This is a genomic window from Kribbella hippodromi, from assembly GCF_039531045.1.
GTDB lineage: Bacteria > Actinomycetota > Actinomycetes > Propionibacteriales > Kribbellaceae > Kribbella > Kribbella hippodromi.
Window position 1 is genome coordinate 73,995 of the sequence record NZ_BAAAPH010000003.1, and the last position, 56,515, is coordinate 130,509.

At 67.1% G+C, this 56,515-nt stretch carries 53 protein-coding genes; 28 read left to right on the top strand and 25 right to left on the bottom strand.

The features are described from left to right. Positions 1–379: 379 nt before the first annotated feature. The gene (locus tag ABD260_RS05200; protein ID WP_344232167.1) at positions 380–1,273 is read right to left on the bottom strand and encodes a LysE family transporter; all 894 of its coding nucleotides are present in this window, start codon (positions 1,271–1,273) and stop codon (positions 380–382) included. 481 nt (positions 1,274–1,754) lie between these two features. Between ABD260_RS05200 and ABD260_RS05205 the strand changes: the two genes are divergently transcribed. Then, on the top strand, positions 1,755–2,381 hold the full coding sequence (locus ABD260_RS05205; RefSeq protein ID WP_344232168.1) for a DUF6308 family protein: 627 nt from the start codon (positions 1,755–1,757) through the stop codon (positions 2,379–2,381). Positions 2,382–2,396: 15 nt separating this feature from the next. On the opposite strand, the gene ABD260_RS05210 is transcribed toward ABD260_RS05205, so the two are convergent. Both ABD260_RS05210 and ABD260_RS05215 read right to left on the bottom strand, forming a co-directional pair. Beyond that, a complete protein-coding gene (locus ABD260_RS05210) occupies positions 2,397–3,932 on the bottom strand; it encodes an LLM class flavin-dependent oxidoreductase (RefSeq protein ID WP_344232169.1) in 1,536 nt (511 codons plus the stop codon). 61 nt (positions 3,933–3,993) lie between these two features. Beyond that, a complete protein-coding gene (locus ABD260_RS05215) occupies positions 3,994–7,002 on the bottom strand; it encodes an AfsR/SARP family transcriptional regulator (RefSeq protein WP_344232170.1) in 3,009 nt (1,002 codons plus the stop codon). Positions 7,003–7,103: 101 nt separating this feature from the next. Between ABD260_RS05215 and ABD260_RS05220 the strand changes: the two genes are divergently transcribed. Beyond that, positions 7,104–7,670 (top strand): NADPH-dependent FMN reductase, encoded by a 567-nt coding sequence (locus ABD260_RS05220; RefSeq protein WP_344232171.1) that lies wholly within the window; start codon positions 7,104–7,106, stop codon positions 7,668–7,670. A gap of 27 nt (positions 7,671–7,697) precedes the next feature. Continuing rightward, positions 7,698–8,237, top strand: coding sequence for a dihydrofolate reductase family protein (locus tag ABD260_RS05225; protein WP_344232172.1), 540 nt, complete (start codon positions 7,698–7,700; stop codon positions 8,235–8,237). 47 nt (positions 8,238–8,284) lie between these two features. Here the strand turns inward: ABD260_RS05225 and ABD260_RS05230 are convergent, their stop codons facing one another. The 9 genes from ABD260_RS05230 to ABD260_RS05275 all read right to left on the bottom strand — a co-directional run bounded on the left by ABD260_RS05230 (position 8,285) and on the right by ABD260_RS05275 (position 19,239). Then, complete coding sequence (locus ABD260_RS05230) at positions 8,285–9,649, bottom strand: FAD-binding oxidoreductase (protein ID WP_344232173.1); 1,365 nt, start codon at positions 9,647–9,649, stop codon at positions 8,285–8,287. Positions 9,650–9,831: 182 nt separating this feature from the next. Then, on the bottom strand, positions 9,832–10,497 hold the full coding sequence (locus ABD260_RS05235) for a GntR family transcriptional regulator (protein WP_344232174.1): 666 nt from the start codon (positions 10,495–10,497) through the stop codon (positions 9,832–9,834). 76 nt (positions 10,498–10,573) lie between these two features. Then, positions 10,574–11,488 carry a D-2-hydroxyacid dehydrogenase gene (locus ABD260_RS05240; protein ID WP_344232175.1) on the bottom strand — a complete coding sequence of 305 codons (915 nt, stop codon included), beginning with the start codon at positions 11,486–11,488 and terminating at the stop codon, positions 10,574–10,576. Beyond that, entirely contained in the window at positions 11,488–12,306 is an 819-nt protein-coding gene (locus tag ABD260_RS05245; protein WP_344232176.1) for a carbohydrate ABC transporter permease, read from the bottom strand. Before ABD260_RS05245 ends, ABD260_RS05240 begins: the two co-directional genes overlap by 1 nt. Then, positions 12,306–13,205 (bottom strand): carbohydrate ABC transporter permease, encoded by a 900-nt coding sequence (locus tag ABD260_RS05250; protein WP_344232177.1) that lies wholly within the window; start codon positions 13,203–13,205, stop codon positions 12,306–12,308. The genes ABD260_RS05245 and ABD260_RS05250 overlap by 1 nt, the downstream gene beginning before the upstream one ends. Continuing rightward, a complete protein-coding gene (locus ABD260_RS05255) occupies positions 13,202–14,503 on the bottom strand; it encodes an ABC transporter substrate-binding protein (RefSeq protein ID WP_344232178.1) in 1,302 nt (433 codons plus the stop codon). The genes ABD260_RS05250 and ABD260_RS05255 overlap by 4 nt, the downstream gene beginning before the upstream one ends. Before the next feature lie 10 nt (positions 14,504–14,513). Further along, entirely contained in the window at positions 14,514–14,861 is a 348-nt protein-coding gene (locus ABD260_RS05260) for a hypothetical protein (protein WP_344232179.1), read from the bottom strand. Between the two features lie 1,475 nt (positions 14,862–16,336). Beyond that, the gene (locus tag ABD260_RS05270) at positions 16,337–17,185 is read right to left on the bottom strand and encodes a 2-hydroxy-3-oxopropionate reductase (RefSeq protein ID WP_344232181.1); all 849 of its coding nucleotides are present in this window, start codon (positions 17,183–17,185) and stop codon (positions 16,337–16,339) included. Next, positions 17,182–19,239: an alpha-amylase family protein gene (locus ABD260_RS05275; RefSeq protein WP_344232182.1), complete on the bottom strand. Its 2,058-nt coding sequence runs from the start codon at positions 19,237–19,239 to the stop codon at positions 17,182–17,184. The genes ABD260_RS05270 and ABD260_RS05275 overlap by 4 nt, the downstream gene beginning before the upstream one ends. An 89-nt stretch (positions 19,240–19,328) precedes the next feature. On the opposite strand from ABD260_RS05275, the gene ABD260_RS05280 reads away from it, so the two are divergent. Continuing rightward, positions 19,329–20,138 (top strand): hydroxypyruvate isomerase family protein, encoded by an 810-nt coding sequence (locus ABD260_RS05280; RefSeq protein ID WP_344232183.1) that lies wholly within the window; start codon positions 19,329–19,331, stop codon positions 20,136–20,138. A gap of 64 nt (positions 20,139–20,202) precedes the next feature. Here the strand turns inward: ABD260_RS05280 and ABD260_RS05285 are convergent, their stop codons facing one another. After that, entirely contained in the window at positions 20,203–21,198 is a 996-nt protein-coding gene (locus ABD260_RS05285) for a LysR family transcriptional regulator (protein ID WP_344232184.1), read from the bottom strand. Between the two features lie 263 nt (positions 21,199–21,461). Here ABD260_RS05285 and ABD260_RS05290 point away from each other — a divergent pair, with 263 nt between their 5' ends. Then, positions 21,462–22,409, top strand: a complete 948-nt coding sequence (locus tag ABD260_RS05290; protein WP_344232185.1) for a DMT family transporter — start codon at positions 21,462–21,464, stop codon at positions 22,407–22,409. Here the strand turns inward: ABD260_RS05290 and ABD260_RS05295 are convergent. Both ABD260_RS05295 and ABD260_RS05300 read right to left on the bottom strand, forming a co-directional pair. Further along, complete coding sequence (locus ABD260_RS05295; RefSeq protein ID WP_344232186.1) at positions 22,297–22,926, bottom strand: hypothetical protein; 630 nt, start codon at positions 22,924–22,926, stop codon at positions 22,297–22,299. The genes ABD260_RS05290 and ABD260_RS05295 overlap by 113 nt on opposite strands. Before the next feature lie 425 nt (positions 22,927–23,351). Then, positions 23,352–23,705 (bottom strand): hypothetical protein, encoded by a 354-nt coding sequence (locus tag ABD260_RS05300; protein WP_344232187.1) that lies wholly within the window; start codon positions 23,703–23,705, stop codon positions 23,352–23,354. Between the two features lie 607 nt (positions 23,706–24,312). Here ABD260_RS05300 and ABD260_RS05305 point away from each other — a divergent pair. Both ABD260_RS05305 and ABD260_RS05310 read left to right on the top strand, forming a co-directional pair. Further along, on the top strand, positions 24,313–26,277 hold the full coding sequence (locus tag ABD260_RS05305) for a sensor histidine kinase (RefSeq protein ID WP_344232188.1): 1,965 nt from the start codon (positions 24,313–24,315) through the stop codon (positions 26,275–26,277). After that, positions 26,270–26,935: a response regulator gene (locus tag ABD260_RS05310; RefSeq protein WP_344232189.1), complete on the top strand. Its 666-nt coding sequence runs from the start codon at positions 26,270–26,272 to the stop codon at positions 26,933–26,935. Before ABD260_RS05305 ends, ABD260_RS05310 begins: the two co-directional genes overlap by 8 nt. A gap of 66 nt (positions 26,936–27,001) precedes the next feature. On the opposite strand, the gene ABD260_RS05315 is transcribed toward ABD260_RS05310, so the two are convergent. Next, entirely contained in the window at positions 27,002–28,021 is a 1,020-nt protein-coding gene (locus tag ABD260_RS05315; RefSeq protein ID WP_344232190.1) for a helix-turn-helix transcriptional regulator, read from the bottom strand. A 55-nt stretch (positions 28,022–28,076) separates the two neighbouring features. Between ABD260_RS05315 and ABD260_RS05320 the strand changes: the two genes are divergently transcribed. The 3 genes from ABD260_RS05320 to ABD260_RS05330 all read left to right on the top strand — a co-directional run bounded on the left by ABD260_RS05320 (position 28,077) and on the right by ABD260_RS05330 (position 30,292). After that, positions 28,077–29,207, top strand: a complete 1,131-nt coding sequence (locus ABD260_RS05320; RefSeq protein WP_344232191.1) for an epoxide hydrolase family protein — start codon at positions 28,077–28,079, stop codon at positions 29,205–29,207. Positions 29,208–29,342: 135 nt separating this feature from the next. Beyond that, positions 29,343–29,702 carry a hypothetical protein gene (locus ABD260_RS05325; protein ID WP_344232192.1) on the top strand — a complete coding sequence of 120 codons (360 nt, stop codon included), beginning with the start codon at positions 29,343–29,345 and terminating at the stop codon, positions 29,700–29,702. Further along, positions 29,699–30,292 (top strand): hypothetical protein, encoded by a 594-nt coding sequence (locus ABD260_RS05330; RefSeq protein ID WP_344232193.1) that lies wholly within the window; start codon positions 29,699–29,701, stop codon positions 30,290–30,292. The genes ABD260_RS05325 and ABD260_RS05330 overlap by 4 nt, the downstream gene beginning before the upstream one ends. Before the next feature lie 53 nt (positions 30,293–30,345). Here ABD260_RS05330 and ABD260_RS05335 read toward each other — a convergent pair whose 3' ends face one another. Further along, positions 30,346–31,434, bottom strand: coding sequence for a NaeI family type II restriction endonuclease (locus tag ABD260_RS05335; protein ID WP_344232194.1), 1,089 nt, complete (start codon positions 31,432–31,434; stop codon positions 30,346–30,348). Positions 31,435–31,534: 100 nt separating this feature from the next. Between ABD260_RS05335 and ABD260_RS05340 the strand changes: the two genes are divergently transcribed. Then, a complete protein-coding gene (locus ABD260_RS05340) occupies positions 31,535–31,981 on the top strand; it encodes a very short patch repair endonuclease (RefSeq protein ID WP_344232195.1) in 447 nt (148 codons plus the stop codon). On the opposite strand, the gene ABD260_RS05345 is transcribed toward ABD260_RS05340, so the two are convergent. Next, complete coding sequence (locus ABD260_RS05345) at positions 31,974–33,227, bottom strand: DNA cytosine methyltransferase (protein ID WP_344232196.1); 1,254 nt, start codon at positions 33,225–33,227, stop codon at positions 31,974–31,976. The two genes, ABD260_RS05340 and ABD260_RS05345, sit on opposite strands and share 8 nt — an antisense overlap. A 393-nt stretch (positions 33,228–33,620) precedes the next feature. On the opposite strand from ABD260_RS05345, the gene ABD260_RS05350 reads away from it, so the two are divergent. Beyond that, on the top strand, positions 33,621–34,595 hold the full coding sequence (locus ABD260_RS05350; RefSeq protein WP_344232197.1) for an aldo/keto reductase: 975 nt from the start codon (positions 33,621–33,623) through the stop codon (positions 34,593–34,595). Here the strand turns inward: ABD260_RS05350 and ABD260_RS05355 are convergent. Continuing rightward, on the bottom strand, positions 34,583–35,458 hold the full coding sequence (locus ABD260_RS05355) for a LysR family transcriptional regulator (protein ID WP_344232198.1): 876 nt from the start codon (positions 35,456–35,458) through the stop codon (positions 34,583–34,585). The genes ABD260_RS05350 and ABD260_RS05355 overlap by 13 nt on opposite strands. Positions 35,459–35,519: 61 nt before the next feature. On the opposite strand from ABD260_RS05355, the gene ABD260_RS05360 reads away from it, so the two are divergent. Next, the gene (locus tag ABD260_RS05360; RefSeq protein WP_344232199.1) at positions 35,520–36,515 is read left to right on the top strand and encodes an aldo/keto reductase; all 996 of its coding nucleotides are present in this window, start codon (positions 35,520–35,522) and stop codon (positions 36,513–36,515) included. A gap of 74 nt (positions 36,516–36,589) precedes the next feature. Then, positions 36,590–37,042: a nuclear transport factor 2 family protein gene (locus ABD260_RS05365; RefSeq protein WP_344232200.1), complete on the top strand. Its 453-nt coding sequence runs from the start codon at positions 36,590–36,592 to the stop codon at positions 37,040–37,042. Positions 37,043–37,090: 48 nt separating this feature from the next. Here the strand turns inward: ABD260_RS05365 and ABD260_RS05370 are convergent, their stop codons facing one another. Beyond that, on the bottom strand, positions 37,091–37,978 hold the full coding sequence (locus ABD260_RS05370) for a LysR family transcriptional regulator (protein ID WP_344232201.1): 888 nt from the start codon (positions 37,976–37,978) through the stop codon (positions 37,091–37,093). A 99-nt stretch (positions 37,979–38,077) separates the two neighbouring features. Between ABD260_RS05370 and ABD260_RS05375 the strand changes: the two genes are divergently transcribed. The 3 genes from ABD260_RS05375 (at position 38,078) to ABD260_RS05385 (ending at position 39,973) form a co-directional block, all read left to right on the top strand. Beyond that, positions 38,078–38,494 carry a hypothetical protein gene (locus ABD260_RS05375; RefSeq protein WP_344232202.1) on the top strand — a complete coding sequence of 139 codons (417 nt, stop codon included), beginning with the start codon at positions 38,078–38,080 and terminating at the stop codon, positions 38,492–38,494. A gap of 45 nt (positions 38,495–38,539) precedes the next feature. Next, positions 38,540–39,112, top strand: a complete 573-nt coding sequence (locus ABD260_RS05380) for a GNAT family N-acetyltransferase (protein ID WP_344232203.1) — start codon at positions 38,540–38,542, stop codon at positions 39,110–39,112. A gap of 72 nt (positions 39,113–39,184) precedes the next feature. Next, positions 39,185–39,973, top strand: a complete 789-nt coding sequence (locus ABD260_RS05385) for a L,D-transpeptidase family protein (RefSeq protein WP_344232204.1) — start codon at positions 39,185–39,187, stop codon at positions 39,971–39,973. A gap of 63 nt (positions 39,974–40,036) precedes the next feature. On the opposite strand, the gene ABD260_RS05390 is transcribed toward ABD260_RS05385, so the two are convergent. Genes ABD260_RS05390 through ABD260_RS05400 form a run of 3 tightly spaced genes read right to left on the bottom strand, consistent with a single transcriptional unit; the run spans position 40,037 to position 42,659 of the window. Then, positions 40,037–40,915, bottom strand: coding sequence for a metal ABC transporter permease (locus ABD260_RS05390; protein WP_344232205.1), 879 nt, complete (start codon positions 40,913–40,915; stop codon positions 40,037–40,039). Beyond that, positions 40,915–41,739 (bottom strand): metal ABC transporter ATP-binding protein, encoded by an 825-nt coding sequence (locus tag ABD260_RS05395; protein ID WP_344232206.1) that lies wholly within the window; start codon positions 41,737–41,739, stop codon positions 40,915–40,917. The genes ABD260_RS05390 and ABD260_RS05395 overlap by 1 nt, the downstream gene beginning before the upstream one ends. Further along, complete coding sequence (locus ABD260_RS05400; RefSeq protein WP_344232207.1) at positions 41,739–42,659, bottom strand: metal ABC transporter solute-binding protein, Zn/Mn family; 921 nt, start codon at positions 42,657–42,659, stop codon at positions 41,739–41,741. Before ABD260_RS05400 ends, ABD260_RS05395 begins: the two co-directional genes overlap by 1 nt. 190 nt (positions 42,660–42,849) lie before the next feature. On the opposite strand from ABD260_RS05400, the gene ABD260_RS05405 reads away from it, so the two are divergent. From ABD260_RS05405 to ABD260_RS05440, 8 genes are all read left to right on the top strand, one after another. Further along, on the top strand, positions 42,850–45,348 hold the full coding sequence (locus ABD260_RS05405) for a TIGR03773 family transporter-associated surface protein (protein WP_344232208.1): 2,499 nt from the start codon (positions 42,850–42,852) through the stop codon (positions 45,346–45,348). After that, on the top strand, positions 45,345–46,871 hold the full coding sequence (locus ABD260_RS05410; RefSeq protein WP_344232209.1) for an anchored repeat ABC transporter, substrate-binding protein: 1,527 nt from the start codon (positions 45,345–45,347) through the stop codon (positions 46,869–46,871). Before ABD260_RS05405 ends, ABD260_RS05410 begins: the two co-directional genes overlap by 4 nt. Continuing rightward, on the top strand, positions 46,868–47,665 hold the full coding sequence (locus ABD260_RS05415) for a choice-of-anchor M domain-containing protein (protein WP_344232210.1): 798 nt from the start codon (positions 46,868–46,870) through the stop codon (positions 47,663–47,665). The genes ABD260_RS05410 and ABD260_RS05415 overlap by 4 nt, the downstream gene beginning before the upstream one ends. After that, positions 47,662–48,408, top strand: a complete 747-nt coding sequence (locus ABD260_RS05420) for an anchored repeat-type ABC transporter ATP-binding subunit (RefSeq protein WP_344232211.1) — start codon at positions 47,662–47,664, stop codon at positions 48,406–48,408. Before ABD260_RS05415 ends, ABD260_RS05420 begins: the two co-directional genes overlap by 4 nt. After that, positions 48,405–49,265: an anchored repeat-type ABC transporter permease subunit gene (locus ABD260_RS05425; protein ID WP_344232212.1), complete on the top strand. Its 861-nt coding sequence runs from the start codon at positions 48,405–48,407 to the stop codon at positions 49,263–49,265. The genes ABD260_RS05420 and ABD260_RS05425 overlap by 4 nt, the downstream gene beginning before the upstream one ends. A gap of 25 nt (positions 49,266–49,290) precedes the next feature. After that, on the top strand, positions 49,291–49,947 hold the full coding sequence (locus tag ABD260_RS05430) for a choice-of-anchor M domain-containing protein (RefSeq protein ID WP_344232213.1): 657 nt from the start codon (positions 49,291–49,293) through the stop codon (positions 49,945–49,947). Continuing rightward, positions 49,944–50,585 carry a choice-of-anchor M domain-containing protein gene (locus ABD260_RS05435; RefSeq protein ID WP_344232214.1) on the top strand — a complete coding sequence of 214 codons (642 nt, stop codon included), beginning with the start codon at positions 49,944–49,946 and terminating at the stop codon, positions 50,583–50,585. Before ABD260_RS05430 ends, ABD260_RS05435 begins: the two co-directional genes overlap by 4 nt. 574 nt (positions 50,586–51,159) lie before the next feature. After that, complete coding sequence (locus tag ABD260_RS05440; RefSeq protein WP_344232215.1) at positions 51,160–51,609, top strand: serine hydrolase; 450 nt, start codon at positions 51,160–51,162, stop codon at positions 51,607–51,609. A gap of 228 nt (positions 51,610–51,837) precedes the next feature. Here the strand turns inward: ABD260_RS05440 and ABD260_RS05445 are convergent, their stop codons facing one another. Further along, positions 51,838–52,458: a hypothetical protein gene (locus ABD260_RS05445; RefSeq protein WP_344232216.1), complete on the bottom strand. Its 621-nt coding sequence runs from the start codon at positions 52,456–52,458 to the stop codon at positions 51,838–51,840. A 267-nt stretch (positions 52,459–52,725) separates the two neighbouring features. Between ABD260_RS05445 and ABD260_RS05450 the strand changes: the two genes are divergently transcribed. Beyond that, positions 52,726–53,589 carry a DUF3592 domain-containing protein gene (locus tag ABD260_RS05450; RefSeq protein WP_344232217.1) on the top strand — a complete coding sequence of 288 codons (864 nt, stop codon included), beginning with the start codon at positions 52,726–52,728 and terminating at the stop codon, positions 53,587–53,589. 82 nt (positions 53,590–53,671) lie between these two features. On the opposite strand, the gene ABD260_RS05455 is transcribed toward ABD260_RS05450, so the two are convergent. Further along, a complete protein-coding gene (locus tag ABD260_RS05455; protein WP_344232218.1) occupies positions 53,672–54,400 on the bottom strand; it encodes an aspartate/glutamate racemase family protein in 729 nt (242 codons plus the stop codon). Positions 54,401–54,536: 136 nt separating this feature from the next. Between ABD260_RS05455 and ABD260_RS05460 the strand changes: the two genes are divergently transcribed. Beyond that, positions 54,537–55,556, top strand: coding sequence for a hypothetical protein (locus tag ABD260_RS05460; protein ID WP_344232219.1), 1,020 nt, complete (start codon positions 54,537–54,539; stop codon positions 55,554–55,556). A gap of 29 nt (positions 55,557–55,585) precedes the next feature. Continuing rightward, positions 55,586–56,278, top strand: coding sequence for a hypothetical protein (locus tag ABD260_RS05465; protein ID WP_344232220.1), 693 nt, complete (start codon positions 55,586–55,588; stop codon positions 56,276–56,278). The last annotated feature ends 237 nt before the right edge of the window (positions 56,279–56,515 follow it).

The following is a 56,515-nucleotide window of genomic DNA, read 5'->3' on the forward strand; positions in this document are numbered from 1 at the left end:
ATCCGCAATCCCCACCAGCTACCCATGGCGTGCCGCGGGTCCGGGACGGGCATCCGCAGTCCCCACCAACTGCCCAAGGTGCGGCGCGGGCCCGGGGCGTCCGCGATCCCCACCAGCTGCCCAAGGTGTGCCGCGGGATTCCGGGGCGGGCATCCGCGACCCCCACCAGCTGCCCACGGTGCAGCGCAGGTCCGGGGCGGGCATCCGCAGTCCCCACCAGCTGTCCATGGTGTGCCGCGGGTTCGTGGGCGGGCGTCCGCGATTCCCACCAGCTGCCCAAGGCGTGGCCGGGTCCGGGGGCGGGGTCGTTCGGGTTGGGAGTTGGTGGGTTGGGGTGGGGTGCGGGACGGGTGCGGGTTGGTGGGTTGAGGTGAGGTGGTTAGAGGAGTAGGTGGAGGGCGAGGATGGTGATGAGGGTGCTTGATGCGAGGGCGGTTGTGAGGCGGCCGCGGGCGCCGGTGAGGAGGCGGCCGAGGATGGCGCCGCCGCCGGCGAGGAGCAGTTGCCAGACAGCTGAGGCGACGAACGCCGCGAGCACGAACGCAATCCGCTCCCCCGCAGCACTACCGATGAAGCTGCTCAGCGCACCCGAGCCGTCGTCGCCAGGGCTCCCGACGCCGACATCGGCTCCGCCGGAGCTGGAGCCGCCGATACTCGCGTCGCTGAAACTGGAGCCACCGATACTCGGAGCGCCGGAGCTGGAGCCGCCGATGCTCGGACCGCTGAAACTGGAGCCGCCGATACTTGCATCGCTGAAGCTGGAGCCGCCGGAGCTCGGGGCGCTGAAGCTGGAGCCGCCGATGTTCGGGGCGCTGGAGCTGGCTTCGCCGGTTGTGGTGGTGGTGTTGCCGAGGATGAGGGCGGCGAAGTAGATGGCTGTCCAGGGGTTGAGGAGGGTCATGCCGAGGAGGGTGAGGTAGGCGGTTCGGGGGCTGGGTGGTGAGGGTTGGTCGATCGTGGTGAGGCGATGGGCTCGGTACGTGCGTACTGCTTTGAGGGTTGTTGTGGTTGCGAGGGCGATGAGCACTAGTGCCGAGGCCCAGCGCAGCGGGGTGAGCAGTGGAGCGAGTAGTGGGGAGAGCGCTGAGCCGGCGAGTGCGGCGACTGCTGCGTACACTCCGTCGGCCGTCGCGACGCCGAGAGCAGCGAATGCGCCGATCCGCCAGGAGGTACGGGCGGTCAGCGCGACCAGGTAAGTCCCAACAGGACCGACCGGCATCGCAACCCCAAGCCCCGCCAACGCCCCCGCAATCAGCGTCTCACCGAACGGCATGTGCGCGATCAGCGCTCCAGCAAGCAGGCCTCCGGTTGAGAGGGCGCCTGGGGCGATCACGTGGGGGTCGGGGTTGACCTCCGGTCGGGGGTGGGCTGCTGCTGGGTGCGGGCCGTTTCGGCTCCGTATCCCGGCAGGTTCAGTCCACGTGGTGTTGTCATGGGCTCATGATGGCGACGTGGGTCGGTGGGCTCAATGGAATTTTCGGGTAGTTCCGACACGGACAGTGCCGAGGCTGAACAATCGTGGGTGATGCCGGCAGGCGCGGAAGCATGCGTTCAGTGGCCGCATAGTTACCGAGAGTCTATCGACTGAGCGGGATCCGGGAGCGGATGATTACAGGTTGTGGATAACGGGCAGTGACCCTGGCGTGCGGGTCCCCCGGGAGTCGCTACGATCTGCGGAAACAGCGTGAGGAACGTTCGAAGTATGGTCCGCCCGCCGCGGCGGGTCTGCCACCACAAGTGTGAGGGTGTGGCTCATGAACATCGGTACCCGGAAGATCGTCGTCGACGAGGCGATCGCGCAGTTACGGCTGTACGCCGAGACGAACGGCGCCGTGCTGCAGTATTACGACGGGTTGCCGGGGTTGACCACCGTCGGTGGCTCCGACCCGAACCGGATCACCCTGGAAGACCTCGGCCGGACGATGGTGATCGGCTCGGACCTGCGCGCGATGGACATCCCGTGGCTGCTCGAGGTCGAGGCCGAGAAGGAACTGGCCGCGATCCCGGTCGACGCGCGGCTGGAGGACGCGGCGCCGGGCAGCGAGTTGTTCGCCGCGGCGATGGCGCTGGACGACAAGTTCACCGGGCACCGCGGGTTCGGGCACGCGAAGAAGTCGAAGCTGCTGCACCTGAAGCGGCCGTACCTCTACCCGGTGACGGACAGCTTCATCCGGATGACGTACGGGACCGCGTCGGCCGGTGCGGATTTCCTGTCGGCGGTCCGTGACGACCTGGTCAACCCGGCGAACGTACGCGACTTCAAGCTGCTCCAGGTGCGGCTGATCGCGGAGCCGGCCACCAGCGCCGCCCGGCTGCTCGGCGAGGTGCCGACGCTGCGCCTGCTCGACATCCTCGCCTCGCTCCTGGGTGAAGCAAAGTAAGAGTGCAGTAGGAGCTCAGAAGACGCCGAGCCGGGCGAGCGGTTCGACCAGTTCGCGTTCCTCGTACGACAGGTGCGACTGCAACGTGTCGTCCAACAGGTCGACCGCGGCACGCAAGCCGGCGATGTCGCCGGAACCACCGACCAGGGCGACCAGCGCCTTGTCCACACCTTCGAGGACGTCGTGGATGACCTTGTGCTCCTCCTGCAACCGATCCACCACTGGTCCGAGCGTGGGGTCCGCCCGCCGCAGGTGCGGGAAAAGTGAAGCATCTTCAATCGAGTGATGCGTAGTCACCAGCCGGCAGTACGACTCGCAGTACGTACCCAGTGTCCAGTTGTTCTGCCGCATGGTCATCGTGTTGATGTGCGAACGCGCCGCACCAACCCCCAGCGTCCCCGCGGCGACCTGCTCCACGAGATCGCGCACCTGCTCCAACTCGGCCCGCAGATGGTCATGTACGTCGACCAGGTGCTGCCCCGACTGCAACTGATGCGCCGTGTACGTACGGCCAGGCTCCGCAGCCGGACCGGTCGGCCGTGAAGCCTCATCCAGCACCTGTACGGAACTGCGCCGCACAGCCGGAGCCGGCGTCGGCACGACGCTGAACCCGTCAACCGGCACAGGAGCAGCAACCGGCGCACCAGATCGAGCCGCAACCGATGCACCGGACCGAGCTGCCTCGACAGCCTCACGCACCCCCGCAGCCACGTCAGCGAACCGGCGAATGTCATCCGGCTCATCAGACGCCAGGATGTACGTGCTCATGCCCTCCGCGAGCGTCAACTCCGTCAACTGCTCGATCCACAACTCCTCGGGCCCCTGCAAGAACCCTCCGGCACCAGCACCACCAAACCGCCCGCCGATGTTGTACAACCGCCTTACAGCCGCCGGATCCCGCCCCGCCTCCACAGCCGCCTCGTCGATGAGCTTGTTCATCGCAGTCAACTGCTCCGGCCCCGCGTACCCACTACTGGGCAGCCACCCATCGGCCAGCCGACCGGTGACCGCGAGCATCCGCGGCTTGTACGCGCCCAACCAGATCGACACGTCATGCGCCGGCTCCGGACCGCGCTTCGCCCCCGCAAGCTCGTAATGCTTCCCGGCCAGCCGAATCCCCCCGCCACCAGGCGTCCACACCTCGCGAATGATCGCGATCGCTTCCTCCAGGGCGGTGATGCTCTGCCCAGTCGTCAGCCGCGGACCACCGTTCGCCGCGACCGCCTCCAGGAACCCACCGGACCCCAGGCCGAGCTCGACCCGCCCGCCGCTGATCCGGTCGAGGGTCGCGACGCTGCGAGCGAGCACGACGGGATGCCGCATCGGCAGGTTGGCGACGTTGGTGCTGACCTTGATCCGCTGGGTCTGCGCGGCGACGACGGAGAGCAGCGTCCAGGCGTCCATCAGCCGCGGCTGGTACGGGTGATCCTGGAAGCTGACCAGGTCGAGGCCGGCCTGCTCGGTCAGTTGCGCGAGCGCGATCACCCGGTCCGGGGCGTCGACCGCGGGGGTCAGGAACGTGCCGAAGACCAGCTCGTGGCCGTAGTCCATGGTTCACCTTCACCTGTTCGGAGGGGGTCCGCCACAAAACTACTTCGCCCTACAAATAATCTCAACTACAGAACATTTCGGCCAGGGTGAACGCTTCGTCCGGGCTGAGCGCCGCTCCCTCGGCGCGCGCCGCCGCGTACGCGTCCGCACCCAGCGCGGCCACCGCGGCCGCCTCGGCCCGCTCGACGTCGAAGGTCTCGCTGGCCGCCAACAGGTAGTTCTCGGTCGCCCGAGTAGCAGCGGCACACCCGAGCAACCGGGCGCCCAGCGTCTTGTCGGGGAGGCTCGCCGCCAGGCCCTCCAGCGCCCAGCACATCCCCCGCAGCGACTCGAACTCCTCCGAGACCTGGTAGGCCTCCCGGTGCAGCTCCAGTGCCTCGGCACACCGGCCCTGCAGCTCCCGCGCGAACCCCAGCTCCACCAGCACGAGGGACAGGTAGAGCGCCGGTTCGTCCTGTTTCCGCGACCAGTCGATCATGGCCTGCAGCCGTGCATCCGCCTCGGCCAGTGCACCCGTACGCCGGGCCGCGAACCCTAGTACCAGCTCGGCCAGGGACTGCGTCGCCCGCTGCCCTTGCTCGGTCGCCAGCCGGTACGCGCGCTCCCCGTTCGTCCGCGCCACGTCGTACTGCCCCTGACGGATCGCCGTCCACCCCAGCATGCCCAGTGCGCCCGCCACCTCCGGCCACAGTCCAAGCTCCTCCGCGAACTGCGCGCCCTCTTGGTGGAGTCGCAGCGCCTCGTCGAAGTCACCGACCAGCTCCGCGTGCGCGCCAAGCCAGCTGGTCGCCTGCAACCCACCCCATCCGTCCCCCAACTCACGGAACCGGCGCGCACTCTCGGATGCGTCCGCGAACAGCGCCGGCAAGTCAGCGCGTACGTGCGCATGCTTCGCCCGGGCCAGCAGCACCGCCGCGACACCCCACGGATCGTCGTCAAAGCCCTTCAGCGCCCGCTCGAGCAGCGTCATGCACATCGCCAGATCGCCCGCATCGGACGCCGCGTACGCGATCCACCACAGCCCACGGGCATCAGCGGAGTCCACCCACCGCTCGCGCTCGGCAGCTGCGCGGCTGTCCCCCAGCAGGTACATGAACCCGACGCGCCATGCTCCCAGCGGCACAGCTTCCAGTGCACGCATCGCCTCCAACTGCCGGCCACGCAGGAACCAGTACCAGGCCAGTGCATCCACCAGTCGCGTGGCCAGTTCGGTCTGACCAGTGGCGATTGCGCGGTCCAGTGCCGTACGCAGGTTGGCCGCGTCGTCATCGAGTAGCTGCAACCAGCGTCCTTGCTCAGCGCCGTACAGCTCGGCTGACTCGGCTAGCGAGACGTAGTACAGCAGGTGTCGCTGGCGTACCTCCTCCAGCTCGTCCGCCGCACGCAGCTTCTCCACGCAGTACGCCGCCACCGACTCCAGCAACCGGTACCGCATCCCGTCGACCGGTACGACTAGCGACCGGTCGACCAACCGCACCAGCACATCCAGTACGTCGGGCTCACCGCACACGGCCGCCGCAGCCTCCGCCGTACATCCATCAGCATGTACGGCGAGGCGCCGCAGTACGGTCTGTTCTTCAGCCGAGAGCAGCTCCCAACTCCAGTCGATCATCGCGTGCAGAGTCTGCTGTCGTGGCGCAGCACCCCGATGACCCGTCGCCAGCAGCCGGAACCGGTCATCCAGTCGCGCGACCAGCCCACGTACGCCCAGCGCACGTACGCGCGTAGCAGCAAGCTCCAGCGCCAACGGGATGCCATCCAACCGCCGACAGAGCACGGCAACGTCAGCCACGGTCTCAGCAGTCAGTTCGAAGCCACGCGATGCCGCAGCAGCCCGCGTGACGAACAGCTGCACCGCACTGCACCCACTCACCTCCTCCGGCTCCAGGGTCGGTGCAGGCACTTCAAGCGGCGGAACAGGCCACACGACCTCGCCAGCCAGACCCAGCGGCTCACGGCTCGTTGCCAATACACGCAGCCCGGGTGCGGCGGCCAGCAACCGGTCCGCGAGTGCTGCGACGTCCTCGATCACTTGCTCGCAGTTGTCGAGTACCAGCAGCCGAGTGCCCATCACCGCAGCCAGCCGGTCAACCGCGGGCGCGCTGCCGGCGTCCCGGAGTTCCAGGGCGACCTGTACCGCGTCTGTCAGCGCATCCTGCACCGACAGCGCGTCGGGAGTCACTGCGGCGAGCTCGACCAGGAGAACGCCGTCAGCAAACCGGTCCGCGGCCAGTGCACCCGCAGCAACCGCCAGGCGGGTTTTGCCCACACCGCCCGGCCCAGTGAGCGTCACCAACCGCGAAGACGCCAAACAAGAGGAGATCTCAGCGAGTGCGTCATCGCGCCCAACCAGCTCAGTCAACTGAGCTGGAAGGTTGCTCCGCGCGTGCGGCAGCTCCTGCGTCAGAATCGACTGCTGGAGCTCCACTAGCCCCGGACCGGGATCAAGACCGAGCTCCTCCAGCAGCAGCTCCCGCAGCTCGTCAAAACTCTCCAGCGCCTCCGTCTGCCGACCGGCCCGGTACAGCGCCTTCATGTACGAAGCGCGGAGCCCCTCCCGCAGTGGATGCTCTTTGACCAGTGCAGCGAGCTCAACGGCCGGCAGCTCCGCCCGCTCCACCGCAGTGAGCCGTAGTTCGGTCAACCGCGCTACCGCCGTCTCGACGAACGCGAAGTCCGCAAAGTCCGCGTACGCCGGGCCGCGCCACAACGCGAGCGCCGCATCCACCGACCCCGCCGCCACTAGCTCACTGAACCGCAGCGCATCGCAGGAAGCACTGGAAACGGCCAGCGAGTACCCAGCCGGACCGGACTGCACCAGCGCTCGACTACCCGGCTCCGCGTCCTCGAAAGCACGCCGTAGCTGGGACACCTTCGCGGACAGCGTCCCGGCAGGGTTACCGGGCAGGTCAGAGCCCCACAGGTCGTCGATCAGCCGATCCGCCGGAACCGGCCGCCCCTCGTGCACGAGCAGGTCCGCCAGCAGCGCACGCACCTTCAACCCCTGAATGGCCACGGGAGTCCCCGCAGCTGTCCAGGCCGTCACCGGCCCCAGCACCCCGAAACGCATGCCCGCACCCTATTCCGACGACCCGGCAGTGCACGGGAAAGTACCGGAAAGAAACCGTAAACCCCTTCCGGCAGAGTCTGTACCAGACGGAAGGAGGACGGATGATGCGACTGGCAGTGATCATCGGAAGTACCCGGCGTGGCCGGTTCGGCCCGACCGTGGCGCACTGGCTGGCGCAGCAGGCGGCGAAGCAGTTCGACGTCGACCTGGTCGACCTGGCCGCCGCTGATCTCCCAGCTACTCTCCCTGACACGGACGACAAGACACCACAGACCGTGGCAGCGCTCGCACCGAGGCTCCAGGCGGCGGATGCGTTCGCTGTGGTGACACCGGAGATCAACAGCAGCTTCCCGGCCGCACTCAAGACCGCACTGGACTGGTACTACGAGGAGTGGCACGCCAAGCCGGTCGCGATCATCAGCTACGGCCGGGAAGGCGGCGGCTGCCTGGCCACGGCACAGCTGCGCCAGATCTTCACCGAACTCCAGGCCGTCACCATCCGGAACACCGTGACCCTGCCCTGCTACTGGGAGCAGTTCACCGCCGACGGCGGCTGGCCCAAACCGTCGGCCGGCTACGAAGCGGAAGCCAAAGTCATGCTCGACCAGCTGGTCTGGTGGGCAGCCGCACTACAGCATGCTCGCACCGAGCGTCCATACCAACCTTGAAGCTGCGAAACCCGAGAGGAAAGCACCATGAGGAAGCTGATCGAATCCACCTTCATGACCCTGAACGGCGCCATCGACGCTCCGCAGAACTGGAGCCCGCCGTACTGGGACGACGAGCACATGGCCTACAACGCCGGCCTGATGGAGGGCGTCGAGGCGCAGGTCCTCGGCCGCGTCACGTACGAGGGGTTCGCCGATGCCTGGCTGTCACGCGCCGGTGACCCGTTCGCCGACCAGTTCAACGCGATGCCCAAGTACGTCGCCACTCGTACGCTGACCGAGTTCAAGTGGAACGCGCAGCGGCTCGAAGGCGATGCGGCCGAGGCGGTCCGGAAGCTCAAGGAGTCCGAGGGCGGCGACCTGATCAAGTACGGGACCGGGGAGTTCTCCAAGACCCTGCTGGAGCACAAGCTGGTCGACGAGTACCACTTCTGGATCTTCCCGGTGCTCGCCGACGGCGAGACCATGCTGCAGGGTTCCGGCATCGAGCCGACCCACCTCGAGCTGCTCGGCACGACGACGTTCAAGTCCGGCATCGTCGTCCACAAGCTCGCCCCGAAGGCCTGACCAGCAGCGGCCGGTACGCCGGCGTACCGGCCGCTGCTGTTAGTTGCCTAAGGCATGATGTTCTGGTTCAGATGGAACAGGTTGTCCGGGTCGTACCGGCGCTTGACCTCGGCCAGCCGGTCGTAGTTCTGCCGGTAGTTGTCCCGGATCCGGCCCTGGTCGTCACCGGCCATGAAGTTGATGTAGCCACCGGCTTCGGAGTGCGGCGCGATGTCGTCGTAGTACGACCGGACCCACGAGATCGCCGACTCGTTGTCGGCCGGATCCGGCCACATGCCGGCGATCACGGTCGCGAAGTTCGCGTCGCGGTAGGCGAACGCGGTGCTGTCGGCGGTGACCCGGTGGCAGGCGCCGTTGATCGGGTAGATGTGCACGGTCGAGTTCACCGCCGGCAGTCCGGGCGCGTGCCGCAAGTGCGCCTGGATCGCCTCGTCGGTCAGCTCGGTGACGAAGTTCGCCTTCCAGTAGTGCTGCAGCCCAGGCGGTACGAGCGCGTCGAACGCACTGTTGATCGCCGGGTACGGCATCGGGCCGACCATCTCCGCGACCACCGGCGCGAACTCCCGGAACTTGGAGATTTGTGCCTCGCCGTCGGCCGGGTCGCCGGCCCAGCAGCCGACGATCGCCGCGAACGGCTCGCCGTGCCGATTCTCCGGAATGAACGGCAGCGGCGGCGCGATCTGGAACGCCGGGAACCCGCCGAGTTGCTCGGGCGCGTCCTTGATCAGCTCCCGGAACCCGGTCAGTACGGCGGTCGCGTCGGACAGCTCAAAGAACATCGGGCCGCCGTACACCGTCGACACCGGCGCCAGCCGGAACTCGAGCGCGGTCGCCACGCCGAAGTTGCCGCCGCCACCGCGCAACGCCCAGAACAGGTCCTCGTGCTCCTTCTCGCTCGCGATCACGAACTTCCCGTCCGCGGTCACCACGTCCGCCGACACCAGGTTGTCGCAGGACAGCCCGAGCCCGCGGGCCAGGTAACCGATCCCGCCGCCGAGCGTCAGCCCGCCGACACCGGTGGTGGAGATGATCCCGCCGGTCGTCGCCAGCCCGAACGCGTGTGTCGCCGCGTTGAAGTCGCCCCAGGTCGCGCCGCCCCCGGCCCGCGCGGTCCGCGTGGCCGGATCGACCCGGACGAAGCGCATCCCGCTCAGGTCGATCACCAGCCCGTCGTCGACGGTGCCGAACCCGGGCACGCTGTGCGCTCCGCCGCGAACCGCGAGCTCCAGCTCGTGCTGCCGCGCGTAGTCGATCCCGGCCATCACGTCACCGGCGTTCTCGCACCGGACGATCACCTGCGGCCGCTTGTCGTGCATCGCATTGTTGACGTGGCGCGCCACGTCGTATCCGTCGTCGCCCACTGTCAGAACCTGACCCCGGACCCGTCCCCGCAGGTCCTCGATCGCACTCATGTCCGCTCCCGAACCGTCGCCCGTCGCCCCTTGGCGCGCGCGAAGCACGCCATCCAGACCGGTGACCGCCGTCGAGTGCAGCGCGAAAACGTCACCCCAGAGCGTCTGAATCCCCGACGGGCACGCAGCCCTCCCCCAGACTCGCCCGTTCACCCCGACCTTCCCAAGCCGGAGCGGTTTCGTCAATCCCCGGCGAGGCTGGTGAGCAGCCGTCCCTGGGCCTGCTCGAGGTGGTACGCGAGATGCTCCGCCGCGGCCGTCGGGTCCTTCGACTGGATCGACTCCAGAATCGCCGCATGCTCCTGCGCCACCGTCGCCGGAGCGGCCTTCCGGTGCGCCTGGTACTGCCCCATCGTCAGCTGCACCTCGCCGATGATCAGCTCATGCATCCGCGCCAGCCGCCGGCTGCCGACCGCGGTCACCAACGCGGTGTGGAACGCGATGTCCGCGTCGACCTGGTTCTCGAACAGGTGGTCGCGGGCCGCGTACTCGATCGCGACCTGCGCGCGGGCCGCCTCGGCCGGCACCTCGCCGCTCGTCGCGAGCGTGGCCACCGCTGCCTTCTCGATCGTCATCCGGCTGAAGAACAGGTCCCGGATCTCGTCCTGGTCCAGCACCGGGACGACCGCGGTCTTGTGCGCGGTCCGCCGCAGCAGGCCGAGCGCGGTCAGCCGTTCGAGGGCGGCCTTCGCGGTCGGCCGGGCCACGTTGTACTCGGTCGCGAGCCGTACTTCGGTGAGCTTTTCGCCCTGCGGGATCTCGCCGTTCACGATCCGTTTGCGGATCGACTCGTACAACGCGTCGGTCAGCGAGGACGGCCCGAGCTCAAGCCGCACTTCGGTACTCACGAAACCCCCTCGGTACGCAACTGGTCTGGCAAGTGTACTGGCCTGGCGTGACGCACTGGTGCTCCGACGCGGGGCACTAGTAACCAGCGGCCTTGTCGACCACGTTCCGCAGCGGCGCGCCCGTGACGAACCGGTGCAGATTGTCGACAACGATCTCCTCCGACCGGCGCAGGGTGCCGTCGCTGGTCGCGCCGTTGTGCGGGGTGATCACCACGTTGGGCAGCGACCAGAACGGGCTGTCCGGCGGCAGCGGTTCCACGTCGTGTGCGTCCAGCCCGGCGCCGGCGATCTGCCCCGTACGCAACGCTGTCAGCAACGCGTCGTCGTCCGCGATGCCGCCACGGGAGATGCAGATGAAGTACGCCGACTGCTTCATCCGCTGGAAGGCGTCCGCCCCGAAGATCCCGGTTGTCGCCGGCGTCCGCGGGGTGGTGACGACGACGAAGTCGGATTCGGCCAGCAGCTGGTCGAGATCGCACAGTACGTCCACGTTCGGCGACGGCTGGTCCGGCCGGCGGCGTACGCCGAGCACACGCAGGTGAAAAGCCTTCGCCTTCAGCGCGAGATCCAGTCCGGAGTTGCCGAGGCCGTAGATCCCGACCGTACGACCGGCCAGCTCGCTGTGCCGGTAGTGGTCCCAGCGGTGCTCGTTCTGGGCGCGCATCCAGCGCGGGACATCGCGGTTCAGCATCAGCATCAAGAGCAGCGCATGCTCGGCCAGTGAGATCCCGCCGTTGCCCGCGCTCGAGGTCAGCACCACCTGCGATGCCAGCATCTCCGGGGTGAGATCGGCGTCGACCCCCGCGGACGGGCTGTGTACCCAACGCAGTTTCGGCAGCCGCCCAAGAACATCGGGTGGTACGCGGCCGATCACCGCCTCGACCTCGTCGTACACGTCCTCGGCATCGGTCAACCTGTCGACAAAGCGCAACCGCGCACCGGCAGCCGCTGACACGTACGCCGGTGATTCCTTGCCTACCACAACGATCATCACTTCAGTCCCGTCGTCGCGATACCGCGGATCAGGTACTTCTGGGCCACGGCGAAGAAGATCAGGATCGGCAGCAGCGACAGCAACGACATCGCGAACAGCATGCCCACCCCGCTCTGGGTTTCGGAGTCAACCATCGAGTTCAGCGCCACCGGTACGGTGAACGCCTGCGTCCTGGTCAGGTAGATCAACGGTACGAAGAAGTCGTTCCAGGTCCAGATGAAGGTGAAGATCGTCGTCGTCACCAGCGCCGGACGCATCAGCGGCAGCACCACGTACCAGAACGTCAGGAACGGTCCGGCGCCGTCGATCCAGGCGGCCCGATCGAGTTCGCGCGGCAGCGTACGGATGAACTGCACCATCAGGAACACGAAGAACGCATCGGTGGCCAGGAACTTCGGGATCAGCAGCGGCCAGTACGTGTTCACCAGACCGAGCTGCGAGAAGAAGATGTACTGCGGGATCACCAGGACGTGGAACGGCAGCATCACCGAGGCGAGCGTGATCGCGAAATACACCGTCCGCATCCGGAACTGCAGTCTGGCCAACGCGTACGCGGTCAACGAGCAGGAGAAGAGATTGCCGACAATCGACCCGATCGTGACCAGCAGCGAATTCACGAAGAACGCCGAGAACGGGCGGTTCAAGGCATGCCAGCCCTCTTTGAAGTTCTGCAGCGTCAGCTCGTGCGGGATGATGCCCGGCTCGGTCAGGATCTGCTCGGGTGGTTTGAACGCGCTCACCACCATCCAGATCAGTGGATAGATCATGAACGCGACGAACACCAGCAGGCCGGCGTGTTTCAATGACTTGGGCATCAGCTGTCTCCGTAGAAGACCCAGTACTTCGAGACCAGGAAATGCAGCGCGGTGACAATCGCGATCGCGACCATCAGGACCCACGCCAGCGCGGACGCGTAGCCCATGTCGAACGCGACGAAACCCTGCTGGTACACGTACAACGTGTAGAACAAGGTCGAATTCGCCGGACCGCCCGTACCGCCGCTGATGATGTGCGCCTGGGTGAAGGTCTGGAACGCGCCGATCGTCTGCAGGATCAGGTTGAAGAAGATGATCGGCGTGAGCAACGGCACGGTGACATGCCTGAACTGGCGCAACAATCCGGCTCCGTCGACGCGCGCGGCCTCGTACAGCTCGTCCGGGATCTGCCGGAGGCCGGCCAGGAAGATCACCATCGGCGAACCGAAAGTCCAGACGTTCAGGACGATCAGGGTGGCCAGTGCGGTCCGCGGATTCTGCAGCCAGCTTTCGCCGTGGATCCCGACCAGCGCCAGGCCTTTGTTGATCAGACCGTCGTCACCGAAGATCTCCCGCCACAGAATTGCGATCGCGACACTTGATCCGAGCAATGAAGGGAGATAGAACGCGCTGCGGTAGAACGCCAAGCCACTCAGACCACGATCCAGGATCAGTGCGAGGAGCAGCGCGAATCCCAGTTGCAGCGGCACGGACACCACGACGTACATCAGGGTGACTTTGACCGAGGCCCAGAATTGGTCGTCGTGGATCATCCGCTGGAAGTTCGCCAGCCCGGTCCATTGCGGCGCGTTCAGGATGTCGTAGTTCGTGAACGCCAGGTACAGCGACGCGAGCAACGGCACCGCGGTGATCAGCAGGAACCCCAACTGCCAGGGGATCAGGAAGACGTGCGCGGCCCTCCCCTGGCGGTTGAGGTGAAACTCCGAGCGCGGCCTCATGAGGCCCGCTTGATCCCGGCGCCGATGTCATCGAGCAGCTTCTTCGCGCCGTCGGGTACGGACCGTTTGCCGAGCGCGATCTCCTCGCAGACCCTGGTCATCGTGGTCCGCCAGGTGCTCGAACCGGACGGTGCCTCGTACCGTGGTTTGCGCTCCGCCGTCCGCTCCGTGGCGACTGCCGCGAGCATCTCCTTCTCGTCCGGGCTGGCGAACTCGGCGGCCTGTTCGGCGACCTTCGGGTTGGTCGGCGCGCCCATCGTCAGCCGGACGGTCTTGAGCATCTCCGGGTTGTTCACGTTGTAGTCGAGGACCTTCCCGGCCGCCTCGAGGTTCGCGTCGTCGATCCGCTGGTAGATCGCCATCCGCGGGAAGTACAGGAACTTGTGCCCGGCCTGCGCGTCCGCCGCGACCGGCGCCGGCCGCAGCCGGAACTTCTCCTTCGGGAACATCTTCGCGTCGTCGATGATGTGGTTCGAGTTACCGAACATCACCAGCGTCTTCTTCCCGACCTGCGCCCAGTCCGGGCCCATGCCCTCCTGCTCGCTGAGCGACAACGCACCGCCGGCCTTGCGCAGCTTCTCCCACCAGTCGAGCCAGCTGCCCACACCGTCAGCGGTGAACCCGGGTTGCCCGTCCTCCGTCCACAACTGCTCACCCCGCTGCCGCAACCACGCCTCGAAGGTGAGATCGTGATCGGGAACGTACGGAACGCCCTTGCGCTTCCCGGGATTGTTCTTGCTGTAGGCAACGAGCAGGTCGGCCAGACCGTCCCAGGACCAGCCGGGCCCCGGCGCCGGAATCTTCACTCCGTCGGCCGTCGCGACCGTCTCGTTGTAGCGGATCACCGGCGTGGAGATTGCGAACGGCAACGTGTTCAGCTGCCCGCCGAGTTTGAAACCCTCGACATCCTCCTTGCTGTAGTCGTCCCACTTCAGCGTCGGGATGTCGTCGAGCTTCCGGTACAGCTTGCTCTTGTGGTACGTCATCACCTGCGGCGACGCGATCCAGAAGATGTCCGGGACGTCCCGGGCCGCGATCTGCGTCGTCATCCGCTCCTGGAAGGCGGTGTAGTCCGCGAACTCCGGCTCGATCGTGATCTCCGGGTTCGCCGCGGTGAACTGCTTCAGCGCCTTCGTGTAGTTCTGCTGGCGGATGTTGTTGCCCCACCAGGCGTACCGCAGGGTGACCTTGTCACCACCGCCGCCGCCTGGGCCGCCGCCGCTCCCGCCACAACCCGCCACCGCGGTCGCGGCCAGCCCGGTGCCTAGCGACAGCTTGAGAAATCCTCTTCGATCCATCGTGCTCTCCTCACTCACAGACCAGAACTTCGAACAAGCCGATCTCCGGCAGTCGCACCCATCCGTCGGTCAGCGGGAGCCGTTGGGCTGCGCGGAGTGCGGTGACTTCGCGTACGCCTGCCGGTACGCGGAATCGCGCTGGGCCGATGGGTACGGGTTTGGCGAAGCGTTGATCGGTATCCCCCGATCTGTTCAGCAGATGGACGACGAAGCCGGCCGCCGATCTGCCCGTCACAATCTCGATCTGCTCGGGGAGGTCGGTTTCGACCACACCGCCGACCTGTTGCAGCACCAGGTCGCGGTACGCGGTCAGGCCGACCTCGCGGTACGCCCGGCCGATCGTCCAGGGGAACAGCACAGTGCTGCCGTGCTAAGTCGGATCGTAGCCATGTCGTTCTGTGAGCCAAGGAGTTGGTCTTGTGAGTTGTCTTCCTAAGACCGCTTGGCCTCCGACTTCGTCCGTTGCTACCACCTGAAACGCGCCGACGACCGGTATGCCGCCTTCGAGGTGCAGACCTTGCACAGTTGCCTCGGTTTCGTACGCGGCCAACCGCTGCACGGGCAGTTGCGCCGGCTGCGTACGCCCGGTGGCAATGATCCGGCCGGCGAAGTCACCTAGGTCGATCGGGCCGAGGTCCGGCAGGACGACCGTTCGGTAACGGGCGAGGTCCACTTCGCCGAGGCGATCCAGCGGCAGTACGTCGAACGGGACGTGGCCTTGCAGCAGCGCCAAGTACAGACCCTCGAACTCGGCTCGCTCCCCTTCGGGCCTCACCAAGAGCGTCTCCGCGGCCGGTACGAGCTCGCGGTAGACCTCCTGGTGATCCCGATGGAACCGGGTCAGCTCACTCGCGATCTCCAGGCATTCGTACTTTGCCGTGCCCATCACGTACGTGGACGGATTCGCTCCGCGCGCGATCGCCTGGATGAGGTACTGCGCGAAGTGCAGCGGGTCCTCACTCGCCAATCGGTACGGCATGTCGACGAACCCGACCGCGTTCGTCAGCACCGGAACCGCCGGCCGGTACGTCTTCGCCGCGCTCACGCTCTCGCTGGTGCGGTGATGCCACAGCCGCCGTCCGACCGCGTTGTTCGCTTCGTGGAAGACGATGTCGGCCTGATCGCCCAGTACGAGCGGAGCCTCCGGCCGGCGGCTCGCTAGGTGGTCCCGGATTCGCCCGGTCAGCTCGGCCAGTACGCCCTTCGCGAAGCGCTGCCAGTCCGCGTACCCGGCCGCGTCGCGATCCGCCGGAAGCACGCCGTCGTACCGCTCATGACAGGCGACGCAGTGGCAGACCCCGTGGTACGCGCGGCTGTAGTCGACCTCGTTGAACGACATCCAGTTGCAGAAGAAGCCGTCCAGCGGGTAGCGGTCGAGCACCTCGTCCAGTACCTCGAACAGCTTGACCTGGTAGTAGTCGCCGCTCGGGCAGACACTGGTCAGACCAGTGTACTTCTGCCGCGCACCGCCTGGTCCGACAAAGCACCACTCCGGATGCGCCTCGGAGCGCCGGTCGTCGATCTTGGAGAAGTCCATCCGGCCCATCACGCGAATCCCGCGTCGCGCCGCGGCTTGGACCGCGTCACCGACCAGGTCACCGGACGGGCGGTCGGACAAGTACGGGTTGCGGGTCTGGAAGTCCAGGTCCGTCGGGTAGTTGGAGAGGATGCCGCCGACGCTCAGCAACCAGGTGTCGGCGCCGAACTCCTCCAGATCGTCGAGCACTTTCTCGACGTCCAGACCCGCGTCGACCTCCCGCAAGTTCGTCTGAAACATCCGGAAGGGTTCTTGCCACCAGAGCTTCGTCCCTGTGTTGCGGGTTTGAGAGGCAGTCATGTCCGCTCCCGGCGCAACGTACGGTACAACGCGGAGTGGTCCAGGTCTCCGTCCCCATCCGCGATCGCGGCGTTCATCAACTGCTGCGTCGCCGCTGTGTTCGGCAACGCGAGATCCAGCTCGGCCGCCGCCCGCACCGCCAGCCCGAGATCCTTCCGATGCAACCGAATCCGGAACCCGGGCTCGAAGGCCTCCCGCACCATCCGCTCGCCATGTACCTCAAGGATTCGGGAACCAGCGAAACCACCCATCAGCGCCTGCCGGACCACCGCCGGATCAGCGCCCGCCCGCTCGGCAAACAACAAGCCTTCGGCAACAGCTTCGATGGTCAATCCAACGATGATCTGATTGGCCACCTTCGCCGTCTGCCCAGCGCCGGCCGCACCGATCAACGTGACATTGTTGCCCAGTACCTCGAAAATCGGCCGCGCCCGCTCGTACACCTCAGGCCGTCCACCCACCATGATCGTCAGCGACCCCGCTCGCGCACCGACCTCGCCACCCGACACCGGCGCGTCGAGATAGTCACATCCGAGCTTCTCGATCGACTGCGCGAACCCGACCGTCGCCGTCGGCGAGATCGAACTCATGTCGAGCACCAAGGATCCGGCCCGCAAACCCTCGGCCACGCCGCCCGGCGCGAACAGCACCGACTCAACATCCGGCGTATCCGGCACCATCAAGATCACGACCTCGGACCGCTCCGCGACTTCCTTCGCGGAGCCGCACAAGACCGCGGCGAGATCGGTCCGCCCGCGGTACACCGCGAGCTCATGTCCGGCGGCCAGCAGGTTGTCCGCCATCGGCCGCCCCATCACGCCCAACCCGATGAACCCGATCCTCATGCGTCGCTCCAATCGACGTGGACGACCTCGAGCAGCCCGGCTGTCGGGATCTCGACCTCAACTCGCCCGTCAACCACCGCCGCCTCGACCTCGACGCTTGCCACCAGCAACCGAACCTTCACGTTTTGGGCAGGAACCGCGATCGACACGGTTTGCGGTGGCAACGGCAACGTCTCGCGGATCGGGCCGCGCATCGCCATCGGGTTCGTAAGGTTGACCAAGGCAACGGCCACGCCGGTCTCGCCGCGATGCACGGCCACGTCCACCAGCCCGGCGCCTTCGACCGTCACATCCGGTGTCTTGCCGAGCGCCCATCCGACCGCGTTCGCGATCAGCTTCTGATGATCGGCCTGCAGTGCTTCCCAGAAGAGCGCGCCGAGGTTGAACGGGAAGTACACCGTCCGCCCGCCCCGCGCGTTCTCGGTACAAACCATCGCCGGCTTGTCCGGTGCAGCCCGTGGGTACACCTCTTCCATCGGCAGATCCGGGAAGTCCGGGATGAACCGGAAGGGCGCCGTCGCGTCCGACTCGATCCCGATGATGTGGGTACCGCCAATGATCCGGGTCGTACCTTCGTACCCGGCGTTGAGCGGATGCGCGTCGGTCAGCGCGATGTAGTTGTTCTGCACCGGGCGGCTCGGCTCGGTCAGGTGGATGTTCAGTACGTCGGCCAGACCGAAGTCGGAGCGGGGCGCACCGTTCTCGTCGTACAGCGAGCTCTGGTACGCCGCGACCAAGGAACCACCGTTCGCCACGTACGTACGCAGCGCCGCGCACTGTTCGTCGCCGAGCTGCTCCGCATTCGCGAGCACGATCACCTTGAACTCGCTCAGCCGTTCCGGCGTCAGCAACTGGTCAGACACGAACTCGAACGGGACCCGTGCCTCGACGAGCGCCTGGTAGAAGCCGTCCTCGTGATCGTTGTCACCGGCCCGCAATTCGCCGATGCGGGTCGGGTCCAGCAGCGCGACCTCGGCGGTGATCCGCATCGTTTTGAGCACCGGCTCGACGTCCGCGTGCAGGTTGAACGCCTCGATCACCGGCTGCACCCAGCGCCGGTCCGGCACGCTCGCGTTGAACTTGGTGAACCAGGGCATCGCACCGTGCGCGAACCCGTCCACGATCCACGTCTTCGTCTCCTCGACCGGCGCGACCGAGTCCTTCCACCGGTACTTGTGCTCCGGACCGACCGAGGTGATCAGCTGCACGGGGCGATCGGGGAAGACGGCCCGGTTCCGCTTGCCGTTCCGGCCGGCCGACCACGGCGCCTCGATCCCGTGCCGGCCCTGTTTGTCGATGATGAACAGCGGTGCGACTGGTTCGGCCAGTTCACTGGCCAGATCACGGGCCGCGAGCGCACCCATGTTCGGGATGAACCGAGCGTTCGGGCGCAGGTCCCGTACCGCGCGATCCCAGATGCCGACAAGTTCGCCGAGCTGCCGCCGGCGCCACGCGACGTACTCCGGCCAGCGTTCACCGTGCTCCCGGTCCGGCAAGTCCAGTCCGGTCTCGTCGCGGAACGACTTCTGGGCGCCTTCGCTGTAGGAGATGCCGTAATAGCCTTCCCACCGGTTCGCGAACACCGCGTCGACGCCGTACTCGCGAACGATTTCGCGGATCACTTCGGTGCTGAACTCGCGGTGGTACGGCGTGAACGCACAGGTCAGCCAGATGCCCGGGTACGCCCAATGCTCGATCGGATTGCCGTCGCGATCACGCGCAAGCCATTCCGGATGCGCCTCGGCGGCGTCGGCGTGAATCGCGTGCGGGTCAACGCGGGCCATCACCTTAATGTTCAGACCGCGGGCGCCGTCGACCAGGGTGCCGAACGGGTCGGTGCCGGCGAGGTACTTGCTGCGGTAGTGGTACTCGATCTCGGTCGGGTAGTAGGCGACGTACCCGCCCGCGCTGATGCAGGTCGCGTTGGCCTTGCTGTCCCGCATCAGCCGCAACCAGAAGTCGGCATCGAAGTGCTCGGGGTCGTCCTCCGCCAAGGTGATCTGCGCCCACCGCGTCGCGGCCGCCGGCCAATCAGGATCGGAATCGGTGTGCATCGCGCCTCCGGAGTCGCCAGGATGTGCTGGTCCGTAGATTGTTAGACAAGAATGCACGACTGGCAAGAGCTGATGTTAGTCTCCTCGCCATGGACTACCGCGGCCTCGAACTGAGTGCGAACGTCTCGATGCTCTTCACCGAGCTCCCCTACCCGGACCGCTTCGCCGCCGCCGCGCAGGCCGGCTTCCGCGTGGTCGAGTCCTGGTGGCCGTTCGCGGACCCCGACCCCTCGCCGGCCGAGCTCGACGACTTCCTCCGGACGATCTCAGCGGCCGGCGTATCCCTCGGCGCACTGAATTTCTACGGCGGCGACCTCCCCACCGGCGAACGCGGCGTCGCGTCCCATCCGGATCGGCAAGAACAGCTCGCGGCGAACGTACGCGCCATGGTCGGCATCGCCGAGCGAACCGGCTGCCGACTGTTCAACCTCCTGTACGGGCAACTCGACGTCCGCTGGTCACCGGAGGACCAGGCGAAAACCGCGGTCGACGCGATCCGGTCAGCCGCGTCAGCGGTCGACGCCGTCGGCGGAACCGTCCTGATCGAGCCACTGACCAAAGGTTTGAACGGCAGCTATCCGTTGCTCACCGCGGATGACGTACTCGAGCTCCTGAACGGACCACTCCACGACGTCGAGAACCTCTCGCTGCTCTTCGACACCTTCCACCTCGGCAGCAACGGCGTCGACCTGGTCGCCACCGCGTCCACCGTCCCAGTCGCCCACGTCCAGCTGGCCGACTCCCCCGGCCGCGGCGAACCCGGCTCCGGCACCCTCCCGATCGACGAAACCCTCGACGCCCTCACAGCCGCCGGCTACCAAGGCGCAGCCGCCTGCGAATACAACCCAACCACCAACACCCACACCAGCCTGACCTGGACCCACCGGTCGAGCCGATAACCCCAACCACCTGGTCCGACCAGTACCTCCTGCACTGGTCTGACCAGTGGACTGGGTGACTGAATCAGCTGTTCGCGACGGTGGTTAGCGCGGCGGCTACTGCTGCCACTGCGGGGGTTCGGGTGCGGCGGGTGAGCAGGAAGACTTCCCTGGCAACCTCCCCCTCGGCCGCCAGGCGTACGGCGACACCTGCCCCGCCTAGAGCCATGCCCGTCTCACGGCCGGCTGTGCCTACCCTGCGTGGGGCGACACCTTCCTTGCGGTGCGCTTGTTCTGTCACGGAGGCGGGTTCTCTGCCGGCCCGGATGACGAGGTCTGGGAGTAGCGCGGCGGCGCCCGTCGTGCGTACCAGCTCGAGCAGGATCAGGAAATCGTCTGAGCTGTACCGGACGTCTGGCTCGAATCCACCGAGTTCCCGGCAAACCCGCACGGTCATCTCCCGATGCCCTGTCCCGGGCTGGCACGCGGCCCAAGCGAGCTCACGGAGATTCACGAGCGGAACCCGCTCCGCCTTCGCCTCCTGATGATCCGCAGGCAGCACGATCCGGATCTGCTCCCGGAGCAGAGGTTCGCGCCGCAGATCCGCATGAATAGGACGCGGCTGCCCGTCGTACTCATCGCCGACGATCACGTCCAACTGCTGCAACCGCAACGCCGGCACCGCCTGCTCGACCTCCAGCTCCGAGGCCTCAACCCGGATCTCCGGATGCGTACCCGCCAAGCTACGAATCGCCGGCGCGACCACCCGAATGAACGCCGACTGAAACGACGCGATCCGCACCACGCCCGCCACCCGCCCGGCCGCCACCGCTGCCAGCTCCGCCTCGGCCGCCTCAACCCCTTCCAGCAGCACACCCGCATGCCGTACGAGCACCTCACCGGCCGCCGTCAACCGCACATTCCGGCCGACCCGTTCAAGCAGCCGCGTCCCGGTCTCCCGCTCCAGCACAGCCAACTGCTGCGAAACCGCACTCGGCGAGTACCCGAGCGCCCGCGCCGCCCCATGCACAGTCCCCCGCCCCCGCACCTCCCGCAACAACCGCAACCGATGCAAATCCATCGTTGTCCCACCCCTCCCAACCCAGCCGCCAATCAGCCCACCGACCCAACCCGCCGCCCCGGCCCGGCACGACCCCGGCCCCGCACGATCCGGGCCGTCGACCCGGGGGCTGGACCACCCGGCCCGTACGACCCAGCCCGCCGAACCCCGGCCGATTCCGGTGCATCGAACCCAGCGCGATCTATTTGTTCAGTTTAGCTTCACGATATTGTCCGGGAAGCTGCGATAGACGTGAACGGTCCACTGGTCCGACCATCGACTCTGTGGGACGCCTCTTCTGTCTGCTGTCCGCCGCCGCCTTCGGGGTGATGGCCGTCTTCGGCAAACTCGCGTACGACGCGGGGGTGTCGGTCGACGCGCTGCTCCTCGTCCGCTTCGGCGTCGCCGGCGCACTCCTCCTGACGATCGCACTGGCCCGCGGCGCGCTTCGCGGGCTGCCCCGCCGGGCAGTACTCACCGGCGTCGGCATGGGCGCGGTCGGGTACGCCGCTCAATCCGCCCTGTACTTCTCCGCCCTCGCCCGGATCGACGCCTCACTCGTCGCGCTGATCCTGTACCTGTACCCGATCCTCGTCATGGGTACGGCGATCCTGCTCCGCCGCGAAACCGCATCACGCCGCCGAGTCCTCGCGCTGGCGACCGCACTGCTCGGCATCGGTCTTGTACTCAGCGGAGCGCTCGGCGCGCGATTCGACTTGCCGGGCGTGCTGTTGGCGTTGGGCGCACCAATCGTTTATACCGGGTACATCCTGGTCGGCGATTCGCTCAAGATGCCACCACTCGCTCTCACCGCATTGGTCTGCACCGGCGCGTTCGGGACGTACGTACTGATGAGTTTCCTCCGTGGTGGAACGGATTTCGGGTTCGCGCCGATCGGCTGGGTGTGGCTGCTCGGGGTGGCGTTGATCAGTACGGTCGCCGCGATCCTGCTGTTCTTCGCCGGGATGGCCCGGGTCGGACCGTCCGTCACTTCGATCCTGTCGATCTTCGAACCGGTGGTGACGGTGGTCGCGGCGACCGTGGTGTTCGGCGAGCACCTCACCGGGCCGCAATGGCTCGGCGGGGCGCTCGTCCTGTCCGCTGTCCTGATCGTGTCGGTCAGGGCACCGGCTGCCACTCGTCGTCGCGCATCCGGAGGATCGCCCACCCCACCGAGGCGAACCCCACAGCCTGCAGTCCCCAGCCGATCAGGTCCAGCAGGTGACTACTGACCACGACCGCGGCGACGAAGTGGATCGGTTGGGACACTGCCACCGCCAGCGCCGCCCAGCGGCCCACGATCCGGGAACGCCAGATCGCGATCCCGAGCAGGACAGTGCCGACCACATGTCCGACCACGAACACCAGCCCGGCCACATCAGTCGAGCCGTGCGTGGCTTCGGCCGCCTTCGTGATCATGGCCGGATCGAGCCCCGCGGTACCCGCCGACCAAGTGAACACGTCGCTCGACGCGGTCCAGGGCAAGGACAGGTAGCCCGGGACCATCAGGAAGAGCGCGATGCCGGTCAGCCAGGGCGTACTGCGGCGCGTCAACCGACCGACGAAGTACGCGCCGGGAACCAGCGTGAGGATCGCGACGTACGCCAGCCAGATGACCAGCGAACTGCGGCCGAGATCGCCCACGATTTTGTTGACAATCGACGGCGCGTCGTCGGTGGTGTTGTACGGCAGCAGGTACCGAAGCAACGCGACCGCCGCCGGGCCAACTGGCAAGACCAGCGCCGCCATCCACCGCCACACCGGCCGAACGTCCGCACGCGCCGTGCTCGCGGCCGGCCCACCCGGAGCAGATTGCTGAACTCCGACTGACTGCTCACCGCCTGCCGACTGCTGAACCCCCGCTGACCACTCAACGCCCGCTGACTGCTGAACGCCCACTGACTGCTGAACGCCCACTGACTGCTCAACTCCCGCTGACGGCGGAACTCCTGCCGGTTGCTGAACTCCCGCTGGCTGCTCAACTCCTGCTGATTGCTGAACTGCCGCTGGCTGCTCAACACCCGCTGACGGCGGAACTCCTGCCGGTTGCTGAACCTCCGCTGGCTGCTCAACTCCTGCTGATTGCTGAACTCCCGCTGGCTGCTCAACACCTGCTAATTGCTCAACCCCCGTGGAGTCGTGTCGTTTGCTCGAGGGCGTCTTTGCCGTTCGCGTCATTGGGCACCTGCCAGCTCACGGGACGGCAGCAGCACCGCCACAACCCCGATGATCGTCACCGCGACACCGATACCGGCCGCGACGACCGCCGCTGTCGGTACGCCGGACGCGAAGAATGCTGGTACGGCCAGTAGCGCCGACGCGAGCCGCAAGGTGATCAACGGCGCCACCGCCCCGCGCTTGCCCCGCCACGCGTACCCGACCAGCACCAGACTGGTCAGACCAGCTACCGCGGCGCCGATCGCGATGCTCATCGGCGGGTGATCGCCATCGGTGGTGAGCGGCGAGGCCACGTCGATCAGGGCGAGCAGTCCGAGCAGCACCAGACCGAAACGGTTCTTTCCAGACATTTCCGTACCCCCTCGTTCGGTTGTTGTCCGACCACCGTCGCCCCGCCGCGACCCGCCAGCCTGGGCATGGCGTCCCCCACCCGCAGGCAGTTCCCCGCCCAACCCAGGACCCCGATCCCGAGACGCCGGGAGAAATCTGCCGCACACTGCCCCTATGCACACCCCACCAACCCCGGCCCCCGCCGAACCCAACCGCGGCCCAACCGCCACCGGCGGACCCGACGGTGCACTCGGCAGTGGTGGACAAACGGACGACGGTGGACGACTGGGCAGCAGCGAACGACAGGGCGCCAGTGGACGACCCGACGACAGTGAACGACAGGGCGGCAGCGGACGACCCGACGACAGCCGACGACAGGGCGGCGGACGACTGGGCGGTGGTGGAACCGAGGCCGGAGTCGACGGTGGTGGGCCAGCCGACCGTGGAGCTGATGATGCGCCCACCGGCGGTACAACCAGCGGGAGCACAACCGCCGGCGGTGGTGCAGCCGCCGGTGGTGGGCGGACCGGCGAGGACGCGCGTACCAGCGGCGGGCAGATCGGCGAGGGCGCGCGTACCGGCGGTGGTGGGGCTGGTGGTGGGTGGCGGGGGTTGGTTGTTGGGTTGATGGGGTTGGTGGTTGCCGAGGTGCTGGTTTCGGTGGGTTATGGGGTGTCGATCGGGTGGGGCTGGGCGCGGCTGGTCGACTCGTTTGTGGTGACGAACGGTCTGATGGGACTCACCTTCGGGCTGTGTGGCGCGGTGATCGCCTGGTACCGGCCGGCTAACCCGATTGGCTGGCTCTTCCTCGCCGACGGCATCGGCCACGCGACGACGCCACTCGCCGACACGTTCGCCCACATCGTCACCAACCACGACGCCCAGCGCGCTCTCGTCACCCTCTCGCTCGCAGCCTGGCCCTGGTCGATCGGACTGTTCCTCCCGCTCGCCCTACTGCTGTTCCCGAACGGTCGCCTGCTGTCACCACGTTGGCGCTGGGCGGCGATCGGCATCATCGTGACCTCACCGCTCTTCGTACTCGAAATGGCAGGCAGCGGCGAACCGGTATCGCCCGATTCACCACGCGGATTGTTGACAATCCCGTCCTTCGACAGCCTCCAACCGCTGTGGACAGCGACCGAGGTACGCAACCTGGCTGCTCTTCTATTGGCTGTCACGTGCCTCGCGATCAGGTACCGCCGCGCCGACGAGACCGGGCGTCGACAGTTGTTGTGGTTGCTGTTGGCGTGCATCATCGCCCTGCTCTTCGTGACCCCATGGGCCTTCGTCGCCGGTACGCCGATCCTTGTCCTGCTGGCGATTCCGCTGATCCCGATCGCAGTCACCGTGGCGATCGTCCGGTACCAACTACTCGACATCCGCCTCGTCGTATCCCGAGCACTCACCTGGGCGCTGCTGTCCTTGGTTGCCATCGGCATCTACGCGGCGCTGGTCGCCGTACTGGACTCGCTGATCACCTCACAGGTCGGCCGATCCGCCGCGGTCACGGTCTTCGTCGCACTGATCATCGCGCCAGTACTGCCCCGCTTGCAGCGCCTGGTCGACAGATCCCTCTACGGCGACCGCCACGACCCGGCCCGAGTCGCCTCCCGCGTAGGCGAACAACTCTCCAACCCCACCTCAGCCGGCCTCCCCGGAGTAGTCGCGGCCATCCGCTCCGCGCTCCGCCTCCCGTACACAGCCCTAACCATCAACGGCGAGCCAGTAGCCTCAACCGCCGCATCATTCGGCGGGAAGGTGGTGTCGTTGGACCTGTCATACGGAGGTGAAGTGGTAGGGGTGCTGCAGGCGGGGGTCCGGTCAGGTGAGTCCGGTCTGTCCCCAGCCGACCACCGAGTACTTGACCTAGTCGCCGTACCGCTAGCAGTCGCCGTCCACGCGACCCGCCTGTCCACAGAGCTACAGTCATCGCGCGAACGCCTAGTGGCAGCGCGCGAAGAGGAGCGCCGACGGCTACGGCGGGACCTTCACGACGGCCTCGGCCCAACGCTGACCGGCGTAGCCTTCAGCGCCGACGCGGCGGCCAATCTGATCACCAGTGACACTCCTCGTGCCGTCGAGCTGCTCACACAGTTGCGCGCGGACACCAGAGCGGCGATTGCCGACGTACGCCGCCTGGTCGACGACCTACGCCCACCCGCACTCGACGAACTCGGCCTGGTCGGCGCCCTTCGCCAGCGCTGCGACCACCTGTCCTTCCGCGCCGACGGAACCGCGATCCAGGTCCGGCTCTCCGCCGACGCGCTACCACCGCTTCCGGCCGCGCTGGAGGTCGCCGCGTACCGCATCGCCACCGAGGCGCTGACCAACGTTGCCCGTCATTCCAGCGCCACCTCCGCCGTACTCACCCTCCGCTGCACCCCCAACCTGGACCTCCGCCTCACCGACAACGGCCCCTCGACCGGCCCGTGGACCCCAGGCGTTGGCCTCCAAGCCATGCACGACCGAGCCGCCGAACTAGGCGGCACCCTCCAAGCCGGCCCCACCCCCACCGGCGGCCAAGTTCACGCCTGTTTCCCGATCGGAACCGCACCGGGCGGGTCGCGGCCTGTTGGGAGCTTCGGTGACTGATCAGACCGGTGTGGTTCGGGTTGTGCTCGCGGACGATCATCCCGTCGTACGCGCCGGGCTCGAGGCGCTACTCACCTCGCTGCCCGGGATCGAGGTGGTGGCGGTCGCGTCCACCGGGCGGGAGGCGATCCGCGCCGTCGTCACCACCCATCCGGACGTTGCCGTGCTCGACCTGCAGATGCCCGACCTCGACGGATTCGCGGCCACCCGCGAACTCGCCCGCTCAGCTCCGGACGTCGCCGTCCTGGTACTCACCATGTTCGAGGACGACGACTCGGTGTTCGCCGCCATGCGCGCCGGCGCCCGCGGCTACCTGGTCAAAGGCGCCGAACAGGAGGAGATCGCCCGCGCGATCCGGGCAGTCGCCGCCGGCGAGGCGATCTTCGGCCCGGGCGTCGCCCGCCGCGTACTCGGCTTCTTCGCCGCCCCGCCCCCAACCAGCGATCCGTTCCCGGACCTCACCGCCCGCGAACGCCAGATCCTCGACCTGCTCGCCGCCGGCCTGACCAACACCGCGATCGCCGCCCGCCTCGACCTGGCCGCGAAGACGGTCGCCAACAATGTCTCCACGATCTTCACCAAACTGGGCACCGCCGACCGCGCCACCACCATCATCCAGGCCCGCAACGCCGGTCTCGGGGTACCGAAGGACAGGTAGTAGTCGGCGGCTGGGTAGTGCACCTGAGCGTGAAGGCGATCGGGTGTACGGCGTCTCGGCGGTGCACTACCTGTCCTTAGCGCCTTTCGGTTCGCCGATCGCCCGCAGATAACGGTTGCCCACCAGCTCGAGGTGCGCGACCAGCCCCGGCGGCCCGTCGACACGGAAATCCAGGCCCAGCATCCCGATGTACACGGCGATCAGCTCGTACGAATCCGCTCCGGTGACCAGCACGCTGGTGTTCTCGTCAACCGACTCCACCACTCCGACCGCCGCATGGATACGCGAAACCACCTGCTCCGCCGGCGCGTACACGGTGATCCGCGCATGCACCTTCCATCCCGCCGACGCCACGTCCCGAAGGACGAAGTCGGTGTACGCGTCATCGACCATCGGCCTCGGCTGATACCGCCGACCTGTTGCCATCCGCAACGACATCCAGTCGACCCGGTACGTACGCCACTCCGCCCGCTCGTCCCGCGCGACGAGATGCCAGTACCCGTGCCAACTCACCAACCGGTACGGCTCGACCAGGATCGGCAGGTCCGCCGTGACGCTCGATCCCGCCTTCCACATCGACACCCCATCGGGTACGACGTACTCGAAGCGAAGGTAATGCTCGTCCCGGATGCATGCAGCGATCGCGGACAGTACGCCGGGATCGATCTCGGGGGCATCGATGTTCGACCGGGTGTTGTCGGGGCCCTTCTCTATTGCCGTGTTGATCGCGTTCACCTGGCGTTGGAGGCGATGCGGAAGGACCTGCTGGAGCTTGGTCAATGCACGGGCACTGCTCTCGCCCAGTCCGACGACGCCGGTACCCGTACGCAAACCGACCGCGACCGCCACCGCCTCCTCGTCGTCCAGCAGCAACGGCGGCAGCTTCGCGCCTGCGCCCAGCTGGTAATGCCCGGCCGGTCCGCGGGTCGCGTCCACCGGGTACCCCAGCTCGCGCAGCCGGTCGATGTCGTTGCGGATCGTGCGCGTACTCACCTCGAGCCGCGCCGCCAGTTCGGTACCGGTCCAGGCCGGACGGGTCTGGAGCAACGCCAGCAGGGCCAGCAACCGCTGCGAAGTCTCGAGCAAAATCAATCTCCCAATTAGGAATCTAATGTTCCTATACGGATTCTACGGTAGAGCCATGAACACGAACGAGAGCATCCGGCCCTTCACCGTCGCCATCGACCAGGCCGACCTGGACGATCTGCAGTCGCGCCTCGCCCGGACCCGGCTGCCGGAAGCGGCGCCCGGCGACAACTGGGACTACGGCACCCCGAACCAGTACCTCAGCGAGATGGTCGTCCGCTGGCAGCACAACTTCGACTGGCGCGCGCAGGAGGAGCGGATGAACGCCTTCCCGCACTACCTGACCGAGATCGACGACCAGACCGTGCACTTCATCCACGTCCCGTCCAAGGTCGCCAACGCGACGCCGCTGCTGCTGGTCCACACGTACCCGGGTTCGTTCGTGGACTTCCTGGACATGATCGGCCCGCTCACCGACCCGGTCGCGTACGGTGGCGACGAGGCGGACGCGTTCTCGGTGGTCGTACCGTCGATTCCCGGTTTCGGGTTCAGTACGCCGCTGGTGGACCGCGGCTGGACGATGGCGCGAGTTGCTCGTACGTTCGACAAGCTGATGCGGCGCCTCGGTTATGACTCGTACGGGACGCACGGCTCCGACGGCGGCGCGATGGTGTCGCGCGAACTCGGCGTACTGAACCCCGAAGGCTTCCTCGGCCTGCACGTCCTTCAACTCTTCTCGTTCCCGTCGGGCGACCCGGCCGAGTTCGAGAAGTTCACGCCTGAGGACTACGCGGCGCTCGAGCACCTGAAGTGGTTCCAGTCCGTCGGCGGGTACAACGCGATCAACTCCACCCGCCCGCAGACCGTTGCCGTCGGCATCTCCGACTCCCCCCTCGGCCAGCTCGCCTGGAACGAACTCTTCAACAACTTCGGCAACGGCACCAGCCTGGTCACCCCGGAGCAGATCCTCACCGAGGTCTCGCTCTACTGGTTCACCAACACCTCAGCCGCCGCCGGCCGCTACCACTACGAAGAGGCCAACGCCGGCGCCGAACCCCAACTCAACCACGCCCGCACCGGCGTAGCCGTCTTCACCGACGACTTCAAAACCATCCGCCCCCTGGCCGAACGAGACAACACCAACATCACCCACTGGACCACCTTCCCCAAGGGCGGCCACTTCGCCGCCCTCGAATGCCCAGCCGACGTAGTAACCGACCTCCGCACCTTCTTCCACACCACCTAACCCCAGCCCCCCGAAGAAGCGCCGCCCCCAAGGGCCGCCGCTTCGGCGCTGCCGGGACCTGGGCTGAGCCGGTCGTATGCTCTGGAGAGGTCCCAGGTTTTGGTGCGGGCCGGCGAGCGAACGGAAGGACGGCAGATGGACCCCGAGGAGACGCAACACCAGCTCCCCGACGGAACGACGGTCTGGGTACTGTCAACCTCCGAGGCCGCGACGAATCTTCCGGCTCTCCTGCAGCTGTTCCGGGAGGGCAAGTCCGAGCCGCTGATCTTCGGTGCCGCAGGCCAACCCGAAGCCGCCGTCGTCCCGTTCGAAGTCTGGCGCGCCCTCACCGAGGCCGCCACCGACCAGGAAGGCTTCGACTCCTCCTATTCGGTCGCCCGGCAGCGGCTGGCAAACCCCGGCGCACCTTCAGTTCCGCTCGACGACGTCGCCGCCGAACTCGGCTGGGACCTCGACGACGACACTGACGACGCCGAATTCCGCAAGCCCAGATGACGAAGTACCGCCTCCTCGTCAATCCCGAACTGCTCGGCTACCTCCGCGCCCTCGACCGCGCCGCTGCCGCCCAGCCCGGCGGCGTACGCGACCGCGAACTCCGCGCCCTCAAAGCCGGCCTGCGCGCCCTCGCCAACGGCGACGAAGCCCAGTTCGAAGGCAAACGCCTCCGCTTCCTCGATCACGACCTCAGCGACTGCGCCGAAATCAAACTCCCGGTCATCGCCGAAACCCGCGGAAACCGCCAGCTCGGCCCGTCTCACCGCCTGGTCTACCGCGAGTACCAGGCCGAAGACGGCGGCCTCCCGTACCGCGAAGCCATCTGCTTCGAACACCGCAAAGACAATCGCCCCTTCGAGGTCGCCGCCAAACGCCTGGGCCGCGCAACCGGCGTCCGCCTCGCCACGCTCAGATCCCACGGCGCGTCGTCGAGCATCACCCCACCCCGCCAATCCCTCCCACCCGACCTCCGCAAAGCCCTGGCCGCCGCCGCCAACGTCGCCCCCGCCCACCAATCCGTCAACACACCTCGCACCAACACCGCTCCCCCACCCCACCCCAGCAAGACCCAACCCGACCGAGAACGCTAGACCACCGCGTCAGGGCGATGGCTGCTCGCGCGAGGTCCCGGCCCGGGCCCGTCCTAGGATTCCTGTCCCTGTTTCGGCAGCGGCGGTGCAGATTCCACCGGTTCGTCTGGCTGGGCGAGCCGCCACCGCTCTCCGGCAATCAGCGCGGAAGGCTCCGACTCTCCAGGACGGCTGCGGACTAGCCGGGCACTGACGAATCGGCCCAGCGTCGGAACTGGCAGGCCGAGGTCCCGCGCAATACGCGGATGCGGATCGTAATGACCGAGGATGACAATGCCATCCGGAGCGAGCACCGTGCGGGCGTCTCGTACTCGTTTCGCGGAGTCCACCTGCTGCGCAGCAGTAGCGACGGCCGCACGCGTGATCAACTGCCCCTGCGCGCGGGCGAACAGGATGGACACTGCCTTCTGACCGGTCGGTGCATCTGAAATCTCCTGCACGATATGCATCGGAAGATGCAGGAGTGTGTTCTTGATCATCGGCTTGCCGCGATGAACCCAGAGAACCGAATCCGCTCCGATGTCATTCAGGCGACGCTTGCGGTCCCGCTGCTTGCCTTCCGGAACCAGGACCAGCTCACTGATCCTGATCAAGCCAAGCGCCCATCGAGCCGAATACTCATTCGCCCATACGACCATCGCGAGCTTGTCGCCACGCGAATACATTTCTGGCGGGATCTCCCAGCCGTACAGGTCTCGAGACCATTTCGCGTCAACATCCTGGCCGGCGATCTTGTAATCAAGCTCGTCACCGTCAGAAAACTTGAACTCGCGCTGAAGCCAGATCTCGACCAGCGTGCCAAGGTGGGTCTTTTCCGTCTTCAGGAGCTGGGTGTAGTCCCATCGTCCCGTCCGCTGCCCGTCGTAAGCCTGATCGAAGGCTTCACGTAAGACCACCGCAGTACGCGCTCCTGTCGGATCTGCTCGCAGTAGCGCATCGTGCACTGCCCAGAGTTGCGGATCCGACTGCCTGTCCGGAGGTTGCGCATTCGTCGCGGGTGGCCGAGGCCCCGACTGAAGTTTTGGCCTACCGGTGGTCTTCGCACGCTGACCCACGATGCGGCGGCGCCGCAGCGGCATCACCGTGAGCTCTACCTCTGCATAGTCTGAACTCACCAGCGGGTCCTCGTCGCCTGTCGCCATGGACTGAGAGCTTGCCATATCGCGCGGCCACGAGGAGCTCCACTGCCCGGCGAAAGGATCATCGCAGCGCTCTTCATTCCAGCTGCCGACGCTACACTGCATGGCCATGCAGCAGCCGCCACACGTACCCACCGCAACGACACCGGGTCGTTCCAGGAATATGCAGGCGATCCGCCGGGTGAATACTAAGCCGGAGGTTCGGCTTCGTTCGGCTCTGCATCGGTGCGGGTATCGCTTCCGGAAAGACCTCAGCATCTACACGTCGGCCCGGCGGGTGCGGCCCGACATCGTGTTCACTGCACGTAAGGTCGCGGTCTTCGTCGATGGCTGCTTTTGGCATTGCTGCCCGGAACATGGACGGCAGCCGGCTGTCAATTCGCAGTACTGGTCACCAAAGCTTCAGCGGAATGTCGATCGGGACCGGTTGGCCAACGCCGCATTGATCCACGATGGGTGGTCGGTCGTGCGTATCTGGGAACACGAGAGTGTCAGCGACGCGGTGGCGAAGGTCATTGCCGCACTCGGCGGCGAGCGGCGGGCTAGCTGACCTTCGACCGCATCTGAGCTAGATATTCGTGCCGGACATGGTCATCCTGGCCGATGAACGCACGGAAGTCACCGAGCTGGAAGGTCTCATCGCCGGAGTCGTTCGTGTCGCGATGCATGTTGAAATCGCGCATCAGATGCTTCAGCCGAACCTCAATCTCGGCGTGCGGGAGCGATTGTCCGAGCTGCTCATAGATCTCGTCCAGCGTCAGCGGGGTTGATGATCCGCGCAGAACTCGATAGACCTTGTCGTGAGCGACGGCCTCAGGTTCCTGTGCCCGCGGCTCACCTTCATGATTGAGCGCAGCAGCGATTCGCTCGCCAATGGCCCTGGCAACCGGCGGAGGGAACGCGTTGCCGACCTGGCGATACATTGACGTCTTGCGCCCGGCGAACTGCCAGTTGTCTTCTTCGCTCCAGCCCTGCAGCCGTGCGACCATCTCGACCGTTAGCTTTGGATTGAAGCCCTTCGGCGTACCAGCCGGGGGCGCTTCGTTGGCGACGCCCATCCCGTCGACACCCATTTCGGCCCAGGCGCGCTTCGCGCGAGTGGGGCCAAGGTCGGCACCGCCATGCTTCTTCGATCCACCCACGATCGTCGGAGCGATTTTGCTGGCGCGGAGAGCCCAATCGTCTGCATGCTCCCACCCGTTGGCGGCCATGAGTTCCTTCAGTTCCGCGCCAACCGTTGGCGCGTCTGGCTTTGCTTCAGGCCAGCTGAAGTACAACGCGTCCTCTTCCCTGAGTGCGACCAGCACGAAACGGGGACGCAGCTGCGGGACTCCGTAGTCGGAGGCCTGCAGCAGGCGCCAGTCCGCGACGTAGCCGAGCTCCTTCAAACGGTCGAGAACATGCTGCCGGTAGGCCGAGAAGCGCGGTGCGGATAGGCCGCGGACATTCTCGAGCATGAGAGCGCGCGGGCGGATGGTGTCAGTGAGCTCGACGGCCCAGGCAAAGAGGTCTCGCTCGTCGTTCGCACCGAGCTGCTTGCCAGCGATGGAGAACGGTGGACAGGGCACGCCACCAGCGAGAAGATCGACCTTCTCGCGGAACTCTTCCGGATTCCACACACTCGGGTCGGCGACATCGCCGACAGCCACCCGCCACTTGGGGCGGTTGAGCGTCAAGGTCGCCGCCGCCATCGGGTCCAGCTCGACAGCTAGCGTGTGCTCAAAACCCGCGAGCTCTAGCCCGCGAGCCTGGCCACCAGCTCCAGCGCAGATCTCCACCACTCGCAATGAACTCACGAGACGACCTCCCTCGTAGTTCGAACATTTGTTCGAGTGTAGAGATGGGACTTTAGCCCGGTCAAATCCACGAGCAGGCACACGGCAGGGAGCTTCGGTGCGCTAGCGCAGCCCAGACCTCTGGGCTTGCACTGCACCGACTCGGCGCGTCTCATGCCGACTGCTTCCACTCTGCCAAGGGACCGAACAGGCAGAGCTTAGCCTCTGGTGGCGCCTGGAGCAGGGACGCCCGCCGCTGCTGGACCTAACTACTTTCCGAACACGTACCAGCACCCGCCAGCCGGAAGCAGGCCGCTGTTCAGGCGGCGGGCCGGGTGGTCAGAAGTTGTACTGATCGGACTGTGCGGATTCTCATATTGGACAACCTGCCGTGGCGGATGGAGGTTGGGGGGTATGGACTTTACTCAGCTTGGGCGTACGGGATTGAAGGTTGGGCGGGTTGTACTGGGGACGATGAACTTTGGGCCGTTGACTGAGGTGGGGGATGCGCATCGGATTATGGATGTGGCGCATGAGGTGGGGATCAACTTCTTTGATACTGCCAATGGGTATGGGCGGGCCATTTATCCGGGGCGGACCGAGGAGATCATCGGGGAGTGGTTTGCGAAGGGTGGGCAGAATCGGGAGAAGACGGTGCTGGCCACCAAGGTGTACGGGGAGATGGGGGTGGACTGGCCGAACACCAGCCGGTTGTCGGCGTTGAATATCCGGCGGGCGCTGGATGCTTCGCTGAAGCGGCTGCAGACGGATTACGTGGATCTGTACCAGTTCCACCATGTCGATCGGAATACGCCGTGGGACGAGATCTGGCAGGCGATGGAGGTCGCCGTGCAGCAGGGGAAGGTGCTGTACGCGGGGTCGAGCAACTTCGCCGGATGGCACATTGCCCAGGCCCAGGAAGCGGCGGCGCGGCGCAATTTCAACGGTCTGGTCAGTGAGCAGTCGCTGTACAACCTGATTCAGCGTGATGTCGAGCGCGAATTGATTCCGGCGGCGCAGGCGTACGGGCTGGGTGTGATTCCGTGGTCGCCCTTGCACGGCGGATTGCTCGGCGGTGTGATCCGCAAGGAGAACGAGGGCGTACGGCGCCTTGAGGGTCGCGCGAAAGAGACGCTGGATCGGCTGCGCCCGCAGATCGAGCAGTACGAGGCGTTCGCGGATGAACTTGGGCATGAACCGGGTGAACTGGCCCTGGCCTGGCTGCTGCACCAGCCGGCGGTGACTGGTCCGATTGTCGGACCGCGCACGCTGGAGCAGCTGGAGTCGGCCGTACGCGCCGTCGACATCAAGCTGGACGACAAGGCACTGGACCGGCTCGACGAGATCTTCCCGGGCTACAAGACCGCCCCGGAGGACTACGCCTGGTAGTCGACGGCGGCGACGAACTCGCGGACGCACTCCCGCTGGTCCGAACCGCGCCATGCCAGCGCGAGCTCGGCCGGCGGTAAGTCCGGTACCGGCCGGAAGATCAGGTCGGGACGCGCGTACAAGCGAGTGTTGCCTTCGGCAATCAACGCGAGGCCGACGCCGGCGCCGACGAGCTCCAGAGCCTCGTCGGCGGCGGTGGCTTCGGCGGCGACGTACGGTGGGCGGCCGTCGGCGCGCGTGGGCGTACCGAGCCAGAAGTCACGCAGCGGGCCGGCGCTCGCGGGGAGCGCGATGAACGGTTCGTCGCGGAGTTCGGCGAACGGGATCTCGGCGCGCTCCGCCAGCCGATGCCGGGCGGGCAGCGCGACCCAGCGCGGTTCGCTGCGCAGGACGCGGGTGGCGTACTCGGCGGCGATCGGCAGCCAGACGAATGCCACGTCGCTGGTGCCGTCAGCCAGGCCGGCGGTCGGATCGTCCCAACCGACCAGGCGCAGGGTGACGAGCCAACCGGGGCATTGGGCGCGGAAGCGCGCGACGGCGGGCCGTTGCAGGTCGCGGCCGACGGCGGTCTGCATGCCCACCACGAACATCTCGGGCTGTACGGTCGCACGCGCCTCGGCGTACCCGGTGTCCCACGCGGCGAGGACGTCCCGCGCGACCGGCAGCAACACCTGCCCCTGTGCGGTCAGCGCGAGACCACGCGGCCCGCGATCGAACAGGGTGAACCCGAGCCGGCGTTCGAGCGCGCGAAGCTGCTTGGACAACGCTGGTTGCGACACGAACAGCCGCTCCGCCGCCGCGGTCACGGTCGATTCCTCGGCGGCAGCGACGAAGTACCTCAGCTCCCGCAGGTTCGCGTCCATAACCGACGGTTATACCAACAGCTCTTGGACGTGCCCAGGGGTCGGGCCCGAGGCTGTCCGCATGACGACCACACGCAGGCTCGGCGGGCTCGACGTACCAGCGATCGGGTACGGGGCGATGGTGCTCTCCCCCGGCATGTACGGGCCGATCGACGACGCCCGCGCGGACACGGCGCTGACCGCGGCGATCGACGCCGGCGGTACTTTCATCGACACCAGCGACGCGTACGGCGAACGCGGCCACAACGAGCAGCTGGTCGGGCGGGCGATCCGCGGGCGGCGCGATCAGGTGACGGTGGCAACCAAGTTCGGGCTCGCGCTTGCCGATGGGGCTGAGGCGCATGCGGTGCGGGTCGGGTACGCGTTCGAAGAACTGTTGGTGAATGCCGAGCCGCGCTATGTCCGCGGGTACGCGGAGAACAGCCTGCGCAATCTTGGTACGGACGTGATCGACCTTTATTACTTGCATTTTCCCGATCCCCAAGTGGCTATCGAGGAGACTGTTGGGGCGATGGGCGAGCTTGTTGCCGAGGGCAAAGTTCGGTTTCTCGGGGTGTGCAATGTGACGCCGGAGCAGTTGCGGCGCGCGTACGCGGTGCATCCGATCGCCGCGGTGCAGACCGAATGGTCGATGTGGCGGCCGGTTGATCCTGATTTGCTTGCGGTAGCGCGGGAGCTGGGGGTTGGCGTGGTGCCGTGGAGTCCGCTTGGCGCTGGGTTCCTGACGGGCACCGTACGGGCGTTGGAGGACGGGGATTTCCGGGCCAATGCGCCGCGATTTGATGCGGAGAGTTTGCGGGTCAACAACGCGTCTTATGGGGCGTTGGAGACATTGGCTGCAGAGGCTGGGATTACCCGTAGTCAGTTGGCGTTGGCGTGGTTGTTGCATCAAGATCCGGCGGTGGTGCCGATTCCTGGGAGCCGGACACCGGCGCATATCGCGGAGAATCTGGCAGCGGGCGAGGTTGCGTTGGATCCGGACCTGCTGGAGCGCATCGATGCGGTGCTCGCCAACCTGACACCGGTCGGCGCGACGCTGCTGCAGGACGCCCGATGAGGCCGCGGACCTGGGGAACTCGCGCGGGGATCGCGCTGGCGAGGCGGAGGTTCGTGGGGAGGAGGGCTGTGAAGATGCGGATGGTTGCGGTCGCGATGGGTTTGGTGCTGGCCGGATGCGCTGACTCCGGTTCCCGTGCGCCGGGTGCCGGATCGGGTTCTCCCAGCGGTACGCCGGGTGCGTCGGCTGAGGCGGGTACGGCGCGTGACGTGCTTCCGGCGGTGCAGGTGTACGTGGATGCGGTGAATCGGGGCGATCTCGACGGCATCGTTCGGGCGTTTCATCCGGACGGGGAGATCGTGGACGTGTCGCGGACGATCTCCGGCGACAAGGCGATCCGGGTTTGGGCGCGGAACGAAGTCGTCGGCGGGGCGCTGCGCGTCGTACGCATCGTCGAACGCCGCGCCGACGGTCAGAAACTGCTCGTGCACTGGGCGCCAGGCGGTACCGGTGGGTTCGAAGCCCACTACCACTTCACCGTCCGCGGCGACCGGATCGCGGCGGCCAACCTGCAGTACGCCTCCTGAACCGCGCGCCGCCGACCGACGCCACGGCAGCTCGTCGACCGCCTGCGGTTAGCTGTGACCCGCTGTCGTCGGGAGCATGCCGATCAGGGCGTCGGCGGCCAGCGAGGCGGCCGGGCCGGTGGGGACGGCGACGGAGACCTGCCAGTCGGCGGCGGACCCAGGTGCCAGCGACACGGTGATGTGATCGCCGCGCTTGGCCGCGATTCGTTCGGGTACGAGCGCCACGCCGAGATCATGCGCTACCAGGGCAAGCAGCGTGTGGACGTCGTTCACCTCGATCGTCACCGGATGCGCAACCCCAGCCGACATGAACGCCCGGTCCGAGATCGCCCGCGCGCCCCACGTCGGATCGAAGTCGACGAACGACTCCCCCGCAAGCTCATCGAGCGAAACCCCGCTGGACTTGGCCAGGCGATGATCCGGCGAACAGACCAGCACCATCGACTCCCGCGACAACGGCCGCAGATCAAGACCGTCGACCGGATCACCGGCCGTCGCGACGAACGCGATGTCGAGTCGCCCGGACGCCACCTCGTCGAGCATCGGCGTCGAACCGGCCTGGCGTACCTCGATCTCCACGCCCGGGTACGCGGACCGGAATTTCGCCAGCAACGCCGGTACGTCGACCACGCCGAGGCACTGCTCCAGCCCAACAGTCAGATGCCCGCGCATCAACCCCTGCACCGCGGCCACCGCGTCCTTTGCTGCCTCGGCTGCCGCCAGCGCGCGCCGTCCTTCGCACAACAACGCCCGCCCGGCCTCGGTCAGCTCGACGCTCCGGGTGTTCCGGACGAACAACGACGCCCGCAGCTCCCGCTCCAGCGCCCGGATCGACGCGGACAACCCGGACTGCGAGATCGACATCGCCTCCGCGGCCCGCGTGAAGTGCTTCTGCTCGGCCACCGCAACAAAATGTTCCAAGTGCCTCAGCTCCATAACTAAGAACTGTAGTCGATCGAAACTTTTCGATTCACCTGTCACACCTCTCAGGCGTCGCTGTCCGGAGCATCGCCGGGCGCTCGGTAGGGTGGGCGCATGGCGGATGAGGAGTTTCGGGTCGAGGTTGTGCTCGGGAGTATGGAGCACGGGTTGACGGTGTGGGAGCGGTTGCGGGCGCTGGATCTGGATGATGACGCGCAGAAGCGGCTCGGGAGTCAGGTGACGGTGACCCGGGACGGGCATCGGATGCTGATGTACACGCACACGCTCGAGGACGCGCAGGAAGCTGAGCGGACCGCCAAGGACCTGGTGTCGGCGGATCAGCTCGCGGCTACGTACACGATCACTCGGTGGAATCCGGCTGAGCAGGAGTGGACCGACCCGAGCGTTCCGGTCGGACCGCACGATCCGGCGGGTGACGCGGCGAAGAACGCCGACATGGAGGTGCCGGACCCGCGGTACGTCGTGCTGCAGGCGTACAAGCCGGAATTCCTCCGCGACCTCGGCCTGTAGAACTCCCACCCGGCCGTAGCACTACCCGGGCCTACGCTGGCGGTTGTGGATGTTGGGTTGAGGCCTGTCGCGGAAGCTGATTTGGGGTTGTTCCGGCGGTTCGCGGTCGAGGCGGGGCTGGTCGGGCTGGACTGGAACGGATTCCGGGACGCGCAAGCGCCGGGCCGGCAGTTCGCCGTCGACGGGTTCCTCGGTACGGACGGCGGGCGGTTGATGGTGACCGCCGGAGCCGACACCGCGGGGTTCGTGAGTTGGCGGACGGGCACGTTCGACGGCCGGACGAACTACTGGGAGATCGGGATCGCGTTGCTGCCGGAGCACCGCGGGCGTGGGATCGGGTGGCGGGCGCAGGCGCTGTTGACGGCGTACTTGTTCGAGCACACGCCGGTGTACCGAGTGCAGGCGGCGACGCATCCGGAGAATCGCGCCGAGCAGAAGGCCCTGGAAAAGGCGGGTTTCCGGCTTGAAGCGGTCATCCGGGGGTGCGAGTTCCGGGGCGGGCGGATGCGCGACGGGTACCTGTACAGCAGGCTGCGCGATGATCCGGCGCCCGAGGTCGGCAACGGTTCGGTGACGGGAACACGTTCTGAGGCGGCGCGGGAACCTCTGGCCGACTAGTCTCGGCGGGTCGCTGCGCGCTCAACGGGTGTGACTCTGCGACATTGAAAATCGCTGAGGAGAGGGGAACCCGTGTCGCGTCGACGTGCTCTCGTTGCCGGTGCCATCCTGCTGCCGGTCGTGCTCGCGGGCTGTTCGGACGTGGCCGCGAGCGAGCCGTCACCGTCGCCGAAACAATCCACCAGCAGCACACCCAGTACGACGGCCAACCCGACTGTCAGTCCAACGTCCAAGCCGACCGCCCCGACTGTAAAGCCGACGGTTCCGAAGGCCAGGGTGAAGCAGAAGCCGGAGTACTACGCGCTGCGGGTGGAACGGCAGCTGGACAAACTCGGGTACCCGGTCGGCGACATCGACGGTGACATCACCGCCCGCGCGAAACAGGCGCTCTGTGCGTGGCGCGAAACCAACGGCCTGCCGGTCAGCCGCGCCGGCCTCACTCTGAACGACGCGTATTCGGTGCTCAACGCAACCAAACGCCCGGCACCGACCCGCTCCCCCGGCATCTACGTCAACAAAACTTGCCAGATCCTGTACCAGATCGTGGGGAACACCTACAAACGGATCGTCTGGATCTCCACCGGCGCACCCGGGTACGAGACCCCGAACCGCACTGGCACAGTGTGGCGCAAATGGGCCGGCGCCCACGAGAGCAGCCTGTACGAGGACGCGTACATGTACGACTCCCTGTACTTCCTCAAGGACCGCCCTGGCATCGCCCTCCACGGCTCCCGCGTCAACTCCCTGATCAAGCCCTACCCCGCCAGCCACCGCTGCGTACGCGTCCTCCGCCCCGAAATCCACCACATCTTCCAAGACACCCCGATCGGCACCAGGGTCCAGGTCTACGGCGAGTACTAGAACGTCGCCGACGCTTCCGCCTACGGGTAGCAAATCTCGGAGACGCCTCAGTCGCTAAATCGTTTACGCCACGGCGGCGACGGACATGGTGCGGGATCGGCGGGGTCGTCGTTGGCCGACGACGCGGCACGTCACATAGATGACGAACGAGATGCTGGTGATGTAAGGGCTGATCGGGACCGAACTGCCGGCGGCAAGCAGGACTCCGCCGACGGCCGACGTGAGCGCGAAGACGGTACTGAGCAGTGGTACGACGACCGGTGAGGCGGAGACCCGGAGCGCGGCCGCCCCAGGGGTGACCAGGAGCGACAGGACGAGCAGCGCGCCGACGATTTGGACCGAGACCGCGGTCGCGAGGCCGAGCAGAATCATGAAGACGACCGAGAGCAGGTTCACGGGAATCCCGCGCGCTGCGGCGACATCCGCATCGGTGCTGGCGAAGAGCAGCGGTCTCCACACCAGCAGGAGTCCGGCGACCACGATGGCGGCGATGGTGATCAGCGACGTGATCTGAGGGTCGTCGATGGCGACGATCTGCCCGGTGAGCAGGCCGAACTTGTTCGCCGCCCGCCCGTGATAGAGAGCAAGGCACAAGATCCCGAGCCCGAGGCCGAACGGCATCAACACCGCGGTCACCGAGTTGCGATCCCGGGCCCGGGCACCCAGCAGCCCGATGACCAGCGCCGCGATCATCGAACCGATCAGCGATCCGGTGACCACCCCGGTCCCCAGCAAGAGGCCGGCCGCCGCACCGGCGAAGGACAGTTCGCTGACGCCGTGCACCGCGAACGCCATGTCGCGCATCATCACGAAAACGCCGATCATGCCGCCCATCACGCCGAGCACGGCACACGCGATGATCGAGTTCTTCAACAGGGGCAGCAATTGCGCATAGTCCGAGAAGTTGAAGACCTGCGACCACAGCGATGTGTCCAGCGCCATCACCGCAGCACCTTCTCTCCGTCGAGCGCGTCTGCCGGATGGTGATACGGATCCTGGTCAGGGATGCCGGCCACCAGGATCCGCCCCTTGTGCCGGATCACCTCGACGGGTGCGTCGAAGAGGTCGGTCAGCACCTCGCTGGTCATCACCTCGTCCGGCGTGCCGATCCGGAAGCGGTTGTTGGCGATGTAGAGCACCCGATCGACCTTGTCCAGGATCGGATTGATGTCGTGAGTGACGAACAGGACACCCAGGTTCAGGCGGTGCCGCGCTTGGTCGACCAGGTCGCAGATCAGGCGCTGATGCGGCAGGTCCAGCGACAACAACGGCTCGTCGCAGAGCAGCAATTGCGGGTCGGCCGCCAGCGCTTGCGCGATCCGCAGCCGCTGCTGCTCGCCGCCGGACAGAGATGACAGGCTCGCACTCGCGTACGTCTCGGCTCCGACCGACGCCAGCAGGTGGTTCACCTGCTGACGACGCCGCCGGGACGGATGCGAGATGCCCCACCGGTGACCGTCGATGCCTAGCGCCACCAGATCCCGGCCGCGTAGCGGCAGCCCGTCGGGGGCCAGCCGCTGCTGCGGTACATAGCCGATGCGCCGGTCGCCCCGGCGTACAGTCGAGCCCAGCACCGTCACAGTCCCGGACGACACTCGCAACTGGCCGAGAACGACCTTCAGCAGGCTTGACTTGCCCGACCCGTTGGCCCCCAGGACGGCGATCAGCTCACCTCGCCGTACCTGCAGATCGAGGTCTTTCCAGAGCATCCGCTGCCCGAAACGCAGCGCAGCCCGCTCGACAGTGAGTACGACGTCCGTGTCCATCACTGCCCCAGCGCGGTACCGACTGCGTCCAAGTTCGCCGACATCCAGCCGACGTAGTCCTTGCCGGACGGCAGCGTCTCGGTCACCGGTACGACCGGGACGCCGTACTGCTTGGCCGCGGCCAGCACCTTGCCGGTTTCCGGACCAGCGGTCTGCGCGTTGTACGCGAGCAGCTTCACCTCGTGGTTGCTGTACAGCTGCAGCGTCTCATTGAGCACCTTCGCCGGCACGTCGCTGCCTTCCTCGACCGCCTCGCTGAACGCCTCCGGCGTCTTGTTCTGCAGCCCGATGGCGTCCAGCAGGTAGACCGGCACCGGCTCGGTGATCGCCACCGGCTGACCGGCGTACTTCTGCTTGAGCCCGGCCTCCCGCTGCACCAAGCCGTCGAGCTTCTGCTTCAGCCCGGCCGCGTTCTGCCGGAACGTCGACGCGGCTCCAGGGTCGGCCTTCGCATAGGTCTGCTCGAGCTGGTCGACCACCTTGACGACCGCCGGGAAGTCGTACCACACATGCTCATTGAGCGGCGCACCGCCTTCGGCCTTGTGGCCGGAGATGGTCACCGCGTTCAGCACGGTCGCCGAGCTGTTCTTCGCGCTCTTCAGCATCCGGTCCATGAAGTCGTCGTACCCGCCGCCGTTCTCAACCACCACCGTCGCATCGGACAGCGCCAACTGGTTCCGGGTGCTCGTCTCGTACTCGTGCGGATCGGCATCCGGGCTGGTGATGATCGACGTGACCTGCACCTTGTCGCCGCCCACCTTGGCGGCCAGATCGCCCCAGACATCGGTCGAGGCCACGACCTTGATCGAGGCCGAGCCGGAGCCTGTCGCGGCGGAGGAATCACCGCCCGAGGAACACGCACTCAGCCCCACCGCGACGGCGGCGAGTACGGCGGGAAGGGCAATCGATCTGCGGTTCACGAGCCGGGCCAATCTGACGAGCGGAAGGAAACTGACAACCGTTATCATTATCGCCGAATGGATCTGCGCGCAAGCGGCGGCCGCGTACCCGACCGGTTACCGGTGTCCGGCGGCGAGTTTTCCGCGCCGTTCAGCCTCCGGCGCTCAGCGCTTGCTGAAAATGATTGTCGATTCAGTTAAGGTTCCGGTCGTGACCGCCACTCACCTGAGAATCCGCCTGCTGCCCGCTGCCGTCTGTCTGCTGCTCGGCTGTCTGCCGTTGCTGATTCCCTGGTCCGCCAAGGCTGCGGCCCCCGAGGTGCTGCGCGCGGTGCATGCCGACGTGCTGCACACGACGTACGACGGAAGTGCGCTGAAGCTGGCGACCCGGATCGGGACCGGGGACTACCGGGAGGCGGATCCGGCCGGGTTGGTGTTCAACCTGGAGGATCGTGGATCCGCCAGGGTCGAACTGCCGGAGGCTCCGGCGTTCGCGTTCCTCGGCAAGCCGGGTGACCCGGTGTGGATCGCGCCGGAGTCGCAGGATCCCGAGCTGATCTGGCCCGGCTGGGACACCGAGACGATCGCGGCCGGCCAACTGAAGGACGATGCCGTCGACCTGACGCTCGTGGACGCTCAGGGTCCTGGTGCGGTCGAGGTGTTCTTCAACTACGACGAGTTCACCGGGGTCGTGCCTCGGCTGTTCAGCTCGGCCGACCCGGCGTACCGGACCGTCCATCAGCCGATCGGACGGCACGTGCACGCGAACTGGTCGTTCAGCGCGCTCGGTACCTACAAGCTCACGTTCCAGGCCTCGGCTACGACGGCGGCCGGTACGGCGGTCAGCTCGGGTCCGGTGGTGTACACCGTCGTCGTCGGCCCGTACGAACCACCGATCACGCCACCGACAACACCGCCGACATCGCCCCCGACAACCCCGCCGTCCACACCCCCGACGACAACGCCTCCGACCACGACACCGCCCATGACACCGTCCGCGAGTCCTTCTACCACTCCTCCGACCAGCACACCGACGCCGCCGGCCTGCGTCACCACGGTTCTGTCTGTCGGCCACGTCGACGTCGCCGCACGAACGGTCGGAAGCACCCTGCGGTTCCAGGTGAAGGACGGCACCACCGGTACGGCGGTCTGGCGTGACCCCGGAACGGTTGCCTTCCAGGTGAAACCATCCGCGGACGAGGTGGTGCCCGCGTCGGCGTCGTACCGCTTCCTCGGCCCGGCCGGGGCGACTGTATGGCAGATCCCGCAGACACAGGCAACGGACCTGCTCTGGGCCGGCTGGAACACCGAGTCCGTCGACTACAGCACCTTGAGCGGACCGGCTCGCTGGTCGCTCGACCAGGTCGTGGGGCCGGGCAAGCTGGCGGTCTACCAGTTCGACCAGTTCGGTCAGCCGCTGATCTCGTTCGACAGCGGCAAGAAGCTGCCGCAGGCGATCAGCCTCGCCGGACCGACGCACGCCCACGGCAACTGGGCGTTCACGAAGCTCGGCCTGTACAAGCTCACCTTCACCTACTCCGCCACGACGAAGTCCGGCCGGCACCTGACCGACACCGCCACCCTGCCGGTTGTCGTAGGCAACGACCTCGGCGCCCTCTGCCCCGGCGGAACCACGCCGACCACGACACCCACGACCTCACCGATCACTGACCCAGCACCACCGTCGACGTCGACCCCCACCCACCAGCCGCCGACCACAAAACCCACAATCGCCCCGACCAACGAACCGAGCGCTGCGCCGACCTCGGACAACCAGCCGCGGCCAGCCTCGTCCCTGCGCCCGTGCATCACCACACCCCCTCCGACCAGCACCCGGTCGACCAGCACAAGCCGTCCAACCACGGCAACCACGACGCAATCGCAGGCAGCGGGCACGACACTCACCAACGGCCACGCGGACTACGCCGTACGAATGGAAGGCGGCTCGCTCACCTCCCGGCTGAAGGACGGCACGCAAGGCGGTACGCCGATCTGGCGTGACCCGGCGTCGGTGACCGTTCGGCTAACCTCGGCCGCCGCCACCACCGCGCCCGGTGGCGCCTTCACATTCCTCGGCGCGGCCGGGACGCCGATCTGGCAGATCCCGCAGACGCAGAAGTCCGGCGTGGTGTGGCTCGGCTGGAACACCGAGGAACTGACAGCGACCCAGGTGGCCGGCGGCGGCGTCGACTGGCGCCTCGACAAGCTGACCGGCCCAGGGACGTTAGCGGTGTTCGAGTTCGACTCGTTCGGCCAGCCGAAGGTCATCTTCAACTCCGCCGACGGCCTGCCCGACACCTACCGGATCCCGCTCGGCACCCATGCCCACGGCAACTGGGCGTTCACGAAGCCGGGCACTTACCACGCCACGTTCACCCACACCGCGACCCTTGCCAACGGCAAGAAGTCCACGGACGCCGCGACCATCACCTTCAGCGTCGGCAGCTCCGGCGGCGCCCGCTCGCTCAACGCCGCACCGACGTCAGCAACCACCACGCCCGCAGGCACCGTCTCGGCCGCAGGCACCGTCTCGGCCGCAGGCACCGTCTCGGCCGCCGGCGCCGCGTCGGACGGCGACGCTCTGTCGGCCGGCAACTGCAAGCTCGCGGCGACCGGCGGCGAGGCGGGGCTCGGCTGGATCGTGGCCGGCGCCGTCGTTCTCGTGGTCGGCGTCGTACTCGTAGCAGCCACCCGCCGGGGTGAACGATGAAACGCACCCTGATCGCGGCCCTCTCCACCACCGCGCTACTCCTCACCGGATGCACGGCCCAAGCTGATGCCGGCGGACGGCTGAACGTGGTCACGACGACCGAGATCCTCGCCGACCTCGTGCAGCATGTCGGCGCCGACCGGGTCAACGCGTCGTCGCTGGTCCCGGCCGGCGGCGACCCGCACTCGTACGAACCCAGACCGGCCGACGCGAAGCGCGTCGCGAAGGCTGACGTCACGTTTACCAATCATCTGCTCCTCGAACCGCAGGCGCTGATCAAAACAATCGACGCCAACTCTGACAAGGACGCGCCGAACGTCTCGCTCGCCGAAGCCGCCGAGTCGTACGGCGCGCACGTGATCCCGTTGGTGGAGAACATCGGCCTCGACGTGCTGTGGCTCGGCCTCCGGGTCCGCGGCGACGGCAAGGCCCGCGGCGCGACCCGCACATCGTCGATCGAACTCACCGCCACGAAACTCGAGGGACCCGGCCAACTGGTCGCCTACCTGACCGAGTCACTCGGCAAACCCGACAAGTACTTCGACTCGACCGACGGACTCGGCCAGGCCGACACGACAACCCTCCCACCGGCCGCGCACACACACCTGAACTGGGCCTTCACCAAGCCCGGCACCTACCGGCTCACGCTGCGGGGCAGCCTCGACGGCAAGCCGCTCGGACAGGGCACGTTCACCTTCGCGGTCGGCGTCGAACCGCACACCGTCAAGCCCGCGGACGGCGGTCCCGCGACGGTACTCGCCGAGGGCCACACCGACCTGACGGTCGACCTCGACAGCGGCCAGGTCTACGCGTACTCCGACACGAAGAAACCCGGCGCCACCCAGACCCAGGTCGCGGCCGGCCGAGTCGTGATCGACGTACCCAACAAGGCTCTCGTCCCAGTTCCCGACGACCAGCGCTTCGCCTTCCTCGGCACACCCGGCACACAGCTCCATCAACTCCCGCAGGCCGTCCTCGGCAAGCACGTCCACGGCGAGATCGACCCGCACTTGTGGGAGGACGTCGCCAACGCCAAGGCCTACGTCCAACTGATCCGCGACACCCTGACCAGCGCCGACCCCGACGGCAAGGACACTTATGACGCCAACACCAAGGCGTACCTTCGCGAGCTGGACGACCTCGACCGGTACGTCCGGACGAAGCTGACCACGATCCCCGAGGGGCGCCGGCAGCTGATCACGACCCACGACGCGTTCGGCTACCTGGCCTCGGCGTACGGCATGACCGTCGCCGGATTCGTCGTACCGAACCCGGCCCAGGAGCCCAGCGTCGAGCAGGTCCGCAAACTGTCCGACACCATCCGCAACCTCAAGGTCCCAGCCGTCTTCACCGAACCGAACCTCGCACAGCGCGCTTCGGTGCTGATCCAGGTCGCCCACGACCAGAGCGTCCAGGTCTGCTCGCTGTACGGCGACACGTTCGACGAGCACGCCCGTTCGTACGTCGCGATGATGCGCCACAACGCCGACGAGCTGCAGCGCTGCCTAGGAGTCGCCCGATGAAACTGCTCGCCGCCCTCCTCCTGGCCCTGGCACCGGTAGCCACGCCACCAACCGGACAAGTTGTCATCAGCGACGGACACGTCGACCTCGGGCCGCGGTTCGTCGACGGCGCCTGGACGATCCAGCTCCGCGACGACACCGCTGACCCGGCGGTCTGGCAGCCGCTCGACAACGTCGTCCTGCATGCGACGGGCAAGACCCAAGTCGCGGTGCCCGACGACCCCGCCTACACGTTCCTCGGCAAGCCCGGGCAAAAGATCTGGGTGATCCCTCAGGTCCAGCAGGCAGGCGTCGTCTGGCCCGGCTGGAACACACAGGACCCAGAGGTCACCGCTCGCGTCGATCGGGACGTGACCTGGACCCTCGAAGGCATGCAAGGGCCGGGCACGTTCACGTTGTTCCTCAACTCCGACTTCGGCAAACCATCGCCGGTGTTCGACAGCCGCAAACCATATCCGCAGCAAACCGGCATCGACGTCAACACCCACGTGCACGGCAACTGGACTTTCGATGCCCCAGGCAGCTATCTGCTCGAGATCGCGATGACCGCGAAACTCACCGACGGCCGGCAGGTCACCGATCGCCGCACACTCCGCCTGTACGCCGGTGACGGAGACGCTCGCGCGGCCTTCGCGGCCGGCCAAGCGGCTCCCACCCCCGCAGCATCACCCGCCGCCGATGCACCGGCGACGTCTGACGACCGCAGCGCGCTGCCATGGATCGCCGGCGGCGGCCTGCTCGCCGTACTTGCCGCAATCGCCGTCGCGGCAGTCGCCTTGAGGAGACGCCGATGACCGTCCTCCAAGTCACTAACCTCGCCGTCGAGCTCGCCGGCCGCCAAGTACTGCATGACGTCGACCTCCAGGTGGACGGCTCCGAGCAGGTCGGCCTCATCGGGCCGAACGGTGCCGGCAAGACCACCCTCCTGCGGTCGTTGCTCGGCCTGATCCCGGTCCGTGCCGGTACGATCACGATCGACGGCAAGACACCGACGCAAGCGCGGGGCACCATCGGCTACGTCCCCCAGCGGCACGAGTTCGTCTGGGACTATCCCGTCCAGGTCCGGACTGCCGTGATGACTGGCCGTACCCATCGCATCGGCTGGCTCCGCCGCCCCGGCGCCGCCGACCAGCAGGCCGTAGCCGAGGCTTTGCAACGCGCGGACCTCACCGATCTGGCCACCCGTCCCATCGGCGAGCTGTCCGGTGGCCAACGGCAACGAGTTCTCGTCGCCCGGGCCCTCGCGCTCCGGCCGAAGCTCCTGCTGCTGGACGAGCCGTTCACCGGACTCGACGTACCGACTCAGGAAATCCTCACCCGGCTGTTCCGCGACCTGACGGCCGAAGGTACAGCCATTCTGATGACCACCCACGACCTTCCGGCTGCTGCCGACACCTGCCACCGGCTGTGCCTGCTCAACCAGACCGTTGTCGCGGACGGCTCGCCGGACGAGCTCCGCGACCCGGCGGTCTGGCTGCGGGCGTTCGGCGTCGCACGATCCGAGCAGCTGCTGCACAGTCTGGGAGTGACCCGATGATCGAGTTCTTCACCGAACCCTGGACGCATGTGTTCATGCAGCGCGCGTTCCTCGTCGTACTGATGTCCGGTGTCGTCTGCGGTGTCATCGGCAGTCACGTCGCGCTGCGCGGGATGGCGTTCATCGGTGACGCGGTCGCGCACTCGGTGTTCCCCGGCATCGCGATCGCGTTCGTGCTCAAGACCAGCCTGGTCCTCGGTGGCATCGTCGCGGGACTCGTCACCGCCCTGTCGGTGGCGGTGTTCGCACAGAACCGGCGGCTCAAGGAGGACACCGTCATCGGTGTCTTCTTCGCCGCCGCCTTCGGCCTCGGCATCGTCGTGATGAGCACCGCGCCCGGGTACGGCGGATCGCTCGAGTCGTTCCTGTTCGGTTCCGTACTGGGGATCAGCACCGGCGATGTCGTCACGGTCGCCGTCGCAGGCGCCGTACTGCTGCTGATCACCGGCGCGCTGCACAAGGAGTTCGTCACGGTCGGGCTCGATCGCGAGACGGCACGTGCGGCCGGGCTGCCGATCTTCTGGCTCGACCTCGCCCTGTACGCGATGGTCACTGTCGCGATCGTCATCTCGATCCAGGCCGTCGGCAACGTTCTCGTCCTGGCGCTGCTGATCACCCCGGCCGCCTGCGCCCGCCTGCTCACCGACCGGATCGGCGTGATGATGCTGATCGCCCCACTCGTCGGCTCGGTCTCCGGGCTCACCGGACTCTACCTGTCCTACGCGTTCAACCTCGCTGCCGGCGGGTTGATCGTGCTCACCGCGACCGCGGTGTTCATCGCGTGCTGGGTGTTCGCGCCCCGGCACGGCCTACTCTCCCGCCGCGGCCCAGCGGCGGCTCGGGTGAATACCAACTAACTCCGTCCAACCCGAAAGGAACTCCATGCGCAAGCCCTATCGCGTGGCACTGCCGGTCACGGCAGTCCTCGCGCTGGCCGGCATCACGGCGTCAGGCACCGTGCCGGCCGATGCCGCATCGAAGGCAGTACTCGACCAAGGACATGTCGACGTTGTCGGCATCGCCTACGAGAACGGCGCGCTCCACGTCCACGTCCACGACGAAGCGCATGCCGTCGAGTACACGCCGTCCGAGGTGCAACTCGTCGCGAAGCCGTCGGCGCAGATCACCGTCCCCGACGACCCGGCGTACCGCTTCCTGGGTACGCCGGGAAGCCACGCCTGGGTACTGCCCCAGGTCCAGGACCCCGACCTGCTCTGGCCCGGCATCGGTGCCGAAGAAGTACCGCCCGGAACGTTCACCGGCGACGCACTGAAGGTCGACCTGGTCGGCGTCAGCGGACCGGCCGACGTCAGCATCTTCACCACCGACGCCTTCGGTACCCCGACGATCCTGGCCGACAGCGGCGACGGCCTGCCCGACACCGTCAGCACCACGGCAGGCGGGCACCAGCACGCCAACTGGGCGTTCGAGGCGCCCGGGTACTACACGCTGAAGGTCCGGGTCAGCGGCACGCTCGCCGCCACCGGCAAGAAGATCACCTCCAGCATCGCGACCTATTGCTTCAAGGTCGGACTGTGAAGGCCCGCAGGCTCGCCGGCAGCCTGATCGCCGGCCTCGCCGCTCTGGTCCTCACGGTTGCCCCGGCCCAGGCCGCGACGACAATCTCCTCGGGTCACGTGGACGCGATCGACGTCGACTGGACCGGGTCCGCCCTGACCCTGGACCTGAAGGACGGCACGGTCACCCCGGCCGTGGACCGGAACCCCGCCGACGTCGTACTCAACGCCGTTTCCACCAGTAAGACCACGGTGCCGTCGAACTCCGCGTACGCGTTCCTCGGTACGCCGGGATCGCCGGTCTGGATCCTTCCGCAAACGCAGGCGAGCGGGATCGTCTGGCCCGGGTTCAGCACCGAGGACGTACCCAGCGGCGTGCTTTCGGGGAACGCCGTCACCGTCAAGCTCGTGTCGGTTGCCGGACCCGCCGACGTGAGTGTCTACACCACCAACGCGCTCGGCACTCCGACCGTCTGGTTCGACAGCGGCAACGGACTGCCCGACACCCGGTCGATCCCGGTGTCAACGCATTCCCACGCCAACTGGGCCTTCGAAGCGGCGGGCACCTACACCGTCGTCTTCGAAGTCACCGCCACCACCTCCGGCGGTACGGCGATCAGCACTGGCCAGAAGACATACACCTTCACCGTCCAGCCTTAGTCCGAGCCGACCTGGAGCGTCGCCGCGCTCCAGGTCGCCTCCCGCGGCAGAGGAGACAAATACGCGGAGCGTTGCGGGGGCTCGGCATCCTCCCACCGGAGCTCCATTCGCGCTCCTGCGGATCCCGGAGTTCGGCGCCGACTGGGAAAGCCCGTCCTGAAAGGCGTCAGCAAATCCGACCGCTAACGCCTCGGTTGGTGGGAGCCGCGCCGCACGGACGGCCAGGTAGAAGCCGGCGAGGCCGTCCGCGTCGCGCCCAGCCCGACTAGGGGGCCGGACAGCAGGCGACCTCAGAAGGAACGGCGTGGCGGCCGGCACCGATTGCATCCGCCGCGCGTCACCTGTGGAAACGGCCGCTTGATCTGGACGATGAATAATCGGCACCCGCCAACCGGAGGGCGCGGTTGGAAAGGCTCAGGAAACATCTGAAGGGATTGCATCTATCTGCATGGCCGGTACGTCGCCGCAGTGACGAGGTGCCGGCAGAACTTGGTCGCCGACCAGGTGTTTGCTGCGCGCTCTTGGAAGGATAGATGCCAATGTCCTCCCCTCAATCGGCAGCCGAGCAGCGGGCTTGCCGAACTTCGCGGAGCCTGACCGGACCCAGGTCACAAACAGCGTCGAGGAGGAGACGAAGCTCCTGCGCCAACGTTCCCGCGAGGTCACGCCGGCTTTCGTCCCGGGTAGCAAGAACTCGTACAGCAGCACCGGCATGATGATCCTCGGCGAGATCGTCGAGACCATCAGCGGGCTGCCGTTCCACGAGTACGTCCAGCGGAGCATCTTCCGTCCCGCGGGGATGACGAGTTCGGCGTACTACACGCGCCCGGCCTGGCTGACCGATCGCCGGATCGCGCACCCGTACATCCACCAGAACGACGGCAGCCGGGTGGACGGCGTACGCAACCTCGACGCCGGCGCCGTGCTCAACGGCGGGCCGGGGACGAACGCCGCGCGGTCGTTCACCGGGTCGGGAGGCGGCGGCGGGTTCTCGTCCGCGCCGGACCTGCTCAAGTTTCGATGACGTGGATACGGATCGCCAGGTCGGTGGGACGGTCACCGCGATCGGTCACCTGCCGGTTCGTCAGCGCCGACAAGGCGGCCGAGTTGCGCCGTACGCTGCCGCTGCACTCCTAGCCGCCGATGGAGGACCCACATCTGCTCCGAGTCCGGCTGGAATCCGTGCACGGGCGACGATCACCAAAGTTGGCGGCGCCGACTTTGGCCTGGCGGTTGACTGCGTGCCGTCGGGTCAGCGTGAACGGGAAGGACCTTCGCGGCGGCGGGCGGCGGACGAGGTGGGGGCAGTCGTCGCCGCATTCGCCGCATTCGCCGCATTCGCCGCATTCGCCGCGTTGGCCGCGTTGGCCGCGTTGGCCGCGTTGGCCGCGTTGGCCGCGTTGGCCGCGTTCGTCGCGTTCGTCGCGTTCGTCGCGTTCGCCGCAGTCGTCGCAGTCGCCGTGCGGGCCGGCCGTGTTGTACCGGGTGGTGCGATGCCGGCGACCACGAAGGTTTGGTAGGCGGACGTCACATCCCAGGTGGCCGGGTCGGCGTCGACCGGGGCCGGCGGTGCGGGTACGGGATCGGGGCCGGGGCCGTCCTTGCGGCGGTCCTTCCGGAGCATCGCGACTTCCATCGGCCGTTGCGGCAAAACGGCGACCTCCTCGTGACCATGCGTGTCGTCGTGACCGGCCAAGTGCTGGACGGCCGGCATGGCAGCGGCTGCGATGTCGTCGCCGGGACATACGACGAAGGCCGCCGCCCGGATGGCGATGGCGCCTGCCTTCAGTCCGATCGCTGTCAGTTTCTTGGCCTTGCCGCTCTCCAATCGGCCGGTAAGCCCTGCCTCGGCCCTGCCAAGCCAGCGCGCCACCGGCCCATGCTCATGGGCATGGTCGTGTCCATGCCCATGTCCATGTCCGTGCCCGTGGTCGTGCCCGTGTCCATGACCGTCCAGCTGTTGTTGCCTGTGTTTGTCGACCATTCGCGTCCTTCCGCACTCGTTCCGCGGAAGACTAACAGTAACGACAATCATTGTCATTAAATCTAGCGCGAACATAGAGTGCAGCTGCCCACGCAGGTGAACGTGGGTGCGGAGGTTGGGATTGGTAGGGCGCGGCTGGGAGGGAGTCTGACGTGCGTGAAGCTACGTGGCATCCTCGAACTGTGGTGGGCGGTTCCCGCCGGGCTGGCGTTGATCGGGTACTTGTGTTCGCTTGCCGGGCTCACCCGCCCGCAGCGGGCGGTGTGGGTCACGGCGCGCGTCGTCGACGTACATCTGCCGGCTCACGGTGACTCCAAGGGCCCTGGGATACCAGTGACCGTTGCCTTCCACGACCCGGCTGACGGGCGAGAGTACCGGCTCCGGCATGCTGGGAAGCGAGGCCTGCCGGTGGAAGCGGCCTGGGTCGGTCAGACGTTTCCGGTGCGATTTCCGCGGGGGCGGCCGGAGCGGTTCCGGTTGGTACAGGAGCTGGCCGGAGAGACGCGAGGACTCGGCGGGCCGAACTGCATGGTGTTCTTGCTGCTGGTGGGTCTGGTCGTCCAGTCGTTCTTCAAGTGGGGCTGGCAAACCGGGCTGATCTGCCTCGGCGGCCTCCTGTTCCTGATCGTGGCGATCAGCCGGGACATCCAGTACGCACGCAACCGCGCCGCGCTGATGGAACACGCGGAAGCGGTGCCGGGCCGAGTGGTTGCTGTCACCAAGGATGTCTATACCGACGGGGAAGGTGACGACATCGTGAACCATGCTCCAGTCGTGGTATTCACCACCCGAGACGGTCGCCGGGTCACCGCGCTGTGCCGGGACGGAATCCCGCAACCTGGCCAGTCGCTCGGCCGCGTACTCACGATCCACTACGCACCTGGCAAACCGTCGGTCTTCACCCCAGACCTCGACCACGACCGTCGCGACCGGGCCGCGAGCATCAGGTTCGTCGTCGGCCTGCTGCTCGCCGGCACCGCGGCAATCGGAACTGGCCTGTACTACTTGCACCCGAGCTGACCCCGCCCGAGCACGGGCGGCCGGTGCCGAGTGCTGGACGTCCTGGCCGAGGTCACCGCTTCGCGCCAGGCCGGTGGACAAGTCACAGGCCTGTCGGACCACCGTGCCAGGTTGCCTGGGGACGCGAGCCGATGGCGACCTCCAGTGCGGCCTCGGCCAGGAGGGCTGTCGAATTCAGGATCGGCAGCGACGAGACGTCGGGCGTGACGAGCAGGGGGAACTCCGTACAGACGAGCGCGACGGCGTCACAACCTTCCCGTTGGGACGATTCGATGATGCCCCCGAAGAGCTGCCTGGCCGAGTCGGTGAAGCGGCCATGGACCAACTCGCTGAACGTAGTTGCCTGGATCAACTCCCTTTCGTGCGCCGCCGGGATCCAGGTCCGGAGACCGTGCGCCGCCATCGCCTGGGGGTACAGGTCGCTTTCCATCGTCCAGTTGGTGCCGAGCACCGCGACCTGGCGGTAGCCGGAGTCGGCCGCTCGCCGCGCGACCACCTCGGCGATATGGAGCCCGGGGATGGCCAACGGCGGTCCGGCGGCTTCGAGCGCGAGATGCGCCGTGTTGTCGGGGCAGACGAAGAATTCCGCGCCGATCTTGGCCAGGCGCTCGGCACTGCCGGCCAGGATCGCCCGGATCGCCTGATGGTCTCCCGATTCCCAGTACGGCATGCTCGCGCCCATCGGTACGCAGTCCATCACCGCCGGCGGGTGCTGGTGCTGCCCGAGCCGATCCATCCCGAGCTCACAGAAGGTCTGAAAGCACGACGCCGCGCCCGGCACACTGTGCGCGACGATTCCCAGAGTTCGCATCGGTTCTCCCACTCGTCGACTGAACCACTCGTTTCAGAGGATACCGACCCGTCAGTGCACCAGGTCGGCGCGCGGCCGCGGTGCGGTTGGCCGGCTGGTCCGGCATGATCGTCGGGACTGAACGCGAGGAGGCGGGATGCAACCGAGATCGGCGGCGGGGGCTCGGGCGCGGGCGGTCGGCGCGCAGGCGAAGGCGATGAAAGAGCTGGCGCGCGGGCGCCGGGAGTCGGCGCTGCGGCACAGTACGGTCGCGGTCGCCGCGGCCGAGGAGGCAGTCGCGATCGCGGATCAGGACGACGACGTCGTCCTGCTCGCGCGGACGCAGACCTGCAAGAGCGAGATCCATGAAGCGCTCGGCGACGGAGCCGAGGCTTTGGCCGCCGCTCGCCAGGCGTTGGACGTGTACGTGCGCCTCGACCGCGAAACCAACAATCCGCAGCGGGTGATGCGCCGGCTGGGCCCCGACTCGGTGATGTTCATGGGCGGTCATCCGCTCAAGGCGCAGTTCGCCCGCCTGTACGCGCAAACCGCGGATGCCCAGTTCACTCTTGCCAGGCTGATCGTCGAGAACCAGGGCGTGGCCGGGGCAGCCGAGGCGCGCCGGCTGGCGGACGTGGCGCTGGAGACGTACCGGGAGCTGGTGCGGTTCGACAAGGTGTACGCCATCAGGGCCAACGAGTTGGCGGCCGAGCACGAAACGCTGACCGGCCGACTGGCAGGTGGGGCCGCCGCCGAAGATCCCGTCCGGGTCGAGGAGAACGAACGGCGCCAACTCCAGGCCAAGGCCACGCGGGCGGAATCACAGGCAGCCAAAGCACGGGTCGATTACCTGGCGCGGAGGTACTCCGACGCGGTCGAGAACATGCGTACCGCGGTCGAGCTGTACCGAGAAGTCGTTCCGCACAGCCTGTGGCACAAGCGTGAGCTGGCCCGCGCGCTCTTCGACTTCGCGCATCACCTCGAAGCGCACGGCAGCAGAACGCCGGCGGTGGACGCGATGGACGAGGCCGGGCGACTCTTCCATCAGGTGAACACGCAGAACGACCGCCGGTTCGCCGCCGAGGTCGAGCTGGCCGCGCGCGAATCCCGCCGGCTGCGGCGGGTGCGGTTGCGGCTCAGTCGTCCACGCACCTCCGTACCGCCGCTCGCGACCTGACTCGGCGGTTTCTGCTCTACTCTGATGCGGTGTTCGGACGATTCGTACGGCGGCTGGTGGTGGTCGCCGCGTTTGCGCTGACGGTGGCGGGGTGTTCTGGTCAGCCGGAGGACGACATCGATCCGGTGGTGGGTACGCCGAGTGTGACGCCGGTGGTGCCGTTGTCGGTGGCGCAGGCGACGAAGGCGGCGTTGTTGGTGAGCGATCTGCCGAAAGGGTGGGACGGGGGCGTGGCCGCCGATGCGCTGCCGACGCCGGGGTATCGCGGGGAGTACGACCCTCCGGAGTGCCTCGTTTTCCGGCATCCGACTGATCTGTTGGGGACACCTACTACCGCGGTCCGTGGGCAGTACTTCATCAGAGAGCCGGGCGCCTCTGTCACCGAATTCATCTGGTCGTGGCCGACTCGGTTGGATTCGTTCGTCGCGGACCTGACCGCACTGCTGCCGAAGTGCTCCAAGTACACGATGGTGTCGAGTGACAAGGTGAAGTACACCTGGACCGCAACTCGGTTGGTTGTGCCGGGAGTCGCCGGCGCGTTCGCGCTGCGGTACCGATCAAGTGCACCTGATGGTGACCCGATCCCGGTCATGTACACCGCGTACGTCGTGCGTGGCGGCACTATCGTCGACCTCGAGGCCGACATCGGATTCACAGATGCCACGTTTTCCCGGCTCGTCGCCAAAGCCGCCGCACGGCTGAACGCGGCGGTGGGCCCGTGATCCGCCGCAACGGAGTGTGTCGCGCTGTGCCGACAGTTGCTCGCCGGCCATTCGCGCGGGTTGCTGCGCGCGCGTCGGCGCCGGGCTCGCGGTGGGCGCTGTGCTTGTGCTGACTGGTTGTATCAATCAGAGCGACACCCCGGCGCCAACACCCGTCAACACGACGTCCGCCGGAGTAACGCCGTCCCGGGTGGCGTCGACCAAGCCGGCGGTCGTTCCGCTCAGTGTGGGGCAGGC

Excerpts from the sequence above, each read along its gene's own strand:
- ABD260_RS05200 (WP_344232167.1), bottom strand. The coding sequence starts at position 1,273 with ATGCCGTTCGGTGAGACGCTGATTGCGGGGGCGTTGGCGGGGCTTGGG.
- ABD260_RS05205 (WP_344232168.1), top strand. The coding sequence starts at position 1,755 with ATGAACATCGGTACCCGGAAGATCGTCGTCGACGAGGCGATCGCGCAG.
- ABD260_RS05210 (WP_344232169.1), bottom strand. The coding sequence starts at position 3,932 with ATGGACTACGGCCACGAGCTGGTCTTCGGCACGTTCCTGACCCCCGCG.
- ABD260_RS05215 (WP_344232170.1), bottom strand. The coding sequence starts at position 7,002 with ATGCGTTTCGGGGTGCTGGGGCCGGTGACGGCCTGGACAGCTGCGGGG.
- ABD260_RS05220 (WP_344232171.1), top strand. The coding sequence starts at position 7,104 with ATGATGCGACTGGCAGTGATCATCGGAAGTACCCGGCGTGGCCGGTTC.
- ABD260_RS05225 (WP_344232172.1), top strand. The coding sequence starts at position 7,698 with ATGAGGAAGCTGATCGAATCCACCTTCATGACCCTGAACGGCGCCATC.
- ABD260_RS05230 (WP_344232173.1), bottom strand. The coding sequence starts at position 9,649 with ATGAGTGCGATCGAGGACCTGCGGGGACGGGTCCGGGGTCAGGTTCTG.
- ABD260_RS05240 (WP_344232175.1), bottom strand. The coding sequence starts at position 11,488 with ATGATCGTTGTGGTAGGCAAGGAATCACCGGCGTACGTGTCAGCGGCT.
- ABD260_RS05245 (WP_344232176.1), bottom strand. The coding sequence starts at position 12,306 with ATGCCCAAGTCATTGAAACACGCCGGCCTGCTGGTGTTCGTCGCGTTC.
- ABD260_RS05250 (WP_344232177.1), bottom strand. The coding sequence starts at position 13,205 with ATGAGGCCGCGCTCGGAGTTTCACCTCAACCGCCAGGGGAGGGCCGCG.
- ABD260_RS05255 (WP_344232178.1), bottom strand. The coding sequence starts at position 14,503 with ATGGATCGAAGAGGATTTCTCAAGCTGTCGCTAGGCACCGGGCTGGCC.
- ABD260_RS05270 (WP_344232181.1), bottom strand. The coding sequence starts at position 17,185 with ATGAGGATCGGGTTCATCGGGTTGGGCGTGATGGGGCGGCCGATGGCG.
- ABD260_RS05275 (WP_344232182.1), bottom strand. The coding sequence starts at position 19,239 with ATGCACACCGATTCCGATCCTGATTGGCCGGCGGCCGCGACGCGGTGG.
- ABD260_RS05280 (WP_344232183.1), top strand. The coding sequence starts at position 19,329 with ATGGACTACCGCGGCCTCGAACTGAGTGCGAACGTCTCGATGCTCTTC.
- ABD260_RS05285 (WP_344232184.1), bottom strand. The coding sequence starts at position 21,198 with ATGGATTTGCATCGGTTGCGGTTGTTGCGGGAGGTGCGGGGGCGGGGG.
- ABD260_RS05295 (WP_344232186.1), bottom strand. The coding sequence starts at position 22,926 with ATGGCGGCGCTGGTCTTGCCAGTTGGCCCGGCGGCGGTCGCGTTGCTT.
- ABD260_RS05300 (WP_344232187.1), bottom strand. The coding sequence starts at position 23,705 with ATGTCTGGAAAGAACCGTTTCGGTCTGGTGCTGCTCGGACTGCTCGCC.
- ABD260_RS05305 (WP_344232188.1), top strand. The coding sequence starts at position 24,313 with ATGGGGTTGGTGGTTGCCGAGGTGCTGGTTTCGGTGGGTTATGGGGTG.
- ABD260_RS05320 (WP_344232191.1), top strand. The coding sequence starts at position 28,077 with ATGAACACGAACGAGAGCATCCGGCCCTTCACCGTCGCCATCGACCAG.
- ABD260_RS05325 (WP_344232192.1), top strand. The coding sequence starts at position 29,343 with ATGGACCCCGAGGAGACGCAACACCAGCTCCCCGACGGAACGACGGTC.
- ABD260_RS05330 (WP_344232193.1), top strand. The coding sequence starts at position 29,699 with ATGACGAAGTACCGCCTCCTCGTCAATCCCGAACTGCTCGGCTACCTC.
- ABD260_RS05335 (WP_344232194.1), bottom strand. The coding sequence starts at position 31,434 with ATGGCGACAGGCGACGAGGACCCGCTGGTGAGTTCAGACTATGCAGAG.
- ABD260_RS05340 (WP_344232195.1), top strand. The coding sequence starts at position 31,535 with ATGGCCATGCAGCAGCCGCCACACGTACCCACCGCAACGACACCGGGT.
- ABD260_RS05350 (WP_344232197.1), top strand. The coding sequence starts at position 33,621 with ATGGACTTTACTCAGCTTGGGCGTACGGGATTGAAGGTTGGGCGGGTT.
- ABD260_RS05355 (WP_344232198.1), bottom strand. The coding sequence starts at position 35,458 with ATGGACGCGAACCTGCGGGAGCTGAGGTACTTCGTCGCTGCCGCCGAG.
- ABD260_RS05360 (WP_344232199.1), top strand. The coding sequence starts at position 35,520 with ATGACGACCACACGCAGGCTCGGCGGGCTCGACGTACCAGCGATCGGG.
- ABD260_RS05365 (WP_344232200.1), top strand. The coding sequence starts at position 36,590 with ATGCGGATGGTTGCGGTCGCGATGGGTTTGGTGCTGGCCGGATGCGCT.
- ABD260_RS05370 (WP_344232201.1), bottom strand. The coding sequence starts at position 37,978 with ATGGAGCTGAGGCACTTGGAACATTTTGTTGCGGTGGCCGAGCAGAAG.
- ABD260_RS05375 (WP_344232202.1), top strand. The coding sequence starts at position 38,078 with ATGGCGGATGAGGAGTTTCGGGTCGAGGTTGTGCTCGGGAGTATGGAG.
- ABD260_RS05390 (WP_344232205.1), bottom strand. The coding sequence starts at position 40,915 with ATGGCGCTGGACACATCGCTGTGGTCGCAGGTCTTCAACTTCTCGGAC.
- ABD260_RS05395 (WP_344232206.1), bottom strand. The coding sequence starts at position 41,739 with ATGGACACGGACGTCGTACTCACTGTCGAGCGGGCTGCGCTGCGTTTC.
- ABD260_RS05410 (WP_344232209.1), top strand. The coding sequence starts at position 45,345 with ATGAAACGCACCCTGATCGCGGCCCTCTCCACCACCGCGCTACTCCTC.
- ABD260_RS05415 (WP_344232210.1), top strand. The coding sequence starts at position 46,868 with ATGAAACTGCTCGCCGCCCTCCTCCTGGCCCTGGCACCGGTAGCCACG.
- ABD260_RS05420 (WP_344232211.1), top strand. The coding sequence starts at position 47,662 with ATGACCGTCCTCCAAGTCACTAACCTCGCCGTCGAGCTCGCCGGCCGC.
- ABD260_RS05425 (WP_344232212.1), top strand. The coding sequence starts at position 48,405 with ATGATCGAGTTCTTCACCGAACCCTGGACGCATGTGTTCATGCAGCGC.
- ABD260_RS05430 (WP_344232213.1), top strand. The coding sequence starts at position 49,291 with ATGCGCAAGCCCTATCGCGTGGCACTGCCGGTCACGGCAGTCCTCGCG.
- ABD260_RS05455 (WP_344232218.1), bottom strand. The coding sequence starts at position 54,400 with ATGCGAACTCTGGGAATCGTCGCGCACAGTGTGCCGGGCGCGGCGTCG.
- ABD260_RS05460 (WP_344232219.1), top strand. The coding sequence starts at position 54,537 with ATGCAACCGAGATCGGCGGCGGGGGCTCGGGCGCGGGCGGTCGGCGCG.